Annotated in this window: 50 protein-coding genes and 1 pseudogene (2 of these 51 only partly in view); 21 read left to right on the plus strand and 30 right to left on the minus strand. The window is 61.6% G+C overall.

Features of this window, described 5'->3' with window-relative positions; genetic code table 11:
• On the plus strand, positions 1-753 hold the 3' portion of the coding sequence (gene serB, locus QMG79_RS06530; RefSeq protein WP_283537765.1) for a phosphoserine phosphatase SerB. 171 nt of this gene lie to the left of the window's left edge; 753 of the gene's 924 nt are visible here — the last part of the coding sequence; the start codon falls outside the window, past its left edge; its stop codon occupies positions 751-753.
• Between the two features lie 228 nt (positions 754-981).
• Here serB and QMG79_RS06535 read toward each other — a convergent pair whose 3' ends face one another.
• Both QMG79_RS06535 and QMG79_RS06540 read right to left on the minus strand, forming a co-directional pair.
• On the minus strand, positions 982-1,734 hold the full coding sequence (locus tag QMG79_RS06535) for an SDR family oxidoreductase (RefSeq protein ID WP_283538026.1): 753 nt from the start codon (positions 1,732-1,734) through the stop codon (positions 982-984).
• Between the two features lie 121 nt (positions 1,735-1,855).
• Positions 1,856-2,581 (minus strand): beta-ketoacyl-ACP reductase, encoded by a 726-nt coding sequence (locus tag QMG79_RS06540; protein ID WP_283537766.1) that lies wholly within the window; start codon positions 2,579-2,581, stop codon positions 1,856-1,858.
• 137 nt (positions 2,582-2,718) lie between these two features.
• Here QMG79_RS06540 and QMG79_RS06545 point away from each other — a divergent pair, with 137 nt between their 5' ends.
• The 3 genes from QMG79_RS06545 to QMG79_RS06555 are packed head-to-tail and all read left to right on the plus strand — an operon-like array spanning position 2,719 to position 4,379.
• Complete coding sequence (locus QMG79_RS06545; RefSeq protein WP_283537767.1) at positions 2,719-3,207, plus strand: DUF3099 domain-containing protein; 489 nt, start codon at positions 2,719-2,721, stop codon at positions 3,205-3,207.
• Positions 3,207-3,473 carry a hypothetical protein gene (locus QMG79_RS06550; RefSeq protein ID WP_283537768.1) on the plus strand — a complete coding sequence of 89 codons (267 nt, stop codon included), beginning with the start codon at positions 3,207-3,209 and terminating at the stop codon, positions 3,471-3,473. Before QMG79_RS06545 ends, QMG79_RS06550 begins: the two co-directional genes overlap by 1 nt.
• Positions 3,474-4,379 (plus strand): SURF1 family cytochrome oxidase biogenesis protein, encoded by a 906-nt coding sequence (locus tag QMG79_RS06555; protein ID WP_283537769.1) that lies wholly within the window; start codon positions 3,474-3,476, stop codon positions 4,377-4,379.
• A gap of 134 nt (positions 4,380-4,513) precedes the next feature.
• On the opposite strand, the gene QMG79_RS06560 is transcribed toward QMG79_RS06555, so the two are convergent.
• Positions 4,514-6,112 (minus strand): ABC-F family ATP-binding cassette domain-containing protein, encoded by a 1,599-nt coding sequence (locus tag QMG79_RS06560; protein ID WP_283537770.1) that lies wholly within the window; start codon positions 6,110-6,112, stop codon positions 4,514-4,516.
• Between the two features lie 267 nt (positions 6,113-6,379).
• Between QMG79_RS06560 and QMG79_RS06565 the strand changes: the two genes are divergently transcribed.
• The 3 genes and pseudogenes from QMG79_RS06565 to QMG79_RS06575 all read left to right on the plus strand — a co-directional run.
• The gene (locus tag QMG79_RS06565) at positions 6,380-7,024 is read left to right on the plus strand and encodes a biotin transporter BioY (RefSeq protein WP_283537771.1); all 645 of its coding nucleotides are present in this window, start codon (positions 6,380-6,382) and stop codon (positions 7,022-7,024) included.
• A gap of 7 nt (positions 7,025-7,031) precedes the next feature.
• The gene (locus QMG79_RS06570; RefSeq protein WP_502934706.1) at positions 7,032-7,745 is read left to right on the plus strand and encodes an energy-coupling factor ABC transporter ATP-binding protein; all 714 of its coding nucleotides are present in this window, start codon (positions 7,032-7,034) and stop codon (positions 7,743-7,745) included.
• A pseudogene (locus tag QMG79_RS06575) lies at positions 7,742-8,365 on the plus strand (energy-coupling factor transporter transmembrane component T family protein); the annotation flags it as partial. The gene QMG79_RS06570 and the pseudogene QMG79_RS06575, both read left to right, overlap by 4 nt.
• Here the strand turns inward: QMG79_RS06575 and QMG79_RS06580 are convergent.
• Together QMG79_RS06580 and QMG79_RS06585 are read right to left on the minus strand one after the other, a co-directional pair.
• Positions 8,345-9,532, minus strand: coding sequence for a thiolase family protein (locus QMG79_RS06580; protein ID WP_283537772.1), 1,188 nt, complete (start codon positions 9,530-9,532; stop codon positions 8,345-8,347). The pseudogene QMG79_RS06575 and the gene QMG79_RS06580 sit on opposite strands and share 21 nt — an antisense overlap.
• Positions 9,519-10,913 carry a class I adenylate-forming enzyme family protein gene (locus QMG79_RS06585; RefSeq protein WP_283537773.1) on the minus strand — a complete coding sequence of 465 codons (1,395 nt, stop codon included), beginning with the start codon at positions 10,911-10,913 and terminating at the stop codon, positions 9,519-9,521. Before QMG79_RS06585 ends, QMG79_RS06580 begins: the two co-directional genes overlap by 14 nt.
• Before the next feature lie 60 nt (positions 10,914-10,973).
• Here QMG79_RS06585 and ypfJ point away from each other — a divergent pair, with 60 nt between their 5' ends.
• Positions 10,974-11,861, plus strand: a complete 888-nt coding sequence (gene ypfJ, locus QMG79_RS06590) for a KPN_02809 family neutral zinc metallopeptidase (RefSeq protein WP_283537774.1) — start codon at positions 10,974-10,976, stop codon at positions 11,859-11,861.
• A 200-nt stretch (positions 11,862-12,061) separates the two neighbouring features.
• Here ypfJ and QMG79_RS06595 read toward each other — a convergent pair whose 3' ends face one another.
• From QMG79_RS06595 to QMG79_RS06620, 6 genes are all read right to left on the minus strand, one after another.
• Entirely contained in the window at positions 12,062-12,394 is a 333-nt protein-coding gene (locus QMG79_RS06595) for a metal-sulfur cluster assembly factor (protein ID WP_283537775.1), read from the minus strand.
• Between the two features lie 10 nt (positions 12,395-12,404).
• Positions 12,405-13,193, minus strand: coding sequence for a Fe-S cluster assembly ATPase SufC (sufC, locus tag QMG79_RS06600; protein WP_283537776.1), 789 nt, complete (start codon positions 13,191-13,193; stop codon positions 12,405-12,407).
• Positions 13,194-13,263: 70 nt separating this feature from the next.
• Positions 13,264-13,617, minus strand: coding sequence for a non-heme iron oxygenase ferredoxin subunit (locus QMG79_RS06605; RefSeq protein WP_283537777.1), 354 nt, complete (start codon positions 13,615-13,617; stop codon positions 13,264-13,266).
• Between the two features lie 15 nt (positions 13,618-13,632).
• A complete protein-coding gene (gene sufD, locus QMG79_RS06610; RefSeq protein ID WP_283537778.1) occupies positions 13,633-14,916 on the minus strand; it encodes a Fe-S cluster assembly protein SufD in 1,284 nt (427 codons plus the stop codon).
• 2 nt (positions 14,917-14,918) lie between these two features.
• Positions 14,919-16,382 carry a Fe-S cluster assembly protein SufB gene (gene sufB, locus QMG79_RS06615; RefSeq protein WP_283537779.1) on the minus strand — a complete coding sequence of 488 codons (1,464 nt, stop codon included), beginning with the start codon at positions 16,380-16,382 and terminating at the stop codon, positions 14,919-14,921.
• Complete coding sequence (locus QMG79_RS06620) at positions 16,382-17,188, minus strand: helix-turn-helix transcriptional regulator (protein ID WP_283537780.1); 807 nt, start codon at positions 17,186-17,188, stop codon at positions 16,382-16,384. The genes sufB and QMG79_RS06620 overlap by 1 nt, the downstream gene beginning before the upstream one ends.
• A 246-nt stretch (positions 17,189-17,434) precedes the next feature.
• Between QMG79_RS06620 and QMG79_RS06625 the strand changes: the two genes are divergently transcribed.
• Genes QMG79_RS06625 through QMG79_RS06635 form a run of 3 tightly spaced genes read left to right on the plus strand, consistent with a single transcriptional unit; the run spans position 17,435 to position 20,072 of the window.
• Positions 17,435-18,322 carry an ABC transporter ATP-binding protein gene (locus QMG79_RS06625; protein ID WP_283538028.1) on the plus strand — a complete coding sequence of 296 codons (888 nt, stop codon included), beginning with the start codon at positions 17,435-17,437 and terminating at the stop codon, positions 18,320-18,322.
• The gene (locus QMG79_RS06630) at positions 18,319-19,083 is read left to right on the plus strand and encodes an ABC transporter permease (RefSeq protein WP_283537781.1); all 765 of its coding nucleotides are present in this window, start codon (positions 18,319-18,321) and stop codon (positions 19,081-19,083) included. The genes QMG79_RS06625 and QMG79_RS06630 overlap by 4 nt, the downstream gene beginning before the upstream one ends.
• A gap of 26 nt (positions 19,084-19,109) precedes the next feature.
• Complete coding sequence (locus tag QMG79_RS06635) at positions 19,110-20,072, plus strand: COX15/CtaA family protein (RefSeq protein ID WP_502934718.1); 963 nt, start codon at positions 19,110-19,112, stop codon at positions 20,070-20,072.
• Positions 20,073-20,364: 292 nt separating this feature from the next.
• On the opposite strand, the gene QMG79_RS06640 is transcribed toward QMG79_RS06635, so the two are convergent.
• Complete coding sequence (locus QMG79_RS06640) at positions 20,365-21,327, minus strand: heme o synthase (RefSeq protein ID WP_283537783.1); 963 nt, start codon at positions 21,325-21,327, stop codon at positions 20,365-20,367.
• A gap of 476 nt (positions 21,328-21,803) precedes the next feature.
• On the opposite strand from QMG79_RS06640, the gene tkt reads away from it, so the two are divergent.
• Genes tkt through pgl form a run of 6 tightly spaced genes read left to right on the plus strand, consistent with a single transcriptional unit; the run spans position 21,804 to position 30,017 of the window.
• The gene (gene tkt / locus QMG79_RS06645; protein WP_283538029.1) at positions 21,804-23,921 is read left to right on the plus strand and encodes a transketolase; all 2,118 of its coding nucleotides are present in this window, start codon (positions 21,804-21,806) and stop codon (positions 23,919-23,921) included.
• 20 nt (positions 23,922-23,941) lie between these two features.
• A complete protein-coding gene (tal, locus tag QMG79_RS06650) occupies positions 23,942-25,060 on the plus strand; it encodes a transaldolase (RefSeq protein WP_283537784.1) in 1,119 nt (372 codons plus the stop codon).
• Positions 25,061-25,064: 4 nt separating this feature from the next.
• Positions 25,065-26,696 carry a phosphoglucose isomerase-related protein gene (locus QMG79_RS06655; protein WP_283537785.1) on the plus strand — a complete coding sequence of 544 codons (1,632 nt, stop codon included), beginning with the start codon at positions 25,065-25,067 and terminating at the stop codon, positions 26,694-26,696.
• Between the two features lie 15 nt (positions 26,697-26,711).
• Positions 26,712-28,271, plus strand: a complete 1,560-nt coding sequence (gene zwf, locus QMG79_RS06660; RefSeq protein ID WP_283537786.1) for a glucose-6-phosphate dehydrogenase — start codon at positions 26,712-26,714, stop codon at positions 28,269-28,271.
• A complete protein-coding gene (locus QMG79_RS06665; protein WP_283537787.1) occupies positions 28,268-29,209 on the plus strand; it encodes a glucose-6-phosphate dehydrogenase assembly protein OpcA in 942 nt (313 codons plus the stop codon). The genes zwf and QMG79_RS06665 overlap by 4 nt, the downstream gene beginning before the upstream one ends.
• Positions 29,210-29,246: 37 nt before the next feature.
• A complete protein-coding gene (gene pgl / locus QMG79_RS06670; protein ID WP_502934719.1) occupies positions 29,247-30,017 on the plus strand; it encodes a 6-phosphogluconolactonase in 771 nt (256 codons plus the stop codon).
• A gap of 97 nt (positions 30,018-30,114) precedes the next feature.
• On the opposite strand, the gene secG is transcribed toward pgl, so the two are convergent.
• From secG to QMG79_RS06750, 16 genes are all read right to left on the minus strand, one after another.
• The gene (gene secG, locus QMG79_RS06675) at positions 30,115-30,369 is read right to left on the minus strand and encodes a preprotein translocase subunit SecG (protein ID WP_283537789.1); all 255 of its coding nucleotides are present in this window, start codon (positions 30,367-30,369) and stop codon (positions 30,115-30,117) included.
• Positions 30,370-30,416: 47 nt separating this feature from the next.
• Positions 30,417-31,232 carry a triose-phosphate isomerase gene (gene tpiA / locus QMG79_RS06680; protein WP_283538030.1) on the minus strand — a complete coding sequence of 272 codons (816 nt, stop codon included), beginning with the start codon at positions 31,230-31,232 and terminating at the stop codon, positions 30,417-30,419.
• A gap of 78 nt (positions 31,233-31,310) precedes the next feature.
• Positions 31,311-32,537: a phosphoglycerate kinase gene (locus QMG79_RS06685; protein ID WP_283537790.1), complete on the minus strand. Its 1,227-nt coding sequence runs from the start codon at positions 32,535-32,537 to the stop codon at positions 31,311-31,313.
• 9 nt (positions 32,538-32,546) lie between these two features.
• Positions 32,547-33,557, minus strand: a complete 1,011-nt coding sequence (gap, locus tag QMG79_RS06690) for a type I glyceraldehyde-3-phosphate dehydrogenase (RefSeq protein WP_283537791.1) — start codon at positions 33,555-33,557, stop codon at positions 32,547-32,549.
• Positions 33,558-33,821: 264 nt separating this feature from the next.
• Entirely contained in the window at positions 33,822-34,448 is a 627-nt protein-coding gene (locus QMG79_RS06695) for a superoxide dismutase (RefSeq protein WP_283537792.1), read from the minus strand.
• A 173-nt stretch (positions 34,449-34,621) separates the two neighbouring features.
• Positions 34,622-35,602, minus strand: coding sequence for a DNA-binding protein WhiA (gene whiA / locus QMG79_RS06700; protein ID WP_283537793.1), 981 nt, complete (start codon positions 35,600-35,602; stop codon positions 34,622-34,624).
• 6 nt (positions 35,603-35,608) lie between these two features.
• Positions 35,609-36,643 (minus strand): gluconeogenesis factor YvcK family protein, encoded by a 1,035-nt coding sequence (locus QMG79_RS06705; RefSeq protein ID WP_283537794.1) that lies wholly within the window; start codon positions 36,641-36,643, stop codon positions 35,609-35,611.
• The gene (gene rapZ / locus QMG79_RS06710) at positions 36,643-37,566 is read right to left on the minus strand and encodes an RNase adapter RapZ (RefSeq protein WP_283537795.1); all 924 of its coding nucleotides are present in this window, start codon (positions 37,564-37,566) and stop codon (positions 36,643-36,645) included. Before rapZ ends, QMG79_RS06705 begins: the two co-directional genes overlap by 1 nt.
• 68 nt (positions 37,567-37,634) lie before the next feature.
• Complete coding sequence (gene uvrC, locus QMG79_RS06715) at positions 37,635-39,668, minus strand: excinuclease ABC subunit UvrC (protein WP_283537796.1); 2,034 nt, start codon at positions 39,666-39,668, stop codon at positions 37,635-37,637.
• A gap of 92 nt (positions 39,669-39,760) precedes the next feature.
• Positions 39,761-40,429 (minus strand): lysophospholipid acyltransferase family protein, encoded by a 669-nt coding sequence (locus QMG79_RS06720; protein WP_283537797.1) that lies wholly within the window; start codon positions 40,427-40,429, stop codon positions 39,761-39,763.
• A 4-nt stretch (positions 40,430-40,433) separates the two neighbouring features.
• Positions 40,434-41,135 (minus strand): HAD hydrolase-like protein, encoded by a 702-nt coding sequence (locus QMG79_RS06725; RefSeq protein ID WP_283537798.1) that lies wholly within the window; start codon positions 41,133-41,135, stop codon positions 40,434-40,436.
• 93 nt (positions 41,136-41,228) lie between these two features.
• Positions 41,229-44,141: an excinuclease ABC subunit UvrA gene (gene uvrA, locus QMG79_RS06730; RefSeq protein WP_502934707.1), complete on the minus strand. Its 2,913-nt coding sequence runs from the start codon at positions 44,139-44,141 to the stop codon at positions 41,229-41,231.
• A gap of 98 nt (positions 44,142-44,239) precedes the next feature.
• On the minus strand, positions 44,240-44,617 hold the full coding sequence (locus tag QMG79_RS06735) for a GntR family transcriptional regulator (protein WP_283537799.1): 378 nt from the start codon (positions 44,615-44,617) through the stop codon (positions 44,240-44,242).
• On the minus strand, positions 44,614-46,458 hold the full coding sequence (locus QMG79_RS06740) for an ABC transporter ATP-binding protein (protein ID WP_283537800.1): 1,845 nt from the start codon (positions 46,456-46,458) through the stop codon (positions 44,614-44,616). Before QMG79_RS06740 ends, QMG79_RS06735 begins: the two co-directional genes overlap by 4 nt.
• Before the next feature lie 62 nt (positions 46,459-46,520).
• Complete coding sequence (locus QMG79_RS06745) at positions 46,521-48,290, minus strand: ABC transporter ATP-binding protein (protein WP_349357253.1); 1,770 nt, start codon at positions 48,288-48,290, stop codon at positions 46,521-46,523.
• 149 nt (positions 48,291-48,439) lie between these two features.
• On the minus strand, positions 48,440-49,231 hold the full coding sequence (locus QMG79_RS06750; RefSeq protein WP_283537801.1) for a trans-aconitate 2-methyltransferase: 792 nt from the start codon (positions 49,229-49,231) through the stop codon (positions 48,440-48,442).
• A 150-nt stretch (positions 49,232-49,381) separates the two neighbouring features.
• Between QMG79_RS06750 and QMG79_RS06755 the strand changes: the two genes are divergently transcribed.
• From QMG79_RS06755 to QMG79_RS06765, 3 genes are all read left to right on the plus strand, one after another.
• A complete protein-coding gene (locus QMG79_RS06755) occupies positions 49,382-51,928 on the plus strand; it encodes a DEAD/DEAH box helicase (RefSeq protein ID WP_283537802.1) in 2,547 nt (848 codons plus the stop codon).
• Positions 51,929-51,976: 48 nt separating this feature from the next.
• Entirely contained in the window at positions 51,977-52,477 is a 501-nt protein-coding gene (locus tag QMG79_RS06760; RefSeq protein ID WP_283537803.1) for a GNAT family N-acetyltransferase, read from the plus strand.
• Between the two features lie 70 nt (positions 52,478-52,547).
• A complete protein-coding gene (locus tag QMG79_RS06765; RefSeq protein WP_283538033.1) occupies positions 52,548-53,825 on the plus strand; it encodes an alpha/beta fold hydrolase in 1,278 nt (425 codons plus the stop codon).
• 30 nt (positions 53,826-53,855) lie between these two features.
• Here the strand turns inward: QMG79_RS06765 and uvrB are convergent, their stop codons facing one another.
• Positions 53,856-55,955 (minus strand): excinuclease ABC subunit UvrB, encoded by a 2,100-nt coding sequence (gene uvrB / locus QMG79_RS06770; protein ID WP_283537804.1) that lies wholly within the window; start codon positions 55,953-55,955, stop codon positions 53,856-53,858.
• Positions 55,956-56,014: 59 nt separating this feature from the next.
• On the minus strand, positions 56,015-57,205 hold the full coding sequence (gene coaE, locus QMG79_RS06775; RefSeq protein WP_283537805.1) for a dephospho-CoA kinase: 1,191 nt from the start codon (positions 57,203-57,205) through the stop codon (positions 56,015-56,017).
• A 43-nt stretch (positions 57,206-57,248) separates the two neighbouring features.
• Between coaE and QMG79_RS06780 the strand changes: the two genes are divergently transcribed.
• On the plus strand, positions 57,249-57,671 hold the 5' portion of the coding sequence (locus QMG79_RS06780; RefSeq protein ID WP_283538034.1) for an IMPACT family protein. The gene runs 285 nt beyond the window's last position; the window shows 423 of its 708 coding nt (coding positions 1-423); it begins with the start codon at positions 57,249-57,251; the stop codon falls past the right edge of the window.

Genomic DNA, 57,671 nt, shown 5'->3' on the forward strand with positions numbered 1-57,671 from the left:
GGGGAAGATTCGCCTGACGGGGGAAACCTCGCAGCAGCTATTCACAAGCTTCGAGCCGCCCTCCGGGATGCCGAGTGGCCCGACATCGATATCACCGTGGTGCCCACTGTGCTCCGCCAGGCTGGGCGGAAGCTCCTGGTGATGGATGTGGATTCGACACTGATCCAGCAGGAAGTCATCGAACTGCTTGCCGACTACGCAGGCAAGAAAGATGAAGTTGCTGCAGTCACTGAGGCCGCAATGCGCGGTGAGCTCGACTTCGCCCAGAGCCTGCACGCCCGTGTAGCCACCCTCGCAGGGCTCCCCCTTGATGTCATCGGCAAAGTCCAGGGCGAGATCATGCTCAGCGACGGGGCCGCGACACTGGTAGCGGCTTTCCACGCGGCCGGGCACGCCGTGGGGGTCGTTTCTGGTGGCTTCAATCAGATCCTGGAGCCGCTGGCACGTGACCTCGAGCTCGACTACTGGCAGGCCAACGATTTGGAGATCGTTGATGGATTCCTGACCGGGAAGGTCCTTGGCGCTGTCATAGACCGCGCAGCCAAGGAAACGTATCTACGGCAGTGGGCAGCAACAGAGGGTATTGCCATGGCGGACACCATCGCCGTGGGGGACGGCGCCAACGACCTGGACATGCTGGAAGCAGCAGGGCTGGGTATCGCGTTCAACGCCAAACCGGCTGTGCGCCGCGCAGCAGACGCTGCCCTCAACCTTCCGTTCCTCGACGCTGTGCGGCACGTAGCGGGCGTTTGACCTGCAAGCGGTCCAGGCCACCTACCGCGGGGCGTTGATGATGCGGGAGACGGTCAGGCCGCGTTCAGGGTGCGAGGAGTTGAGGACTTGATGGCATTCTTGCAGTCAGTGGTGGTGACGAAGCGCTCGAGCCGGTCGGCGAAGGCCTGTGGTGCGTGGTGTGGTTACTCCTGAAGAAGTCCCGCCCCAACTGGGACGGGACTTCTTCGGACGATGCCGAAGGGCGTGTTACTCGGCGCTCTTGCCGAAGTAGTCCGAACCACCTGCGTATTCGGTGTGTCCGGGCTCGACGTCAGCCGTCGCCATAGCCGCTACGACGGCCGCAAACTCCTCGACCGAGTAGAGCTTTCCGGCCTCCGCGCGACGGGCCTCGATGGCCCCGGGGTTGGACCTGTCGAGCAGCGTAGCTGTCACGGTGCCTTCGATCATGTCACCGGAGACCACCACCAGCGTGATGCCCTTCTCCGCAAGGCCCGGGACGAGTTCGCGTAGCGCATCCTCACCCGCCCGCTTGCTACGGGCCACCTGTTCGTATTCGGGCATGGTGGGAACAGAATTGATGAAGTGTGCCTGATGGCTCGTTACAAAGACTACGCGGGAACCGTCGTTCATCAGCGGTACAGCAGCGTTGAGCATGCTCACCTGCGCATCCCTGTTGAGCTTGAGGGCATAACCCTCGCCAAGGGTGGTTTCCATTCCACCGGATGCGTTCAGGACCAGGACGTCGAGTGAACCAAAGTTCTCCATTGCCGCGCTGGCAAGGGCGTGAACGCCCTCCTCTGTGGTCAGATCCGCGCCAACAGCCGCCGCCCGGCCTCCGGCGGCCTCAATACCTGCCACCACCTTGTTCGCCCGGGGTGCCTTCTGGCGGTAGTTCACAATGATTCCGGCGCCCTCGCCAGCTAGGATCTTGGCGACCTCGGCGCCAATGCCCCGCGATGATCCGGTGACGATTGCGGTCTTGTTGTCCAGCAGGCCCATATGAGCTCCCTTGTTCGAAAAGTGCAGTTGTCGGCTGTTGTTCATCATGCCAGCGGATCGCCATTGAGAACCTTGTAGGGCATCAACAAAGAAAACCCGCCGCGTTTCGTGCAGGCGGACCCTAGTGGCCCATTCCAAGTCCACCATCCACCGGGATGACAGCCCCAGAGATATAGGCCGCCTCATCACTGGAGATCCACCGCACCACGTTGGCAACCTCGGAGGCGTCGGCAAATCGGCCGGCAGGGACCTTGGACAGGTAATCCTTCTGCGTCGCTTCAGGTAGTTCGGCAGTCATGTCCGTGTTGATGAACCCCGGAGCCACAACGTTGGCCGTGATGCCCCGGGAACCCAGCTCACGAGTGAGGGACCGGGCAATACCCACCAGGCCAGCCTTCGATGCCGAGTAGTTGATCTGCCCGGGCGCTCCGTAGAGCCCCGAGACTGAGGAAATGAGGACCACACGTCCCCTCCGCATTTTCATCATTCCCTTGGCCGCGCGCTTGATGACACGGAACGCACCTGTGAGGTTGGTATCGAGGACCGAGGTGAAGTCGTCCTCGCTCATGCGGATCAGGAGCGTGTCGCGGGTAATACCAGCATTGGCTACCAGTACCTCGACCGGACCGTGCGCGGCTTCCACCTGCGCAAACGCAGCATCAACAGAATCGTTGTCTGTGACGTCGGCGACAACCCCCAGGATGCCGTCCGGCAGTGCGGACTCACTGCGGTACGTGACGGCTACTTTGTCTCCGTTGGCCAGGAAAGACTCGGCGATGGCCAGGCCAATTCCCCTGTTTCCTCCCGTGACCAGCACACTGCGGGGGGCGGATACTGCTTCAGGCATTAAATTCTCCAGGTTTTTACGGCGCTCTGGCGCAGGGTGAAAGTGATTTCCTGCCTTCGATCCTATCCTCCGTTTTGGGCGGTACCGCTGATGGTGAGATAATTGGCAAGCAGCCTTTGGAGCGTGATAAGTCTTCCATGACCACCAACCACCACACCGGCCCCGCCGTGCCTGAGGAGCATCTCCGCTCCGGCACACGGCCTGAGGTCCAAAGTATTTCCGATGCAGGTTCGTCCCAGTCAGTAGAAATTCACCAGCGCATGGTCAAATATGCCCTGGCCATGGGCATCCGCATTGTTTGCCTGATCCTGATCTTTGTTGTTGACGGCTGGTTCAAGATCATTGTTGTTGCCGGCGCCGTGTTCATCCCCTGGTTTGCCGTTATTCTGGCAAACGGGAGCGACCAATCCGAGTTCCACAGCGACACGCTGCTGGATGCTGCCCCCTTGAATCAGATTGAGGCAGCCCCAGAACCTGGCACAGCCGAGCCTGAGGGCCCGCTCATCCTGCAGGGCGAGCTTGTCGATGAGGACTCCTTCGAGGACGAACCCCACGACGGTCGCAGCGAACAAGCAGACGATGATCCGACAAATGATCCCACCACAGTCCGGAAGTTCCCGCAGTAATGAATATTTTCGACCTCGCCGCCGGGACAAACCTGGACCAGGACGCACCCCGGACCACATGTTCGAGGAAGGCCTGCCGAACAGAAGCACAGTGGCAGCTCCTCTGGAACAATCCCAAGATCCACACACCGGAACGGCGTAAAATCTGGCTGGCCTGCCCCGAGCATCGGACCTGGCTTGAGGACTACCTCCAGACGCGTGGCCTCTTCAAGGAGGCCAGGCCCATGCCAGGGGACGCGCACTCCGACCCTGAGGGAGGGAACTGAATGTACAGGTTCCTGTTCTCCAGCAAATGGCTGGGCTACCTTCTCCTGGCGGCAGTCTTCGCAGCGGCATGTCTCTTCTTGGGCCGTTGGCAGATGGACCGGCGTGCTGAAACGCTCGCCGAGATTAATCGAGTGGTGACCAACTACAGTGCAACCCCTGTTGCCTTTGATGAAATCCGCGATCAGTTCAGCACACTGGACGTCGATCGGGAGTGGACCCAGGTTGCCGTCCAGGGGACGTATGACGTCGACGGCCAGCGAATAATACGCAACCGCCCGCTCAACGGCCAGCCTGGTTATGAGGTAGTAGTTCCGTTCACCCTCTCCACGGGAGAGACCATCATCATCGATCGTGGGTGGCTGCCCATTGGCAACAACAACCCAGGCCGCCCTGACACCATCCCGGCACCACCGGGCGGCGAGGTAAGCGCAGTCGTCCGACTCAAGCATGGCGAACCTACCCTGGACCGTGGGGCGCCTGACGGTCAGTTGGCCTCCATCGACCTGCCTACCTATCAGCAGGAGCTGGGCTACCCCGTCATGACTGGCGCGTACGGGCAGCTGGCCGCCGAGTCACCACGACCAGCCGATACGCCGGTAGGCTTCCCCATGCCGGCAACAGAGGAAGGCACCCACCTGTCCTATTCGCTGCAGTGGTTCGCGTTCGGAGTCCTCATGTTTGTGGCGTTTGGCTATGCAGCCAGGCAGCAGGCCAGGAACGCCGCCATCGACGCAGCGGATGCGGCCGAAGATGCTGCACTGGAGGAGTCCGGCGGAACAGTCCTCGCTAGGGCTCCGCAGTATGCCGCGGTCGGCGCCCAGCGGCGCCCGTCCCCAGCGCGGAAGCGCCGAGGCCCCACTGCCGAGGAAGAGGAAGACGCCATCCTCGACGCCCAGGGATACTGAGGAAGTACGCTTCTCCACGCCAGGCTGGTCCTTGCCACCTAACGGAACCGGCGCTTGACTAACCAACGCTCCTGGCACGCTGCGTGGCAACCTCCACCGGCCTAGTGACCGCCCGGGCCCTGCGCCGAGCAGCCTTACGCCAGGGTGATGAGGTCCAGGTAGTCAGGGTTCCACAGGTCCTCAACGCCGTCCGGAAGCAGGACCACACGCTCAGGATCCAGCGCCTCCACGGCACCCTCATCGTGGCTGACGAGCACGACGGCGCCGCTGTAGTTCTTCAACGCACCAAGAATTTCCGCGCGGCTTGCAGGGTCGAGGTTGTTAGTGGGCTCGTCTAGGAGCAGGACGTTGGCGCTGGACGCCACGATCGTTGCCAGGGCAAGACGAGTCTTCTCACCACCGGAAAGGACGCCGGCTGGCTTCTCGACGTCATCACCGGAGAACAGGAACGACCCGAGGATTCCACGGACCTCCGCGTCCTTCATATCGGGGGCTGCCGAACGCATGTTCTCAAGCACTGTACGGTCCACATCCAGGGTGTCGTGTTCCTGGGCGTAATATCCAACCTTCAGGCCGTGACCGGCAATGACCTCGCCGGTATCGGGCTTGTCCACGCCTGCGAGCATCTTTAGCAGCGTGGTCTTACCGGCGCCATTCAGGCCGAGGATGACTACCTTGGATCCGCGGTCGATTGCCAGGTCAACATCGGTGAAAATTTCCAGCGAGCCGTATGACTTGCTCAGGCCCTCCGCCATCAGGGGAGTCTTGCCACAGGGCGACGGCTCCGGGAACCGCAGGGCTGCCACGCGCTCAGTGGCCCGGACGGCCTCAAGGCCGCTAAGGAGCCGCTCGGCACGCTTGGCCATGTTCTGCGCGGCAACAGCCTTCGTGGCCTTAGCACGCATCTTGTTCGCCTGGTCAAAGAGGACCTGGGCCTTCTTTTCCGCGTTGGCACGCTCGCGTTTGCGGGCACGCTCATCCGTCTCACGCTGGAGTTGGTAGCGCTTCCAGTCCATGTTGTAGAAGTCGATCTGCGCCCGGTTAGCGTCAAGCAGGAAAACCTTGTTGACGGTGGCTTCGAGCAATTCCGTGTCGTGGCTGATGACGATCAGCCCGCCCTGGTGGTTCTTCAGGAATTCGCGCAGCCAGGCAATGGAATCGGCATCAAGGTGGTTGGTGGGCTCATCGAGGAGCATGGTCTCGGCACCCGAATACAGGATCCGGGCGAGCTCCACGCGACGCCGTTGTCCACCGGAAAGGGTCTTGAGCGGCTGGTTGAGGATACGGTCAGGCAAGGCAAGGTTGGAGGAGATGGCTGCAGCCTCGGCCTCCGCCGCGTATCCCCCACCGGCCAGGAACTCTGATTCCAGTCGGTCGTAGCGATTCATGGCCTTCTGCTGGATCTTTGGATCCTCGCTGGCCATTTCCTCATGGGTAACCCGCAGCTTGCCCACCACGACATCCAGCCCACGTGCAGCAAGAATACGGTCACGCGCCAGCTGTTCCATGTCAGGGGTTCGGGGGTCCTGCGGGAGGTAGCCGATTTCGCCGCTCCGGCTGACCTTACCGGCGGCTGGCAGTCCTTCGCCCGCCAGAACACGGGTCAGGGTGGTCTTTCCGGCACCGTTACGGCCCACCAGACCAATTTTGTCGCCCTTGTCGATCCGGAAACTCACCTTGTCCATGAGGAGACGGGCGCCAGCGCGCAGTTCAAGATCCTGGACAGTAATCACAACGGTAAGGCCTTTCAAACATGGGGAGCCGCGGCACAGCGGAAGATTTTCCGGGACCAGCAGGGCAGATTGGCCCAAAGCGGCCTCACCCAGTCTACCGGCCCCAGCTGTGCCGCCTAATCGTGCCTTTTGTGGTGCATCCTCAAGCCGGGCACTGTACGTTGGCTGATCCCTACAAAATAGACCCGGTCGGTGCCCGGTAACGTCTGCAGGACACCAGCGTCTTTGTGTATCTCCCCATACAGCCCAACCGTCAGGACCAGCGCCTTGAGCCCCACCACACCTCCTCCGGCCACCGAGCACCCCACGGCAAATCGCGCACCGCACCGCACCGGACTACAGCCAGCTGACCTCGCGCTGGTTGCTGTTTTTGCCGCCCTGGTGGCCGCGGCCGCGCTGGTTCCGGGCATAGCGGCGAATGTCTTCGGGGTACCCATCACATTCCAGACCATGGCTGTCATGCTCACCGGCCTCATGCTGGGGCCCTCGCGTGCCTTCGCGGCTGTAGGCCTGTACCTGGTGCTCGGCCTGGCTGGGCTTCCGATCTTCAGCCAGGGCCGCAGTGGACTCGGTGTCCTGGCTGGACCCTCAGCTGGCTACATTGTGGCGTTCCCCTTTGCTGCCGCACTGGTGGGATGGCTCGCCGTCGTCATCATCCGGCGGACGCGGCGGGCGCGCTTCCTCTGGTTTTTTGCTGCCGCCATGGGCACCAGCATCCTCGTGGTCCACACCCTGGGAATTGCCGGGATTGCTCTCACCACGGGATCCACGCTTGGCCAGGCATTTTGGGGGGACCTGATTTTTTACCCTGGCGATGTGGTTAAGAATCTTCTGGCCGCCGGGATTGCCGTTTCCCTGCACCGGGCATTTCCTGATCTTCTGGTCCGCCGTGTGACAGCTCCCGTGAGCTGAGGCGCCTGTGGGTATCACTGTTTTTGATGATGTCTCGGTCTGGGTTGCTGCCGAGGAGGGCGACACACGGCGTTACCTGCTGCGTTCGGTCACCCTCGAACTGACGGAACACCGGATCGGCATCATCGGCGCCAACGGCTCGGGCAAGTCAACACTGCTGCGCCTTATCAACGGGCTCACCCGGCCGACGTCGGGTCGTGTCAGCGTTGATGGCGCCGATACCGTTCGCAGCGTCCGCCAGGTCAGGCGTGCAGTGGGTTTTGTGTTCACGGATCCACTCTCCCAGCTGGTCATGCCCACTGGTCGGGAAGACGTGGAACTCTCCCTGCGTAGGAGGTACCGCAAAGGACCCGAACGACGAAATGCAGCGGAAACAGCACTGACTGGCCTGGGCATGCTCTCCCTCGCGGATCAAAGCATCTACGAACTCTCCGGTGGACAGCGTCAGTTGATGGCCCTGGCCGCAGTGCTTGCCGTGGCACCGACAGTCCTGGTCATGGACGAACCCTCAACCCTGCTGGACCTCCGGAACCGGGAGTTGCTCCGGAAGGTGCTTTCTTCACTGGATCAGCAGGTGATCATGTCCACCCACGACCTGGAGCTTGCCAACGACATGGACCGGGTGCTGGTGGTGGACAACGGTGAAATCGCCTTCGATGGCGCAGCTGGTCCGGCAGTCGATTTTTACCGAAGGCTCTGTTCTGCGACGGGCTTCGCGTGAGGGGCCACGGCTTCCTTCTTTCCGCCTACGTTCCAGGCACGTCAGTGCTCCACAGAGCTCCGTTGGTGCCCAAGTTCTTGCTGGTGGTGGGCACGGGCGTTACCTCATTCCTGGTCAGTGACTGGCGCATTTCTGCCGTGGTGCTCGGCATCATGCTGCTCCTCTTCGCCCTCAGTGCCGTGGGTTTCCGCCGGCTGTGGGGCGCCTTGCGACCCGTCGCAGCCGTCCTGCTGGTTGTTTTTGCCTTCCAGTGGTGGCAGCTTGGCGCGGGTCCGGCAGCGAGCATCGTCTTGAACATCGCCGTCTGTGTTAGCGCCGCAGCCCTGCTCACTGCCACGACGCCCATGCAGCGGATACTGGATGGGATCGTCACAGCTGCTGGGCCGTTGCGGCGCTTCGGTGCTGATCCTGAACGTTTCGCCCTGACCATCGCCATCATGATCCGGAGTATCCCGTTCATTGTCGGTACCTTTGCTGACGTCAGGGACTCAGCCAGGGCAAGAGGCCTGGAACGCAACGCACGTGCGCTGATTCTTCCGGTTTTCATCGCCACCGTCGCCTACGCCCGGCAAACTGGTGATGCGTTGGCTGCCCGGGGGCTAGGCGAGTCTGACGTAGCGGACCAGGATCGCGGTGCCCATCCCACCGGCACCACTGATCAGCGCGAGGCCAAGGGCCCCCGGTTGCCGCGAAGCGCGCGCCTGGGCAAAAAGCCTGACAACCAGGACAGCGCCTGAGGCCCCGTACGCATGCCCGAGGGCCAGCGCCCCTCCGTCGCGGTTGGCCCGGGCCGGATCAATCCCGAGGACGTCAAGGCTAGCCAGCGCCTGGGCTGCGAAGGCCTCATTAAATTCCACAAAGGTGAGCGCGCCAGGGTCTACCCCACACTGTGTGAGGACGGCTTCACCAGCAGCTGCCGCGCCCAGCCCCAACAACCGGGGCTCCACACCACGGGATGCCCAACCCAGCACTTCCAGGCCATCAGCAGCACCCACACCGCGCGCATGTGCCAGCGACGTCACTACCACCGCCGCCGCAGCATCAGCATCTGAGCAGGAGTTCCCGGCAGTGACGCTTCCACCGGGAACAAATACCGGCGGAAACCGCTGCATGATCCCGGGCGTGAGCCCGGAACGCGGACCGTCGTCGAAGGTCACCGGGCCCGTAGCTGTGTCAACGGTGATGAGTTCACCGCGAAATCGTCCCGCAGAAAGGGCCGCTGCGGCGCGCTGGTGGCTCTCCAGGGCGAACGCGTCCTGCCGCTCCCTTCCAATGCTGCTGTGGACTGCCACGTTCTCGGCCGCAGTCCCCATCTCCGGGTCGCCGAACTCGGGTGGGGTGAACGCAGCCCTGGAAAAGAAGACCGGCTCACCGTCACCACCGGGCCTGGCACGCAGGGGGGCGGTGCTGATGCTTTCCGCTCCCCCGGCGAGGAAGAGCGTACCGGTCCCCCCAGCCACCATGCCGGCGGCCAGGGTGATCGCGTCAAGACCCGACGTGCATTGCCTGTCAACGCTTATCCCAGGAACGGAGACGGGCAGTCCGGCGGTGAGGAGCGCCAACCTGGCCACGTTCCCACCACCGCCTGTCGCATTTCCGATGACGACGTCGTCCACGTCCGGCCCTGCCACGCCGCAGTCCCGCAGGAGCTGGGCCAGCACCGGAGCCAGCAGCCTCTCCACTGGCACCTGCGCAAGCCGGCCACGCGTCCTGCAGATCGGCGTCCTGCGCGCCGCAATGATGATGGGCTGACGGTTGGCCTGGACTGCCTGCTCAGGGAAGGACACGGGCGGTCCCCCCGACAATCCAGTCCCGCAAAAGCTCACGGCTGGGCTTTCCCCGGTCTGTGGTGGGCAGGTGGTCAACGACATAGAACCGGACCGGCCATTTTGAGCGTTGCAGCACCTGGTCCAGGCCGTTACGCAACTGGGTAGCGGAGAGTCCCCCGTGCGAGAGGACGACGCCAGCCACCACGCGCTCGCCACGCACGTCATCCGGAACACCGACGGCAAGGGCCGCCGCAACACCCGGAATGGCAGCCAGGGCCAGCTCCACCTCGTGCGGGTATACGTTGCGGCCTGAGGTGAGGATCATGTCAGAACGGCGCCCCAGAATATGCAGGCCATCCGTGGCCCGGAACCCCTGGTCCCCCACCGTGAACCAGCCATCGAGGACGCGCAGGGCTTCCCCATCATCACCCCAGAGATAACCGTTGGAGATCATGGCGCTACGCACGCAGATGTTCCCCACCTCTCCGTCCGGAAGCACACCGGCCCTGTCATCAAGGACCCGGACTTCAACCCCGGGAAAGGGTTCACCAATGGATGAGCTGCCAGCAGGGATGGGGTCGCCGGGATGCAGGCTTGTCCCGGAGACAAAACTGAGCTCGGAAGCTCCATAGTATTCGTGGATGGTTGCCAGCGGTGCCCAGCGCCGTGCTGCTTCAAGCGTCCGGGCGTCGAGTTTGGAGCCTGCACAGATGATGCTGCGAAGCCCTGATGCATCAACACTGCCCGCCAGGCCGCGCTCGCTGAGCAGTCGCAGCATGGTGGGGACCAATACCAGGCGCGTAACGCCGTCGTAGGTGATGGCCTCGTGGACTGCTCCAACGTCGAAGGACTCAAGCGACTGGAATTCCGCCCCGGCGTACAGGCACTCGGACAGGGCGTAGAGGTTGAGGCTGGATGCCAACGGGCCTGGGGCCAGCGTCACGTCATCCTGCCGCAAACCGAAGAAGGCTATGGATGCCTCGAAAGATTCCCGCCAGGACGCCCGGGACCTTGTGAACGCTTTGGGCACGGATGTGGTCCCTGAGGTGAGGCCCACCAAGAACATCGAGTCGGGGGGTCCATCCACGAGTGCAACGCCGCCCGCGGGCAGCCCCGTGGAGTACTCTGCCAGGCGCTGACGGAGTTCCCCCAGCAACAGGTGACCCCAGGTCGGGTCAAGAACAGCACAGCACCGTTCATCTGCCAGTGCAGCGCTGAAACGGATCACAAAGTCAACGGAATTTGGCTCTGCCAGGACCGTCAGGTGCGGTAGGTCCGGTACGGCACGCGATGCAGCATCTCGGAGCTCAGCCCAGGAGAGACGCTGGCCACCTACCACTATGGCCGTGGCCTGTGGCCGCTGATCCGCCCATTGCTGGACGTTGTTAAGGAAAGGCACCTACCCGACTTTACCGTCAGGGTGGCGTCGCTGCCTGGCGCTTGGGATTACCCTGAATCCATGAGTTTCAACGACAACACGCGCCTGGACACATCCCAGGTCCAGGACAGGCGCGGCAAGGGCCGCGGAGGAATGATCGGCGGTGGGATCGGCGGCGGCTTGGTCCTGCTGGTTGCGATCCTGTTTGGAGTTGACCCGGCGCTCCTTGATGGCCTGGCGGGGCCGGCGACACAGGAACAACAGCAGGGACCCGGCGAACAGGAGGCCTGCCAGACTGGCGCCGATGCTGATGCCCGCACAGACTGCCGGATCACGGGAACCGTGAACAGCCTCAATGCTTTCTGGCCGGCCTACCTGCGCGATTACGACGTCACCTACCGCCAGCCTGAAACTACGCTCTTTGCCGGCTCAACGAGTACGGGCTGCGGTAACGCAACCACCGCTGTGGGGCCCTTCTACTGCCCCACCGACACCACCGCCTACTTTGATCCGGATTTCTTCCAGGAACTGGTCGACAGGTTCGGATCTTCCGGCGGCCCGCTAGCACAGGAGTACGTGGTGGCCCATGAATTTGGCCACCATGTCCAGAACATCCTTGGCAACCTGGACAACGCGCAGCAAGATCCCCAGGGACCAGAATCCGGCGGTGTCCGCGTCGAGTTGCAGGCTGACTGTTATGCGGGCCTCTGGGTCAGGCACGCCACGGAGGTCCTGGATCCGCAGACAGGGCTTCCCTTCCTAGATCCACTGACCCAGGAGGACCTTAACGACGCGCTCTCGGCCGCCTCGGCCGTAGGTGATGACCGGATTCAGGAAGCCGCCACCGGCCGGGTTTCTCCCGAGGCGTGGACCCATGGATCAAGCGAACAACGCCAACGGTGGTTCACCCAGGGGTACCAGAGCGGTGACATCAACAAGTGCGATACCTTCTCCGCCGCAAACCTCTGACCCTGGGGTGGCATCCTGACCACCGGGCCCTTGTTGTTGACTGTGGGTGCCACTGACCGCGCGTGAGACAAGGAACTAAACAGCGACGAATTAAACAGCGACGACGGCGGACTCCCCTCGTGGGAGTCCGCCGTCGTCGTTTGGGCACCGGGATACTGCCGTCCGGTGTGCACCTGAAAACGTGCTGGCTGGTGGACTGGCTAGATGTTGAACCCGAGGGCGCGCATCTGGTCCTTGCCATCGTCGGTGATCCGTTCCGGACCCCACGGCGGCATCCAGACCCAGTTCAGCCGCCAATCATCCACAACACCGTCCATCGACTTGCCCACCTGCTCCTCAAGGACATCGGTGAGGGGGCAGGCAGCCGTGGTCAGCGTCATATCAATCAGTAGGGCGCCGTCGTCGTCCGAATATTTCAGGCCGTACAGAAGACCAAGGTCAACGATATTAACTCCGAGTTCGGGATCAATAACATCCTTGAGCGCCTCTTCGACGTCCTCCAGGCTGGTCCGTGCAACATTGATGTCAGTCATGACCTCATCCTTACTCGGCAGCAGCAGCGGGGGCAACTGCAACGCCCGCGCCTGGTGCGTAGCGGTCGTAGCCTTCGTCCTCGAGACGATCCGCCAGTTCCGCACCGCCCTGGTCGACAATCTTGCCCTCGACAAATACGTGCACGAAGTCCGGCTTGATGTAGCGAAGAATCCGGGTGTAGTGGGTAATGAGCAGGGTGCCCATGTTGCCCTCGTCGTGGGCACGGTTGACGCCTTCGGAAACAACCTTCAGGGCATCAACGTCCAAGCCAGAGTCAGTCTCGTCAAGGATGGCGAACTTCGGCTTGAAGAGCTCCAGCTGGAGGATCTCCACGCGCTTCTTCTCGCCACCGGAGAAACCCTCGTTGACGTTGCGCTGAGTGAAGTCAGCGTCGATGCGCAGCTGCGCCATGGCAGCCTTGACGTCCTTGGTCCAGGTACGCAGCTTGGGCGCTTCGCCGTCGATGGCAGTCTTTGCCGTACGCAGGAAGTTGGTCATGCTGACGCCCGGAACCTCAACGGGATACTGCATGGCCAGGAACAGGCCGGCCCTGGCGCGCTCATCGACGCTCATGTCCAGGACGTTCTCGCCGTCCAGGGTGATGCTGCCGGAGGTCACGTTGTACCGCGGGTGACCAGCAATGGTGGACGCGAGAGTGGATTTACCCGAACCGTTGGGGCCCATGATTGCGTGGGTCTCGCCGGTACGGATGATCAGGCTGACACCCTTCAGGATTTCTTTGGTGCCCTGCTCTGTGTCAATGCTGACGTGCAGGTCCTTGATTTCAAGAGTTGACATGCTCTTCTTTCCTTTTATCTGAGTCTGTAGTGGCGGGGCGACCTGCCGTAGCAGTGCCCGGCGCCAGGAACTATGGGTTGACCGGAGCGCCGTTCAAAACTTGTGAGACATCCACGTACACGTCCTCGCCGTGAACCTCGACGGCGAAGACGGGTACCGGATCGTAGGCGGGAAGCTGAAGGGGTGCACCGGTGCGCAGATCAAACTGGGAGCCGTGGCCCCAGCACTCAATGGCACACCCTTCCACTTCGCCTTCGGCAAGCGAAATGTCGGCATGAGAGCAGGTGTCACCCACCGCGTGGATCTCGCCCATTGAATCGCGCACCACTGCCACCGGGTAGTCATCAATCAGGATCCGCAATGCCTGCTTCACCTGGATATCGGCGGCGCGGCACACGAGTTCACCCTGGGGCTTTTCACTCATCAGTTCCCGCCCGTCCTAGTTTTCGCTCGCTGCGAGCTCGCGCTCCACAGCCTCGGTGAGGCGCTCTTCGAGCGCCGGAACCTTGATCTGCGAGATGATCTCATTCAGGAATCCACGCACCACCAGGCGGCGGGCAACCTTTTCGGGAATGCCACGCGCCATCAGGTAGAACAGGTGTTCGTCGTCGAACCGGCCGGTTGCACTTGCGTGGCCAGCTCCGGCGATCAGTCCAGTTTCGATTTCCAGGTTGGGTACCGAATCAGCACGCGCACCGTCAGTGAGGACCAGGTTGCGGTTGGCCTCATAGGTGTCGGTGCCCTCAGCTTCCTTGCGGATCAGGACGTCGCCAACCCACACGGCGTGGGCGTTGCGGCCTTGCAGGGCGCCTTTGTAGAGGACGTTGGACTTGCAGTTGGGAACCGCGTGATCCACGAAGAGGCGCTGTTCCAGGTGCTGGCCAGCATCCGCGTAGTAGAGGCCGAAGAGTTCCGCCTCTGCACCGGGGCCTGAGAAACGGGCCGACGGCGTCAAACGCACGAGGTCACCGCCGAGTGAGACCACAATGTGCTTGAACTTTGCGTCGCGACTCAGTTTTGCCTGCTGGGAGGAGGCATGGACTGAATCGTCAGTCCACTCCTGGAGGGAGATGACTGTCAGCTGCGCGCCGTCCTCCACCAGGATTTCGACGTTTTCCGCAACAACAGCAGTACCGCGATGATCCAACACAACAACAGCCTTGGAGAATCGCTTGGCGATGATCACGAAGTGCTGTGCCGAAGCCTCCAGGCCTGAGCCTTCGATCGAGACCATGATCTCGCCGGTTGCCTGGTGCTCTTCAGGAACGGTGATGACCGTTGCCTCGGAGAAGTTCTCCCACGCGTTGGCCGAAACACGGTCCTCGGGGATGGCTGCCGAGCCGATGCGGGCGTCGTCGCGCCCCACGGTCTCGACAATGATTCCCTCCGGAGCAGTGATGTCCACTGCTGGAGCGGTGCCCTTCAGGACATCGCTGTGCAATCCGCGAAGACGCTTCAGGGGCGTAAAGCGCCAGTCCTCTTCCATGCCGGTCAGCGGCGCAAAATCGGCCAGCTTGTAGGATGTCAGGCGGCCTGCCCGTGAGCTGTCCGGAATGCCCACGCCACCACCGTGCGAGTGGGCCTTGACGGCCTCACCTGCAAGGGGTGCCTTGGACTCCGAGGTGTTGATGGGCGAGAGGTTCTCGCCCTCTTCGGTAAAGCCGTTAATAAACGGCTGGGACGGTGCGCCAATGCGCGCCTTTTCTTCAGTGATTTCAGTCATCGTTATCCGACGGACCCTTCCATCTGCAGTTCGATCAGTCGGTTCAGCTCAAGCGCGTATTCCATCGGAAGTTCGCGGGCAATCGGCTCGATGAAGCCGCGGACGATCATCGCCATAGCCTCGTCTTCGCGCATTCCACGCGACATCAGGTAGAACAGCTGCTCCTCACTGACCCGGGAAACAGTTGCCTCGTGCCCCATCACCACGTCGTCTTCACGGATGTCAATGTAAGGGTAGGTGTCCGAACGGCTAATGGTGTCCACCAGAAGTGCATCACAACGGACCGTGTTGGCTGAGTGCTTGGCGCCTTCGCGAACCTGGACGAGGCCGCGGTAAGCTGCCCGCCCACCGCCGCGGGCCACAGACTTGGACACGATCGAGCTCTTGGTATTGGGGGCAATGTGCACCATTTTTGATCCGGTGTCCTGGTGCTGCCCTGCACCTGCAAAAGCAATGGACAGCGTCTCGCCCTTGGCGTGCTCCCCCACGAGGTAGACCGCCGGGTACTTCATGGTGACCTTGGAACCGATGTTTCCATCGACCCACTCCATGGTGGCGCCCTCTTCGCAGATGGCACGCTTGGTGACCAGGTTGTACACGTTGGTGGACCAGTTCTGGATGGTCGTGTAACGGACGCGTGCGCCCTTCTTCACGATGATCTCAACCACTGCGGAGTGCAATGAATCAGAGGTGTAGATCGGTGCCGTGCAGCCTTCGATGTAGTGGACGTAGGAGTCCTCGTCGGCAATGATCAGCGTCCGCTCAAACTGGCCCATGTTTTCCGTGTTGATTCGGAAATACGCCTGCAGGGGAATGTCCACGTGGACACCCTTGGGTACGTAGACAAATGATCCGCCGGACCAAACGGCCGTGTTCAGGGAGGCAAACTTGTTGTCCCCCACAGGGATCACGGTGCCGAAGTACTCCTTGAAGATCTCAGGGTGTTCACGCAGGGCAGTGTCCGTGTCCAGGAAGATGACTCCCTGTTCCTCCAGGTCCTCGCGGATCTGGTGGTAGACAACCTCGGATTCGTACTGGGCAGCAACGCCCGAGACCAAGCGGCTGCGCTCAGCTTCCGGGATACCAAGCTTCTCGTAGGTATTCCGGATGTCCTCGGGAAGGTCTTCCCAGGTGTTCGCCTGCTTTTCGGTGGAACGGACAAAGTACTTGATGTTGTCGAAATCGATCCCGGAGAGGTCCGCACCCCACGTGGGCATGGGCTTGCGGTCGAAATACTTCAGACCCTTCAGGCGCAGGTCCAGCATCCACTGGGCCTCGCTCTTCTTGGACGAGATGTCCCGGACCACTTCATCGTTGATGCCGCGGCGGGCGTTGGCTCCGACGTCATTCTTGTCGGACCAGCCGTACTCGTACGTACCGATGCCATTGAGTTCGGGGTTCTTTTCGAGAATCTCCGAAATCACTGTGTCTTCGGCAACCACTTTCTCTGATAGTTGGTCCGTCATCACGGCCTTTCTTGCTGATGGTTGGTTACTTCATGCCCGGTAGTGCCTGCAGTCGCGGGAACGGGGTCCCCGGATGCAATGGGCCTACCGGTTGGTATGTGGGTGGTACAGACGTGGCCGCCGCGGGCAAGCGTTGAAAGCCTGCGCACATCGACGCCCACCAGCCGGGAGAAGAGTTCAGTCTCAGCATCACAAAATTCAGGGAACCTGGCTGCGAGATGCTGGATGGGACAGTGACCTTGGCAGAGCTGGATGCTGGAGAACGACGCCGGCAGGGGCGCACGGGCGTCCACCGATGCTGCAGACGAGACGTAGCCGTCCCGGCTCAATGCTGCCGAGAGTGCCTTGGCGCGATCCGTGACGTCGAGGCCAGCTTCATTTATCTCCGGTTCGTAGCGTGCTTCCATCTGGGCGAAGCGCTCGACGGCGAACTTCCGCACGGCCTCTTCCCCTGCGACATCCTGGAGTTGCTCGAGTGCTGTCGCGGCAATGTTCAGGTAGTCGTCCCCGAGGCTTGACTGGCCCTGGGAGCTAAGAACGTATTTTCGCGCTGGACGTCCAGCACCTCCACCACCGGTGATGCGCTTGACTTCAATCACACCTGTACGGGCCAGGTGATCGAGGTGGCGACGCACTGCGGCAGGGGTGAAGCCGAGGATTTCTCCCAGCTCGGCTGCGCTGACGGGGCCATGCTCCAGTACGGCCGCCTGAACCCGGTCACGGGTGCGGTCGTCTGGGTCGCCGACAGCAGGGCTGGATGAAACGCCGCCTGCCGGGGCTGCTGGACTGGTACTCACGGAATACACAACATAATCATGCCGTAATTTTATTCCCTGTTCCAGTAAGGCAAGGCTGACCTCCTGCCCTACCTGGAGGCTAATTCCGGGGGCTCCTCTCCACTAAAACCCCAAGGCCCCGCACAGTCAATCGCAAAGCAGGCCTCGATGTACTACATCCCGTAGAATGTGGACGTGCTAGATTCCCAACTTCCCGCCCTTGCCATCCACGGGCTCGTCAAGGACGTGGGACCCCTGCCCTCCCTCGATGGCAGGATGCTGCGTGTGGTCAGCGACATTTCGCTCAAGGCCCATGCCGGCCAGGTCACAGCCCTTCTCGGCGCGAATGGCGCCGGTAAGACCACCACCATCGAATGCGCCCAAGGCCTGCAGAAGCGTTCCGGCGGAACTATTTCCCTCCTTGGCCACGATCCGGCGAGGGCTGGTGCTGACCTGCGGGCCCGCGTTGGGGTGATGCTCCAGGATGGTGGCCTTCCACCATCGGCCCGACCCCTTCCCCTGTTGCGGCATATTGCGGGAATGTATCGGAACCCCTGGCCTGTCGATGATCTGGTGTCCCGACTGGGTATCAACGACTTTTCGCAGGGCACTGTGCGTCGCCTCTCAGGGGGGCAGAAGCAGCGCCTTGCACTCGCGGCTGCCTTGCTCGGACGGCCGGAGGTGCTCTTCCTCGACGAGCCCAGCGCAGGTCTGGATCCGCAATCCCGCCAACTGGTCTTTGATTTCATCGTCGAACTCCGCGATCAGGGTATGGCGATAGTCCTCACAACCCACCTCATGGATGATGCCCAGCGGCTTGCAGACTACGTCTACATCATCGACGCCGGACGCAACGTCGCAGAAGGCACAGTAGCCGAACTCCTGCAGCGCGACCTCCGTCGGGACTCAACACAGCAGCACATCCGAACGCTCTTTGTGGAAGGGCCCGAGAAACTGGACATGGGCGCAGTTCTGTCCGGTGACCTCCACGTGGTGGAAAGCCGCCCCGGGAGCTACTCCATCACAGGCTCCCTGACGCCGGCCGACCTCGCCGCACTGACCGCCTGGTGGGCGGAGAAGGACATCATGCCTACCTCACTCCGCCTGGAAGCACGTAGCCTCGAAGACGTTTTCCTTGACATCAGCGCCAAGGAGGCATCATGAGTGCCCTGACCATAAAACCTGGTGCTGCATCCTCCTTGCCCCGCAGGATTCTCCTGCAGGGCAAGTATGAGGCCACCACCATGATCACGAACGGTGAACAGCTGATACTGGCCATTGTGCTGCCGCTCCTGGCACTCATTGGCCTGACAGTAACTCCCATCCTGGACGACATGGGCGCCTCGCGGATCAATATTGCTGTCCCGGGAGTGCTGGCCCTTTGCGCCATGTCCACGGCTTTCACCGGACAGGGAATCGCCACGGGCTTTGACCGCCGTTACGGCGTCCTGCGGTTCCTTTCCACAACTCCGCTGGGCCGGACCGGGCTGATCGCCGGGAAGATCCTCGCGGTCCTCGCCGTCCTGGTCCTCCAGGTTGTGGTGGTCGCCGCAGTTGCGTTCCCCCTGGGATGGCGGCCCGACGGCGGCGCCTGGCCTTCCGCCGTCGTCCTCCTGATCCTTGGGGCGGCAGCCTTCACAGCGCTGGGGCTGCTCGTGGCAGGCACCGTCCGGCCCGAGGCGACCCTGGCGATTACCAACCTCATGTGGATTTTGCTGGGAGCACTCGGTGGAATCGTGATTCCTTCCGAACGTCTGCCCTTGGCCCTCGAATCCTTCGTGCAGTTTCTCCCTTCGGGCGCGCTGGGCGGCGCCCTGAGGGACGCCTTCCTTACCGGCACCTTCAATGGTGCGTACGCCCTGACCCTGCTGCTCTGGACCATTCTGGCCGGGGCGGCAGCCATCCGTTGGTTCAAGTGGAATTGAGAAGTACAGTGAGCACCTCCACCCGCGTGCGGGAAACCGCAGGAAAAGCCGTCCATCAGGTACGTGGGCTAGCTTCTCGACTTCCCAACGAAGTGAACTCAGTGGTGCGCCGACTCGCCGTGGCGTCGCTGGTTGGCCAGAGCGCACTTGTGGTCACGGGCGGAGCCGTCCGCCTCACTGCCTCGGGCCTGGGCTGCCCCACGTGGCCAAAATGCACCGCGGAGTCCCTGACAAACACGTCGGATATGGGAATCCACGGATTCATTGAATTCGGCAACCGTCTGCTGACCTTCGCCCTCGCGGGTGTGGCCATTGCAATGCTGGTGTTCCTCTGGAACCTTCGCAAGGAACGGCGAGACCTGTTCCTCCTGGCGCTCGGACTGCTCGCGAGCATCCCGGCACAGGCGGTCATTGGCGGCATCACGGTCCTCTCCAACCTCAATCCCTGGGTGGTGGGCCTGCACTTCCTGGTCTCCATGGCGTTGGTTGTCTTTGCCACTCTGCTGGTCAACAGGGCCTTTGGCCGGACCGGGCGCACAGCACGTCCCCTCGCGCCCCTCCCCGGGACCATGCGACCCGTGATGATGAGCCTTGCTGTTCTTTCGACCCTCGCCGTGATGCTGGGTGTCGTTGTCACAGGCGCCGGCCCGCACGCCGGAGACGCCGATGCCCCCCGCAATAACCTGGACTGGGACCTGGTGTCCCACATCCACGCCGTGCCGGCGTACCTCATCACGGGAGGCGCACTGTTTGCCCTTGCCGTCGTGTTGCTCCGCCAGCTCCATGGGATCTTCCGCACGTCAGTTTTCCTCCTGCTGGCTGTGACTCTCCTGCAGGGCGTCATTGGCTTCACGCAGTACTACAACGGCATTCCTGAACTCCTGGTGGCATCGCACATGCTGGGCGCAGCTCTCCTGATGAGTGCAGCAACCAACGCTGCCGACATTGCCCGTTCCAGCCCCCAGGGCCTGTCCCGCTCACCCCGCTAGCTTCCGCACACCCTACTGTGCACCCCTGGTGCCAGAAGCCCTGGGTGTGAGGATGGAGAACTGGATGTTCGGAAGTGGCCTCTGGTGGCCGGCGACGGACACTGTGCCGGCACCAGATCGCTGGCCTCCACCGCTTGGCGCATCTCACCCTCCACCGACGGCCGACAGCACAGGTGCCATGCCCAGGCCTAGTGTGGACCACCCTGATGATTCAGCTGCGGGCTAGTCGCCCGGCGACCTGGACCACAGCCGGGAAGGCTGGTGGCAGGAAAAGGGTAGGGAGTGGGCTGGTTCAGCCACCCATCACGGCGGACCCCACGAAGGGATCGACCGCAAGGGCAATAAAAAGCAGCGTGAGGTAACTGATGGAACCGTGAAAGACCTTCATCGCTACCTTGTCCGAGATTTCCTCACGCTTGGCGCGGTTGTACAGGGTGTGGGACTCGTTCAGGAACCATGCTCCGGCTATCACCGCGACCGCCGTATAGACCCAGCCAGCGCCTCCGGCCGGAATCAACAGCAGTGAGCACGCAACCATCGCCCACGCGTACAGCACAACCTGGACCGAGACGACCTTGGCACCAGCAATGGCACCGAGCATCGGCACGTTGGCATTTCGGTAGTCCTCGCCGTAGCGCATCGACAGCGGCCAGTAGTGCGGTGGGGTCCAAAGAAAAATCACCATGAACAGAATGAAGGCTGGCCATTCGACGGCATTGGTGACGGCAGCCCAGGCGATGAGGACAGGGAAACAGCCAGCGGCGCCTCCCCACACGATGTTCTGCGATGTCCTGCGCTTCAGGATGATGGTGTAGATCACCACATAGAAGAAAATAGCGGCCAGACCAAGCCACGCAGAGAGCGGGTTGGCACCAAACCAGAGGATGACCAGCGACGCAAGGCCAAGAAGAGAAGCAAAAACGAGTGCTTCGGTGGGGGTAACTTCCCCGGTGACCAGCGGACGCTTCTCGGTGCGGTGCATCAGTTTGTCGATGTCGCGGTCCAGGTAGCAGTTAAAGGCACCAGCGCTTCCAGCCGCGAACGCACCACCAACCAGCGTGGCGAGAATGAGGCCAATGGAGGGGAAGCCGCGTTCGGCGAAGATCATGGTGGGAAGGGTGCTTACCAGCAGGAGTTCGATGACCCGGGGCTTGGTCAGAGCCAGATACGCCTTTGCCTTACGGGCGATCAGCCCTTTCCCCCGTGCGGGAGAGATGCTCAGCGGTGTATCTGTTGTGCTCACGGTGGACGTCACCCTGTTCTATCGGCTGTATGGTACGGCTGGACTGCTGGCCCCGGTGCGCTGCGGACGGATACGTCGAAGGGACGTACTTTCGGCCTTTAAGTACAGACGGGAACCCTGCCCAGCATACCGCGCTTGGCCCACGAACCGGGATCTACGGCCGCGGCAGACGTCACCCAGCCCCACCGGGGAAACGTAGTGTTACCCAGCTCACGGCAGGCAGTGATTCATCTGGCGATATTTTCGCCCCAATTCGTGAGATTGTCCCCAGATTGGCCCCGCGGGAGGGATAAGCTGTCAGGACATCACTGAGCGCGGGGAGATTGCTGGAAAACGCATTCCCATGTCTGCTCCAAGTGATCCGGAAGATCAACGTTTTAATGGTGAACAGCTGGCAACACACGTGGGCGGACACCATTCGTGTCAGAGTCTGGACTGTGTGGCTGCTGGCTGTCAGCACAGAGAGGGGCCCGGTTTTCGTGCCACATTTGGAAGATCAAGAACTGTCATGGACCAGCTTGGATCAGCGCGCAGTGGACACGATTCGTGTCCTTGCCGCGGATGCCGTCGAGAAGGTGGGCAATGGTCACCCTGGAACCGCCATGAGCCTTGCTCCGGCCGCATACCTGCTCTTCCAGAAACTCATGCGCCACGACCCGACAGACCCGGATTGGCTGGGACGTGACCGGTTTGTCCTCTCACCCGGTCACACGTCGCTGACGCTGTACATCCAGCTGTTCCTCTCCGGCTACGGGCTGGAGCTCAAGGATCTTGAAGCCCTGCGCACGTGGGATTCGCTGACTCCGGGTCACCCGGAGTACAAGCACACCCGCGGGGTTGAGATCACCACGGGACCGCTGGGCCAAGGGCTTGCATCCGCCGTGGGATTCGCTTACTCCCAGCGTCGCCAACGCGGCATGTTCGATGCCGACGCCGCTGCGGGGACCAGCCCGTTCGACCACACCATCTGGGCCATCGCCTCCGATGGCGATCTGCAGGAGGGCGTGACGTCTGAGGCGTCGTCCTTGGCCGGACACCAGGAGCTCGGAAACCTCGTTGTGATTTACGACGAGAATCACATTTCCATCGAGGACGATACCGACATTGCCTTCACGGAAAATGTCCCTGAGCGGTACCGGGCATACGGCTGGCACGTCCAGCGTGTCGACTGGACCAAGACTGGTGACTACGTTGAGGACATCCAGGAGCTCTATGCGGCACTGGTCGCCGCCAAGGCCGAAACATCCAAGCCTTCTCTCATTGCACTGCGGACCATCATTGGCTACCCGGCACCGAAGAAGCAGAATACTGGCAAGATCCACGGTTCCGCCCTTGGTGCCGATGAAGTTGCCGGACTGAAGTCTTTCCTTGGTTTCGATCCGGAAAAGACGTTCGACGTCGACCCTGAGGTTCTGGCCCACGCCCGGGAAGTTATTGACCGGGGCGCCGCGGAGCGTAAGGAATGGGAAACCTCCTTCAGCGCCTGGCAGGAAGCCAACCCTGAGTCCAACACGCTTCTCAAGCGGATAGAGTCGCTGGAACTGCCCGCCGGATTCGCCCAGGCACTCCCCGTGTTCGAAGCCGGTAAGGAAATGTCCACCCGTGCAGCGTCAGGAAAAGTCCTGACTGCTTTGGGCCCGGTCATGCCCGAGCTGTGGGGTGGTTCCGCGGACCTCGCAGAATCCAACAACACCACCATTGAGGGCGCTGCGTCGTTCATCCCCAACAGCAAGCAGACCGATGCCTGGTCTGGCAATCCCTACGGGCGTGTCCTGCACTTCGGTATCCGCGAGCATGCCGCCGCTGCGATTGTGAACGGCATCAGCCTGCACGGTAAGACACGCGCCTTTTCAGGTACCTTCCTGATCTTCAGCGACTACCAGCGTCCGGCCATCCGTCTCGGTGCCCTGATGGGAGTCTCGTCGCTCTACGTATGGACGCACGACTCGATCGGCCTCGGCGAGGACGGTCCCACGCACCAGCCCGTGGAGCAGTTGGCAACCTTGCGCGCGGTGGTGGGCCTCGACGTCGTCCGTCCCGGGGACGCCAACGAGGTCGCCGCCGCGTGGCACGCCATGTTGGAGAATCACGCCAACCCGGCAGGCATTGTCCTGACTCGGCAGAACATCCCGACATACGCGCGCGGCGAAGGTGTAGCTACCGGCGATACCTTCGGTGCCACCACCGGTGTCGCTAAGGGCGGCTATGTCCTGGCCGAAGCATCGAAGGACGGCGCGACAGTTCCGGCTGACGTCATCCTGATCGGTACCGGTTCGGAAGTGCAGCTTGCCGTCGAAGCTCGTGAGGCACTGCAGGCCGAGGGCATTGCGACCCGCGTGATCTCCATGCCCTGCGTGGAGTGGTTCCACAAGCAGGATGCTGCGTACCGCGAATCTGTCCTCCCCGCAGCAGTCAAGGCCCGTGTTTCCGTGGAAGCTGGCCTGTCACTCGGCTGGCGGGAATTCGTTGGCGATGCCGGACGTTCCATTTCCTTGGAGCACTACGGAGCCTCAGCTGACTACAAGCGTCTCTTCAAGGAGTTCGGCATCACGGCAGAAGCAGTTGCCGCCGCCGCCAAGGACTCCCTCTCCGGCCTCCAGGCCTGAACCCGAACAGGAGAATTATTATGACTTCAACTCCCACCCAGCAGCTTTCCGACGCAGGCGTGTCCATCTGGCTCGATGATCTTTCCCGCGGACGCCTCGATTCAGGCACCCTGCAGAAACTGATCGACGAGAAGAATGTCGTGGGCGTCACCACGAACCCCAGCATCTTCCAGGCTGCCATCACGTCCGGCACGGACTACGACGACCTCATCGCCGGCAAGGCCGCAGAGGGCGCCAATGTCGAGGACACAATCTTCGACATCACCACAACCGACGTCGCTGACGCATGCAATCTCTTTGCGCCGGTGGCCGCCGCCACCAAGGGCATCGACGGCCGTGTGTCCATCGAAGTTGACCCCCGCCTCGCGTGGGATACCAAGGGCACCATCACCGAAGCCCAGAAGCTTTTCAAGCGCGTGGGCAAGGACAACGTCCTGATCAAGATCCCGGCCACGCTTGAGGGCCTGGAGGCGATCACCGCCACATTGGCTACCGGCATCAGCGTCAACGTGACCCTGATCTTCTCCCTGGACCGCTACCGTGCAGTGATCAATGCCTTCCAGGCGGGTCTGGAGCAGGCAAAAGAAAACGGCCATGACCTCGCCACAATCCACTCTGTGGCGTCTTTCTTTGTTTCCCGTGTTGACTCAGAAATCGACAAGCGTCTGGACGCCCTGGGCACCGATGAGGCCAAGGCACTCAAGGGCAAGGCAGGCGTCGCAAATGCCCGCCTCGCCTACCAGGTGTATGAGGAACTCTTTTCCACCGAGCGCTGGGGAGTGCTGGCCGAGGCCGGCGCCCTCCCCCAGCGTCCGCTGTGGGCCTCCACCGGCGTCAAGGACCCGGCATACCCGGACACGCTCTATGTCACAGGGTTGGTAGCTCCCGGTGTGGTCAACACCATGCCAGAGAAGACCCTTGACGCAACCTTCGACCACGGCGCAGTCACGGGTGACACCATCACGCGTGGTTACGATGACGCCAACGCCACACTGAACGAACTCGACGCCCTGGGCATTTCCTACACCGAGGTCGTCGCCCAGCTCGAAACAGAAGGCCTCGACAAGTTTGTTGCCAGCTGGAAAGAACTGCTGTCCGACGTCGAAAGCGCCCTTTCCAACGCACGGAAGGCTTCCTGATTCCATGACCACTCTCAGCTACGACGCCAGCGGTGCAGCCCAGCAGGCGCTGGAACAGCACCTGCCAGCGCTGATCGAGGATCGTATTGCCACGCGGCTTTTCGCCAAGGATCACACCCTCTGGGGCAAAGATGCAGAAGCAGAAGCGGAAGTCCGCCTGGGCTGGGTGGAGGCGCCAGCTGTCTCCGCTCCCCTGGTGGCTGACATCCTTGCCCTGCGGGCCGACCTTGTTGCCGAAGGCATCACACGGATTGTCCTCTGCGGAATGGGCGGCTCGTCCCTGGCGCCCGAGGTAATTGCGGGGACCGCTGGCGTTGAGCTGACTGTGCTGGACAGCACCGACCCCGAGCAGGTTGCAGCAGCATTGGCGGATCGCCTCACGGAAACTGCCATTGTGGTGTCCTCCAAGTCGGGTTCAACGTTGGAGACTGACTCACAGCGCCGCGTCTTCGAACACGCGTTCACTGAAGCTGGGCTGAACGCCAAAAGCAGGATTATCATTGTGACTGATCCCGGCTCCCCGTTGGACACATCGGCCCGCGAAGCAGGTTACCGCGCTGTCTTCAACGCAGATCCCAACGTAGGCGGCCGCTACTCAGCGCTGACGGCCTTCGGCCTGGTTCCCTCCGGCCTCGCCGGTGTGGACATCCAGGCATTCCTGGATGAGGCCGAAGAAGCCATTGAACTACTTAATGACGATGCTGCCGAAAACGTCGGGCTCGCCTTGGCTACGGCCCTGGGTGGAACCAGTCCGCTGCGCAATAAAATCGTCATCGTCGAAGACGGATCAGGCATCACAGGCTTCCCCGACTGGGCTGAGCAGCTCATCGCGGAATCCACCGGCAAGCTGGGAACCGGAGTTCTTCCCGTTGTGGCTGGCCCGCAGGCACCGGAAGTCAGATCGGGCGCGGATGACGTGCTGGTGATCCGCCTCGTAGCAGCGGATTCAGATCCTGAACTTTCCGGAAATGAGGCGGCGATAGCGGGCGGACTGCCCACCCAGATGATGGTCTGGGAATTTGCCACAGCTGTGGCCGGGCGCCTGCTGGGGATCAATCCCTTTGATCAGCCTGACGTTGAGGCCGCCAAGGTGGCTGCACGGGGCCTGCTGGACGCACAACCTGAAATCACAGCCGCTGCATTCACCGATGGCTCCATAGAGGTCCGCGGTGGTGAGTGGCTCGGCGGCGCCGCAACGGCCGGGCAGGCCATTAGTGCCCTCCTTGGTGAGTTGAAGGAAGACTCCTACCTGAGTGTCCAGGCCTACTTTGACCGCCTGGCCTACGCATCCCTGGAGAGTGTGCGCGATGAGCTGGCAACAGCAAGCGGGCGTCCCGTGACGTTCGGCTGGGGGCCACGCTTCCTGCACTCCACAGGCCAGTTCCACAAGGGCGGTCCCGCAATCGGAGTATTCCTGCAGGTCACCGCAGCCGCTGCTGGGGACCTGGAGATCCCTGACCGGCCGTTCACCTTCGGGGAACTCATTGCAGCGCAGGCGGCCGGTGATGCCCAGGTCCTTAGTGATCACGGACGCCCCGTCTTGCGCCTCCATTTGAACGATCGCGCTGCGGGGGTATCCCAGCTCCAGGACATCATTGCTGGACTCGCAGCCACAGCATCCCCTTCCGAAAGCTGAGGCACAAACAACCCCATGCCTGATACAGAAAATGGCAAAGGTCCCGGATCACGCAGTCGCAACCCGCTGCGTGATCCGCGGGATCGCCGCCTCAACCGCATTGCTGGCCCCTCCTCACTGGTGCTCTTTGGAGTGACAGGCGACCTGGCCCGCAAGAAGCTCATGCCAGCTGTCTATGACCTTGCCAACCGAGGACTCCTGCCTCCCAGTTTCGCGCTCGTGGGTTTCGCCCGTCGCGATTGGGACAATGCGGAATTTGCGGCAAAGGTCAAGGAATCAGTCCAGTCCTACGCCCGCACTCCCTTCGACGAAACCGTGTGGAACCAGCTCTCCGAGGGCATCCGTTTTGTCAGCGGCGAGTTCGACGACGATGATGCCTTTGAGCGTCTCGGTAAGACGATCGCAGAGTTGGATGAGCAGCGTGGAACACGCGGGAACCATGCCTTCTACCTGTCCATTCCGCCGAAAGCCTTCGAGCAGGTCTGCCGCCAGCTTTCCGAACACGGCCTGGCAAAGGCCGAGGGCGACAGTTGGCGCCGCGTTGTCATCGAAAAACCGTTCGGTCACGACCTGGAATCCGCGCGGGCACTTAACGACATTGTCGAATCAGTTTTCCCTGCCGACTCCGTGTTCCGCATTGATCACTACTTGGGTAAGGAAACAGTCCAGAACATCCTGGCTCTGCGTTTCGCCAACCAGCTCTTTGAACCCTTGTGGAACGCAAACTACGTTGACCACGTCCAGATCACCATGGCCGAAGATATCGGCACGGGTGGCCGTGCGGGGTACTACGACGGTGTCGGGGCAGCCCGCGACGTTATCCAGAACCACCTGCTGCAGCTCCTTGCCCTGACGGCCATGGAGGAACCCATTTCCTTTAATGCCGATGACCTCCGGGCGGAGAAGGAGAAAGTCCTGGCAGCCGTCAAGCTGCCCGAAGACCTCTCCAAGCACTCGGCTCGCGGCCAGTTTACGGGCGGCTGGCAAGGCGGCGAGCAGGTGCAGGGTTACCTTGAAGAGGACGGCATTCCGGCTGATTCAGGGACAGAGACTTTTGCTGCAATCCGCGTGGATATCAACACGCGACGCTGGCATGGTGTCCCCTTCTACCTGCGCGCCGGTAAGCGGCTGGGTAGGCGCGTCACTGAGATTGCCGTGGTCTTCAAACGCGCGCCCAACCTCCTGTTCCGCGATCATGGCGAGGACGACTTCGGCCAGAACGCCGTGGTCATCCGGGTCCAGCCCGATGAAGGTGCCACCATCCGCCTTGGTTCCAAGGTTCCAGGTACGCAGATGGAAGTTCGGGACGTCACCATGGACTTCGGGTACGGCCACTCCTTCACGGAATCCAGCCCCGAAGCCTACGAGCGGCTGATCCTTGATGTGCTGCTCGGCGAACCCCCGCTGTTCCCCCGGCACCAGGAAGTTGAGCTCTCCTGGAAAATCCTGGATCCCTTTGAAGAACACTGGGCGAACCTCAAGGAACAACCCGAACCGTACGCGCCCGGAAGCTGGGGCCCTGCGTCGGCAGATGAACTGCTGGCAGCAGATGGAAGAAGCTGGAGAAGGCCATGATTGTAGATCTTCCGGATACCACGACGTCAAAGGTTTCCAAGAAGCTTACGTCCCTGCGTGAACAGGGCGGCGTCATTGCCCTAGGACGGGTCCTGACACTTGTTGTCATCACCCGCTCCGGCGATGAGGAAGAGGCGATCGAGGCAGCCAATGAAGCAAGCCGCGAGCACCCCTGCCGCATCATTGTCCTCGCCGATGCTGGCAGCGAGAAAGCGGACAGGCTTGATGCGCAAATCCGTGTTGGAGGTGACGCAGGTGCCTCCGAGGTGATTGTTCTGCGTGGCTACGGAGCACTTGCTGAGGAAAGCGAATCACTGGTGGCAGGGCTCCTGTTGCCTGATGCGCCGATCGTTGCCTGGTGGCCGCATGGGTCCCCACGCAACGCCTGTGAGACCTCCATTGGCAGTATCGCCCACCGGCGCATCACGGACTCGGCCAATGAATCAGATCCGCTTGCTGCACTGGAAACGATCCGTGAAACCTACAAGGCCGGCGATACCGACCTTGCGTGGACGCGGCTCACCAACTGGCGTATCCAGTTGGCGGCGGTGCTGGACCAGGTGGACGACTCGCCCGTCACTGAAGTAACAGTAGAGGGTGCGTCCGATTCTGCCAGCACCCTCCTCCTGGCGGCCTGGCTGACTCTCGCTCTGGATGTACCCTCCACCATCGTGGCAGATCCCGCTGGCACGGGGATCCGCCGGGTCCGCCTCTCCCGGGAATCCGGGGATGTCCAGCTGTTCCGGCCCGGATCCTCCGTGGCGGAACTCACCCAGCCTGGCCAACCCACGCAACGCATCACGCTCCCCCGGCGAAGCCTGCGGGACTGCCTTGCGGAAGAGCTGCGTCGGCTCGATCCGGACGAAGTCTTCGGCGAAGTGATTACTATGGGACTGCCCCGTACCAACCTGAGGAGCGTCAGTGCCAGTAAGAGTTGATCCACGCGTCAGTATCCATCCAGATTCATCTGTCCTGATGGCAGCCATTGCGGCGCGCCTGATCACCAAGCTTGTTGATGTCCAGGACAAGTATGGCGAGGCAACGGTAGTGCTCACCGGTGGCACAGTGGGCATCGGAACGCTGAAGGCTGTTGCAGATTCGGCGGCGGCACCTGCCGTTGACTGGTCGCGGGTCAACTTCTGGTGGGGTGACGAGAGGTTCGTCGCCGCAGACAGTGAGGACCGCAATACCGTTCAGGCGCGCAAGGCTCTTTTGTCCCACTTCCCGGTCTCCGCCGAACGGATCCACGAACCTGGATCGTCGGACGAGTTTGGCTCGCCCGAAGAAGCAGCCGACGACTATGCACGCCAGCTCAAGGAAGCAGCTGCTGCAGAGCACGCTGCTGACCACTCGGATGACCGGCCGGAGGAACCTGGCCTCCTGCCACGACTGGATATCCTGCTGCTTGGTGTCGGACCTGATGCCCACGTGGCATCGCTCTTCCCCGAGCAGGCCGGTATCAGGGAAAAGGAACGCACGGTGGTGGGAGTGCGAACTTCACCCAAGCCCCCGCCGGAGCGTATCTCCCTGACCCTGCCCGCCATCAATACTGCTGGCGAAGTATGGATGGTGGTTGCCGGTGAGGACAAAGCCGGTGCTGTGGGGTTGGCCCTGGCAGGTGCAACTCCGGTCCAGGTTCCAGCTGCAGGCCCTTCCGGAACCAGCCGTACCCTGTGGCTCATTGATGAAGCTGCGGCAGCAAAAGTCCCCGCGCAACTGGTGCGCAAGGAAGCCACGCGTTCCTGAGAAACCTTTATAGGCGTTAAATGACTGCGGCCGGTGGATTTCTCCACCGGCCGCAGTCATTTAATATCTGGAATGTTTGTCCGTCAACAGATACCTGTCAGGAATCTCCACCTTGGAAGCGCATCAGAAGACCCAGGGCGATGATGACAACACCCCATGAGATACCAAGGATGATGGTGAACCGGTTGAGGTTTCGCTCAGCAACACCAGACGAGCTCAACCCGGAGCTCATGCCGCCGCCGAACATGTCGGAAAGACCACCGCCCCGTCCCTTGTGCAGCAGGATCAAGAAAGTGAGCAGAAGGCTGGTGATTCCCAGCAGGATCTGCAGGATGACATGAAGAACGTCCACGACGGCCTTTCAAAAGTTGGGATTGCGGGAGATCGGGCCGTGACGGACTAGTCCGTCACCAGGTGACTCTCGAACCTGACAATATTAGCAAACTCCGCGGGATCCAAGCTGGCGCCACCCACCAACACGCCGTCAACGTCCCGTTCGCGAAGGATTGACGCTACATTGCCAGCCTTGACGGAACCGCCGTAGAGTAGGCGAACCTTGGCTGCCGTCTCCGTGTCGAAGATGGATTCCAGCTCGGCTCGGATGGCGGCGCACATTTCCTGGGCGTCCTCCGGGCCGGCAACTTCCCCAGTACCGATCGCCCATACGGGCTCATAGGCAACCACCAGAGTGGCAGCCTGCTCACTGGTCAGTCCAGCCACATCGGCGCGAAGCTGCTCGAGGGTATGTGCCACATGCGTCCCCGCCTGACGAACGTCAAGGCCTTCGCCGACACACAGCATCGGAACGACCCCATGCTTGTAGGCGGCTTTGACCTTTGCGTTGAGCACCTGGTCAGTTTCGTTGTGGATGGTGCGGCGTTCGCTGTGTCCGACCAGGACATAGGTGCAACCGAGCTTGTTGAGGAAAGCCCCGCTGATATCACCCGTGTAGGCGCCTGAATCAAACTCCGAAAGATCCTGTCCACCATAAACAACTTTGAGCTTGTCTCCCTGGACCAGGGTCTGCACGCCACGGAGGTCGGTGAAAGGCGGGAAGACGGCTACTTCAGCTCGGCCGTAGTCGTGTCCGGCATCCTCCAGGGTCCAGGCAAGCTTTTGCAGGAGGGTAATTCCCTGAACATGGTCCATGTTCATTTTCCAGTTCCCGGCAATCAGCGGGGTACGGTCGAAAGTGCCGTTTGTTGACGTCGTCACAGATGCTCCAAAAATTGTGTCGGGCATGAAGCTCCCGCAGGTGGGCCCCTTGGGCCGCCACCTGCGGGAGATACTTCTCTAGCGGTCCAGGACGCTCAGTCCGGGAAGATCCTTACCTTCAAGGTACTCAAGGCTGGCTCCACCACCGGTGGAGATATGACCAAACTGATCGTCACGGAACCCGAGGGAGCGTACCGCCGCAGCCGAGTCTCCGCCACCCACTACTGTGAAGGCATCCGATTCCGTCAGTGCTGCGGCAACGGCGCGCGTTCCTGCAGCAAAGGACTCAAACTCAAAAACGCCCATGGGTCCGTTCCAGAAAACAGTCTTCGCCCCCGCAATCCGGTCTGCAAACTGCTGGGCCGACGTGGGGCCAATGTCCAGCCCGATACCGGAACTCCCGAAGCTGCTTTTCTCGATGGCATCCGCAGCGACAGTTTCGAAGGCGGCGTCAGCCGAGAACTTCTGCGCAACAACAACGTCCACCGGAACAATAAACTCGGTGCCGGCGTCGGCCGCCCGCTTCAGGTAAGCCTGAACCACTGGGATCTGGTCTTCCTCGAGCAGGCTGCCAGCAACCTTGTGGCCCTCGGCCGCAAGGAAGGTGAACAGCATTCCGCCGCCGACAAGGATGGTGTCGGCCTTGCCAATGAGGTTCTCGATGACGGCCAGCTTGTCAGAAACCTTCGACCCGCCGAGGACGACCACGTAGGGTCGTTTGGTGTCGGTTGTGAGCTTCTGCAGCACGTTCACTTCAGTGTTGACAAGGTCCCCTTGATAGGAAGGGAGCCTAGTCGCGACGTCGTACACGCTGGCATGCTTGCGGTGGACGGCACCAAAAGCGTCATCCACAAAAGCGCCGTCATGTCCCGTGAGCGCAACGAGCTCGTCAGCGAAGGACCCTCGCTGAGCGTCGTCCTTGGATGTTTCCCGCGGATCGAACCTGACGTTTTCAAGCAACAAAGCCTGTCCGTCCGAAAGTTCCGCAGCGAGTCGCTGTGCCGACTCACCTACAGTGTCTCCAGCGAGTGCCACCGGAAATGGTGCAAGCTCGGCAAGGCGGTCAGCCGCGGGCTTAAGCGAGTACTTTTCCTCGGGTGCACCCTTAGGGCGTCCGAGGTGGGCCGTTACCAGAACACGCGCGCCAGCATCCGTCAGCTTCTTCAGGACGGGGATGGAAGCCTTGATGCGTCCATCGTCCGTCACTGCAGAGCCGTCGAGCGGCACATTCAGGTCACTTCTGACAAGAATGTACCGCCCGCGGACACCTTCAGCGATGAGTTCGTTGAGGGTGTGAAATGTCATGAACCCAGCCTAGCCCAGCTTGGCTGCAACAAGCTTGGTGAGGTCCACCAGGCGGTTGGAGTAGCCCCACTCGTTGTCATACCAGGAGACAACCTTGACCTGGTTGCCAATGACCTTGGTGAGGCCCGAGTCGAAGATCGATGATGCAGGGTCGCCCACGATGTCGGACGAGACGATGGGCTCGTCCGTGTAGGTCAGCAGACCCTTGAGCTCCTCTGTCTCGGATGCAGCCTTGAGGACGGCGTTGACTTCCTCCACTGTGGTTTCGCGACCCACGGTGACCGTGAGGTCGGTGGCGGAGCCTGTGGGGACGGGAACGCGGATGGCGTAGCCGTCAAGCTTGCCCTTGAGCTCAGGCAGGACGAGGCCGATTGCCTTAGCAGCACCCGTGGATGTGGGGACCATGTTGATGGCTGCAGCGCGCGCACGGCGAAGATCCTTGTGCGGGCCGTCCTGCAGGTTCTGGTCAGCTGTGTACGCGTGGATGGTGGTCATCAGGCCACGCTCGATCCCGAAGGAATCGTTGATGACCTTGGCCAGCGGGCCCAGGCAGTTGGTGGTGCATGATGCGTTGGAGATGATGTTGTGCGCAGCCGGATCGTAAAGATCGTGGTTGACGCCCATCACGATGGTGATGTCTTCGTCAGAGGCCGGGGCAGAGATGAGGACCTTCTTGGCGCCTGCATCGATGTGCTTCTGGGCATCTGCTGCCTTGGTGAAGAAACCAGTGGACTCGATGACGATGTCAACGCCGAGCTCACCCCAGGGAAGGTTTGCAGGATCGCGCTCGGCGAGGACCTTGATGACCTTGCCGCCGACAACGATGTCGCCGTCCTTGACCTCGACGGTCTGGGCGAGGCGTCCGTTGACGGAGTCGTACTTAAAGAGGTGCGCCAGGGCCTCGGGGCTCGTCAGGTCATTGACGGCTACGATCTCAAGATCGGCCCCCTGGGCGAGTGCTGCGCGGAAGTAGTTGCGTCCAATGCGGCCAAAGCCGTTGATTCCAATACGGGTCGTCACTTTTTCAGTCTCCTTGTTGCTCCTGCGAGCACACTTGGTTGAGTCGGGCATTCGCGCCAACTAACAGATCCCGCACGCCATTGGGCAGAGATATTTTGCAGATCGGAGGGCGACCAGCCACATTGCTGAAGGCTAACCGCCTCCGTGATCTATCTTACGTTCAAGACGGCACGCCCCCGCAAGTACGGGGGCGCTCCGTCCAGATACCGGGCGAAACCGCCCGGACATGTGAGGAATGTTACCAACACATCTCCAAATACGTCCCTAGGAGAGGACGATCAGGCCTGTTGCCCCTGTGCGTGCCGCTTCAAAGCGCTTGGCAACATCAGCCCAGTTGACGATGTTCCAGAAAGCCTTGACGTAGTCAGCCTTGACGTTGACGTAGTCCAGGTAGAAAGCGTGCTCCCACATGTCGAGCATCAACAGCGGGGTGGTGCCAACTGCGACGTTGCCCTGCTGATCGTAGAGCTGTTCGATCACAAGGTTGCCGCCGATGGGCTCGTAGGCCAGGAAGGCCCAGCCGGAGCCCTGCAGGGCCAGCGCGGCTGCACTGAACTGTGCGCGGAAAGCATCGAATGAACCGAATGCGTCATCGATTGCCGCAGCAAGCTCACCTTCAGGCTTGTCGCCACCGTCCGGGGAAAGGTTGTTCCAGAAGACCGAGTGGTTGATGTGCCCGCCCGTGTGGAAGGCCAGGTCTTTGGAAAGCCTGCTGATGTTTGCGTAGTCGCCCTTCTCACGGGCGTCGGCGAGCTGGGCCAGGGCGTTGTTCGCACCCGTGACGTAGGCGGCATGGTGCTTGCTGTGGTGCAGCTCCATGATGCGTGCGGAGATGTGCGGCTCCAGGGCAGCGTAGTCGTAGCTGAGTTCTGGCAAAACGTACTCGGTCACAAAATCCTCCAAAATCGTGGACAGGTTGTCCGGTGGGTAACTCTTGGATTGTGCATCCGGATGGCGGGCATCCGGAAAACTGCGGCAGCGGAACTATTGCACTGTCCTGTTCGGCATAACCCCACGGGACACGCAGGTATTTCCTCCGCTGCCAATGATTCTAGAACTGCAGGCTATTCATCCAACATGTCTGCTGTCACATTGGCTTCCGTCCCCGGAATGCCGAGGTCGGTGGCTCGCTTGTCAGCCATTGCCAACAGTCTGCGAATACGGCCCGCAATGGCATCCTTGGTCATGACGGGATCGGCAAGCCTGCCCAGTTCATCCAGGCTTGCCTGTTTATGGGCAACCCGGAGTTCGCCGGCGTACTTGAGATGTTCGGGTACGTCATCGCCCAGGATTTCCAGGGCACGGTCCACCCGAGCGCCTGCAGCGACGGCGGCCTGTGCGGAGCGTCGAAGGTTGGCGTCGTCAAAATTTGCGAGTCGATTCGCAGTGGCCCGCACTTCCTTGCGCATGCGCCGTTCCTCCCACACCATGAAGGCATCGTGGGCACCCATGCGCACCAGGAGAGCCGCAATGGTGTCTCCGTCGCGGATCACCACCCTGTCCACCCCCCTGACTTCGCGGGCTTTCGCCTGGATCCCAAGGCGGCGGGCAGCTCCGACCAACGCCAGCGCGGACTCCGGCCCGGGACAGGTGACCTCAAGGGCCGACGAACGACCGGGTTCCGTGAGGGAGCCGTGGACTAGGAACGCTCCACGCCAGACCGCTTCGGCATCCGCCGCCGAACCGTTGACGACGGCGGATGGCAGCCCACGGACGGGCCTGCCGCGGCCGTCGAGCAGTCCGGTCTGGCGGGCCAGCGCCTCGCCGTCCCGGACCACCCGCACAACATAACGGCTGCCGCGCCGCAGTCCCCCGCCGGAGATCACAACAATCTCGCTCTGATGGCCGTAGACCTCGGCGATGGCCGCACGCAACCGCCGTGCAGATGAGGCCAGGTCCAGTTCCGCCTCGATGACAATCCGGCCAGAGATGATGTGCAGGCCGCTCGCAAATCGAAGCATGGCTGAAACTTCGGCTTTTCGGACCGAGGATTTTTTTATGTCCAGCCGGGACAGTTCTTCCTTGACTGATGCTGTCAGTGCCATGGTTTCCTAACCGTTCCCAAAAATGTCGTGATAGGCGGTGGCCAGCCGCAGGGGGTCGTGGACTGCAGCGTGCCCGGCCGCTCCGACATTCGCGAGGACAACCCGGGCGCCGAGCATGCCCGCCGCCTCGCGGAACTCCGCCCGGTCCGTAATGGACCGGGGATCGGCAAGAACAACATCGACGCCGAAGTTTGGAGCATACTTCCGCAACGCATGGAGGTGGTCTGCTGCACTCATCCCCGTGGTTTCCTGGGTATCGGTGGCCAGATTCATGGTCAGGCACCTTTTCGCGGGCGTATCACACAGGGCCTGCTGCATCTCCGGAAGCAAGAGGTGCGGAAGGACCGAGGTGTACCAGGAACCCGGTCCCAGGATGACCCAGTCAGCAAGCTCAATGGCGGTCAGTGCCTCAATGCATGCTGGCGCTTCAGCAGGCATCAGGCGAACGCGTTCCAGCTTGCCGGCAACGGCGCAGCGGGCCTGGCCAGATATGGTTTGCGTGGCGCTGCTCCCGTCAGGAGCAGTCACCAGGACATCGCCCTCAATGGTCAGTGGCACGGTGGACATCGGGAGTACCTGGCCACGGGCGCCCAGCAAGGCACCAGCCCACCTCAGCCCATCCACCGCATCGCCGAGCAGTTCCCAGAGCGTGACGATCAACAGGTTGCCCATGGCGTGCTGGTCTAGCGAGGCCCGCTGTCCTGTCGTGGCATTGGGCTTTCCCGGCGCGAAGCGATGCTGCATGACGTCGCGCCAGGTACGCCCCCAGTCGGTGTCGTCGCACAGCGCAGACAGCGCCATGCGGAGATCCCCAGGGGGCAGGACACCGTACTCCTCGCGCAACCGGCCCGACGAACCGCCGTCGTCCGCGACCGTGACAACAGCCGTCAGTTCAGAGGAGAGCAGCCGTAGTGCAGACAACGAGGCAGAGAGCCCATGGCCGCCGCCAAGCGCCACCACTGTTGGTCCCTTGGCCTGCTGGCTGTTCGCACTGGAGGCCGACGGCGGGATAAGGGGAAGCGGTCCCGTCAGGAGGCCCACTACTCGCGGCCCAAATCACGATGCGTGGTCGTCACGGTTACTCGGGGGTACTGGGCTAATTTCTTCGAGAGCTCCATCGCCACAGCCACAGACCTGTGCTTGCCGCCCGTGCATCCCACAGCGATTGTGGCGTAGTGCTTGTTCTCTCGGCGGTAGCCGTCCAGGACGGGCTCCAGTGCCATGACGTAGCGGTCCACGAAGTTCCCCACACCCTCTGCCCCAAGGACAAAATCGCTGACGTCCTTGTCAAGGCCCGTGTGCGGGCGCAGCTGCGGTACCCAGTGCGGGTTGGGAATAAAACGGACATCGGCAACATAGTTGGCATCCACGGGGAGCCCGTATTTAAAGCCAAAGCTCATCACATTCAGGCGAAGTGCGATGGGGCCGGATTCACTGAACAGTTCCGTGACGGCAGTTGCCAGTCCGTGAACATTGAGGTCCGAGGTATCCAGCACCAGGTCCGCAGAGTCCCGGAGTTCGCCCAGGATTTCGCGCTCGGCAGCTATCCCGTCAAGGATACGGCCGCCGCCCTGCAGCGGGTGGGGTCTCCTGCCCTGCTCAAAGCGCCTGACCAGCACGCCGTCGTTGGCGTCCAAGAAGAGGACCCTGTACTTGACGCCACTGGCCGAAAGCGCACCCAGCGCCGTCCGGATGTCCGTGAAGAGACCTTTGCTGCGGACATCAACAACAACTGCCAGGCGTGGGATGGAGCCAGGTGCATGCGATACAAGCTCTGCGAGGGTGCCAAGCATCTGTGGTGGCAGGTTCTCCACCACGTACCAGCCGTGGTCCTCAAGGGCATCGGAGGCCGTACTGCGTCCTGCGCCCGACATGCCCGTAACTACCAGGAGTTCGGATTCGATCGGCTTCACTGGCGTGAGGCCGTCCTGCTCAGCCCCGGGATCCGCCGTGATGTCTGCCATTGATCCAGCTCCATTTCTACCGTTCGTGCGCCAGGGCGCCTTTGCGGCACCCTGTCCCTTTACCCTAGCTAAAATTCGATGATTTCGCCGGTGGTCATGTTGATCACAGGTGCCTGGGCAGTTTCCGGTCCCTCATTGAAGGCGGTTGCGATGGCGCTGGCAAGTGCGGGGCCAATCCCTTTGGCGGCCGTCAGTTCCTCGGCCGACGCCGCTTTGATGGCCTTGACCGAACCGAAGTGCGCCAGAAGTGCCTTCCTTTTTGCCTCCCCCAGGCCTGGCACCGCGTCCAGGGCGGACACTGTCATGGCCTTCCCGCGCTTCTGGCGGTGGAAGGAAATGGCAAATCGGTGTGCTTCGTCACGGATCCGCTGCAACATGTAGAGACCCTGCGAGGTCCGCGGCAGGATCACCGGAAAATCACTGTCCGGCAGCCAGACTTCTTCCAGGCGTTTGGCCAGCCCTACGACGTAGACGTCGTCAATCCCCAGTTCAGCCAGGGCTCGAGCGGCGGCATTCACCTGCGGCTTGCCACCGTCCACCACCACAAGGTTCGGCGGGTAGGCAAACTTGCTGCGCGGCGCCGTTGTCGTAGTATCGAGCAGCGCCTCCTCAGCTGCAGCATCGGGCCTATCGACAGCGGCAGCAGCAGCCGCCGCCTCGGCGTTTCCCGTCTCTGTATCGAGCACATCGGGTTGGGCTACCTTGTCCTGCAGATAGCGGCGGAATCGCCGGGTGAGGACGTCATGCATGGAGGCCGTGTCGTCCACGGCGGCGGCCCCGGTCACGGCGAACTTACGGTAGTCCGACTTTTTGGGAAGACCGTCTTCGACCACCACCATGGACGCAACAACGTTGGTGCCCTGCACATGCGAAATGTCAAAGCATTCAATCCGCAGCAGGGGTACTGGCAGGTCCAGAGCCTCCTGCAACTCAAGCAACCCTTGGGACCGCACTGTAATGTCACCCGCACGGCGGGTCTTGTGAAGTTTTAGTGCCTGCTCGGCGTTCTCCCGGACTGTGCCCATCAGGGCTGCCTTGTCGCCACGCTGCGGAACGCGAACATCAACATGGGCGCCCCGGAGTCCAGACAGCCAGGCCGTCAGTTCCGGTCCGTTGCTCGGCAGGACAGGGACCAGGACCTCTCGCGGCAGCCGCCCGTGGCTTCCGTTTGCTTCCCCATAGACCTGCTGCAGAAGATGCTCCACAAGGTCCGGAGTGGTAGTGTCCTCGACTTTTTCGACGACCCAACCACGCTGCCCGCGGACTCGTCCACCGCGGACGTGAAAGACCTGTACTGCTGCTTCGAGTTCATCTTCGTGAAGCGCAAAAACGTCCGCGTCGGTGTCGTCGGCGAGGACCACGGCGTTGCGTTCGAAGACCTTGCGGAGGGCAACGATATCGTCTCGCAGCCGTGCAGCCTGCTCATAGTCCAACTGCTCAACAGCAGCAGCCATCTCCTTTTCCAGCCGAGACGTAAACCGCTTTGCTTCCCCGCCCATGAACGAGCAAAAATCCTCTGCGAGGACCCGGTGCTCCTCGGGGCTGACCCGGCCAACACAGGGCGCCGCACACTTGTCAATGTAACCCAGGAGGCACGGGCGTCCGCTGGCCTCTGCCCGGCGAAAAACTCCGGAGCTGCAGCTGCGTACCGGGAAGACGCGGAGCAATGTGTCCATGGTCTCCCGGATGGCTCCAGCCGTGTAGGGCCCGAAGTATCGGGTGCCCTTTTTTCTGTCACCCCGGAGCACCTGCACCCTTGGAAACTTTTCTCCCATGGTCAGGGCGAGGTATGGATACGACTTATCGTCGCGGAACATCACGTTGAAGCGCGGCGAAAATTCCTTGATCCAGGTGTATTCGAGCTGCAGGGATTCCAGCTCGCTGCCCACCACAGTCCACTCCACGCTGCTGGCCGTGTGGACCATTGCATGCGTTTTCGGCAGCAGGCCAGCTGGATTTGCGAAATAGGAATTAAGCCTGGACCTCAGGTTTTTTGCTTTGCCCACGTAGATGACCCGACCGTGCGGATCGCGGAACCGATACACCCCCGGATTGGTGGGTATCTCTCCGGTCTGGGGGCGGTAACTTGCTGGATCTGCCACGCGTCAGGTCTCCGAATCGACGTCCGTGCCAAGGCAGCGGAAGCAGGAACAGGGCCAGCCCCTCGCCCTGTGGCGGAAGGATGCCCTACCTGTCATTCTGCGGTCTTGCTCTGGTTATAGCTGGTGGAACGGGATTGTCCGCTCAGTTCGGCAATGGCGTCCATGACGGAATCCGTCACCTTGCGGCGCGCTGGCAGTGAGTGGTCCGGGCCTGTCCGGTCAAAATACAGCGGCTCTCCGACCTTCATGGTGAAGTGCTGTGGCTTAAATCCCTTTTGTCCTGCCGGCTGGAGGTTTTCGGTTCCGATAAGTCCTACCGGGATCACTGGCGCGCCGGTAGTCAGCGCCAGCCAGCCAACGCCGGTGCGTCCCCGGTAAAGAATTCCATCCCGCGACCTGGTGCCCTCCGGGTAGATACCGATTCCCTTGCCGGATTCCAGAATGTCCAGGAGCGTCTTCAGCGCCTGCACGCTGGCCGCCTGCTCTCCCCGTTCCACCGGAATGGAGCCGACCGACTCAAAGAAGGACTTCATGACCCGGCCCTTGACCCCAGCCGTCGTGAAGTACTCTGCTTTGGCAAAAAACGCGACCGGGCGGGGCATCAGCGCCTGCACAATCACACTGTCAAAAAACGAGAGGTGGTTGGGGGCCACAATGAAGGGGCCATCCTTCGGGACATTCTCAAGGCCCACGACGAAAGGCCTGCACGATCCGGAGATCAGGGTGCGGGTGGTCCATCTGACGGCGTCAAACATTGCCACAGTCCTATACCTCCAATTCCTCTTCAGCCCGGCCAGTAGCCAGGGGGATGATGGCAGCGTGGAGCTCCTGCGTGTCCGCCACCACTGTGCAAGCGCCAGCACGGACCAGTTCGCCGTCCGGCGCAAAACCCCACGCAACACCTATGCAGTCAATACCGTTGGCAAGTGCCCCGGCCACGTCCTGGGCCCGATCCCCCACCATGAGGGCGCCCGTGGCTCCAAGATCCCCCATGGCGGCTGCGATGATGTCGGCTTTCCCCGACGGGACAGGCCCAGGTGCTCCTGATTCGTCATCAGAAGACCCCTGGATAGAGGTGAAAAATCCATCCAGGCCATGGTGCTCTAGGACCACCCTGGCAAGGGACTGGGGCTTCTGCGTAGCAACCGCCATGGCGGTACCAGCATTCCGCAATGATTCCAGGAGGTCCCGGATTCCTGGGTACACGGATCCGCGGGAGATACCCGTCGTGCGATAGTAGGCCCGGTACAGCCCTATTACCTCATCGACCTGCCCTGCCGGCACCCCGGCAATCCTGATCAGGGCATCGCTCAAGCGCGGCCCCACCATCGAGTCGAGGTCCGATTGGTGGGGAACCGGCAGGTCCAGGGCTGACAGGGCTGCCGCGATACCGTCAGTAATGCCGCCAGCCGGATCGACCAGCGTTCCATCAAGGTCAAAGATCACTGGCACTGTGGAAAAAGTCACCGGCTTAGCTTCTCACGCCGCGGAGCGTCTCCGTAACAAGACTTCCCCTGACGCGATGGTGTCGCAGCAATCGGATCCGGGGAAGTCCACCTGTCAGGCCAGCAGGTCTGCAAGGAAAGCGGCAGTGTGGCTGGTACTTGACGTTGCAACCTGTTCCGGTGTCCCCGTGGCTATCACTCGACCGCCACCCGAACCGCCGTCGGGCCCCAGATCAATTACCCAGTCCGCACTCTTGATCACGTCAAGGTTGTGCTCGATAGTGATCACGGTGTTTCCCTTATCCACCAGTCCCTGCAGGACAAGCAGCAGCTTGCGAATGTCTTCGAAATGAAGTCCCGTGGTCGGTTCGTCGAGCACATAGATGCTGCGACCGTTGGAGCGTTTCTGGAGTTCTGCAGCCAACTTCACGCGCTGGGCCTCGCCACCGGAGAGGGTGGTGGCTGGCTGTCCCAGACGGACATAGCCCAGCCCGACATCCACCAGCGTGTTCAGGTGCCTGGCTATGGGTGAGAACGCGGCAAAGAACTCCGCGCCTTCTTCGATCGGCATGTTGAGCACATCGGAGATGGACTTTCCCTTGTAGTGCACTTCCAGGGTCTCCCTGTTGTAGCGCGCACCGTGGCAAACCTCGCATGGGACATACACGTCCGGCAGGAAGTTCATCTCGATCTTGAGGGTACCGTCGCCCGAACACGCTTCGCAGCGGCCGCCCTTGACGTTGAACGAGAACCGGCCCGGCAGATACCCGCGCACTTTGGCTTCCGTGGTTTCGGCAAAGAGCTTGCGGATATTGTCAAAGACGCCCGTATATGTCGCGGGATTGGACCGCGGCGTGCGGCCGATCGGGCTCTGGTCCACATGGACTACCTTGTCCAGGTGCTCCAGCCCCTGGATGCTCTTGTGCCGTCCCGCAACCTGCTTGGCCCCGTTGAGCTTGTTCGCCAAAACCTTGTACAGGATCTCGTTCACAAGCGTGGACTTGCCCGAACCGCTGACTCCGGTCACAGCGGTCAGCAGGCCCAAAGGGAAGGCGGCGTCGACATTAACGAGGTTGTTCTCACGCGCTCCCACGACCTTCAGCTCGCGCTTTTTGTCATACTTCCGGCGCTTTGTCGGTACGGCGATGGACTTGCGTCCGGAGAGGTAATCGCCCGTGAGGGACTCGGTGTTGGTAAGCAGGTCGGCATAGGAACCGGAATGGACCACGTGGCCGCCGTGTTCACCGGCACCGGGCCCGATATCAACGACCCAGTCGGCTTCCTGGATGGTGTCTTCGTCGTGTTCAACAACAATGAGCGTGTTGCCAAGATCGCGCAGTTTGGTGAGCGTTTCTATCAGGCGACGGTTGTCCCGCTGATGCAGCCCAATGGACGGTTCGTCCAGGACGTAGAGGACACCGACCAGCCCGGAGCCAATCTGCGTTGCCAGGCGAATGCGCTGGGCCTCACCGCCGGACAGGGTAGCCGACGGCCGTTCGAGGTTCAGGTATTCGAGCCCGACGTCGAGGAGGAACGTCAGGCGGGCCTGAATTTCCTTGAGGACCTGATTGGCGATTTGTGCCTCACGGCCAGTGAGAACCAGGTTGTCGAGGAACTCTGCACACTCGCGCATGGGGAGGGCAGCAACGGCGGCAATCGACTTTCCGTTGATCAGGACAGAGAGTGAGGCAGGATTCAGCCGCGCACCTTTACAGGCGGGGCAGTGAATCTGCCGCATGTACTCCTCATAGCGGTCCCTGGCCGAATCCGAATCAGTTTCCTCATGTTTGCGGTGCACGTACTGGATGACTCCCTCGAAGCCAGTACTGTATTTGCGTTCGCGCCCGAAACGGTTCTTGTACTGCACCACAACCTTGTGGTCCTTGCCGTGCAGGACAGCCTTTCGCACATCGGCGTCGAGCTTCTCCCACGGCGTTTTCATCGAGAACTTGAGTTCCTTGGAAAGGCCTTCCAGCAGCCTGTTCCAGTACTCGGTGGTGGCTGTGCCCAGCGACCACGGGGCAATCGCACCCTGCGCGAGAGACAGCTCTGGATTGGGAATGATGAGCTCTTCATCAACCTCCAGGCGTATACCGATACCACTGCACACGGCACAGGCACCAAAGGGATTATTGAACGAGAACGACCGCGGTTCAATCTCGTCGATCGCCAGCGGATGCTCGTTGGGGCACGCCAGGTTCTCGGAAAAGGCACGCAGCCGCTTCGGATCCTCTTCATCAAGGTCGACAAATTCCGCCAGGAGGCGACCTTCAGCCAGTCCAAGAGCAGTCTCCACCGAGTCCGTGACGCGTTGGATGATGCCTTCCTTGACCACCAGGCGGTCCACCACCACCTCGATGGTGTGCTTGAACTGCTTGCCGAGGGTGGGAGGCTCGCTGAGCTGGATCAGCTTGCCATCGACGCGGGCACGGGAGTAGCCCTTGGCGCTGAGGTCCTTGAAGAGGTCAACAAACTCACCCTTTCGCCCCCGGACTACGGGTGCGAGGATCTGGAAACGGGTTCCCTCCTCAAGTTCAAGAAGTTGGTCCACAATCTGTTGGGGCGTCTGCCGCACGACCGGCTCACCGCAGACGGGGCAGAAGGGGCGTCCCACCCGCGCCCAGAGCAGGCGCATGTAGTCATAAATTTCCGTGATGGTGCCCACCGTCGAACGCGGGTTCTTGCTCGTGGACTTCTGGTCGATCGACACAGCAGGAGACAGGCCCTCGATAAAGTCGACGTCCGGCTTGTCTACCTGGCCAAGAAACTGGCGCGCGTAGGCTGACAGCGACTCAACGTAGCGGCGTTGACCCTCCGCGAAGATGGTGTCGAACGCAAGGGATGACTTTCCAGACCCCGAGAGGCCTGTGAAGACAATCATGGCGTCGCGGGGAAGGTCAAGATCGACATTGCGAAGATTATGCTCGCGGGCACCCTTCACCACCAGCCGTGAAAGGTCCGGGGTTGGAGACATGTTCCCTGCGAGGCGGGAGTTTGCGGTTGTTTGTTCAACTACGGCTTTAGGCACCTTAACATGCTAATCGAAAACTTCTTCGAATATCCATGTGGCTGACGATGTGCCCCCGCGCAGCGGACAACTGCACCCACGAGTGGTGCTTCGGCCGGTTACTGCTCGGCATCGTAGGCAGCGGCTAGGAGCTGAACGGCCTCTGCGAAGCTGACGCCTGTAGCCTTGGCGGTCACTGCCAGCTGGGCTGCTGCAACGGACGCGGCGCTGATCCGGCTTTCGCGCGCAGAGACAACCGTACCGTTGCGGCCCTGTGTGCGAACCACACCTGCAGACTCCAGCTCCTTGTACGCGCGAGCCACCGTATGCGGGGCGACGCCCAGGTTTTCAGCCAGGGCGCGCACCGCTGGCAGCCGGGTCCCTGGCGCGAGGCTCCCATCGTCAGCGCGGGCCAGGATCTGAACGCGGAGCTGGTCAAAGAGCGGCACGCTGCTGTTGGGCTGTGGCCGCCAGGATCCCGGGAATGCGCCGCTCACGGCTGACTCGTGATCCGGCTCGACAGGGCACTGCGATCCGCCGCCCCGGTGGGCCCAGCGTCGTGGCCCTGCGCCGACTGTGCAGCATGGAGGCGGGAGTATGCACCGCCGCGTTGGATAAGCTCCGAGTGCATGCCCTGTTCCACAATCCTGCCGTTGTCCATGACCACGATTAGATCAGCGTCCGCAATCGTGGACAAGCGGTGCGCCACGACGATCGCCGTCCGTGCCTTGCGGAGGTCCTGCATGGCTCGGCGAATCTGGAGTTCAGTGCGTGAGTCCACCGAACTGCTCGCCTCGTCATGGACCAGGATTTCCCGGTCCGCAACATGGGCCCGGGCAATAGCCAGCAGCTGGCGCTGCCCTTGACTGAGGGAGTCCACCGCGGCATCAACCATGGTGTCGTAGCCATCAGGCAGTGACCGGATGAAATGGTCCACGTGGCTCGCCTCTGCGGCCGCCACGACATCCTGGTGCGTCGCTCCCTCGCGTCCGTAAGCGATGTTGTCCCGGATGGTGCCGCTGAAGAGCCAGGCGTCCTGGAGCACCAACGCCATGGTTCCCCGAACCGCGTCACGGCCCAGCGTGGATATGTCCACTCCCCCGAGAGTTATGGAGCCGGACTCTGGATCAAGAAACCTGAGCAACAGGTTCACCACACTTGTCTTGCCTGCTCCGGTGCCACCGACGATCGCCACTGTTTTTCCGGCTGGGACAGTGAGGCTGAAATCCTTGACAACTTTCCTGGCTCCATAGGAAAAGTCCACCTTGTCAAAACGGATTTCGCCAGGTGCCCCTGAACTAGCACACGGTGCACCGCCGGCAGCCGCAATCGTCAACGCCATGGGCAGGTTTAGCTCCTCCTCGGAATCGAGGAGTTCAAAGATGCGGGCAGCCGACGCCCCGCACGCGTGGATTGTCGCTGCCATACCGCCGATTTGGCCCACGGGCTGCGAAAAAAGCCTCGTAAACTGCAGGAACGCCTGGATTCCACCGATACTCATGGCACCACCAGCAACCTGAAGCGCGCCCACCACTGCGACGGCAACATAGTTGAGGTTGCCGACGAACGCCAAAAGCGGGGCGATCAGCCCAGACAGGAACTGGCTCCTACCGGAAGCTTCAGTGAGCCTCTGGTTGGTCTCCTCGAACCGTGCCTGGGCACGCGCCTCCCACCCCAGACTGCGAATGACCTCCTGGCCCCTGACAGTTTCGGCAACGTCAACGTACAGTTCACCGACCAGGGCTCCCTGGCGTTGAAAATGACCGTGGGAGGCGCGTCCAATGAGCACGGCGAGGTATGCCGAGAGCGGGACGCTGACCAGCACGATGGCAGCGAGTGGCAGGGAGATGGCGAGCATCAGGCCCAGGGCTCCCAAGAGCATCAGTACCGAGGTGATGAGCTGGGTCAGAATGGTTCCCAATGCCTGCGACACGGTATCTACGTCATGGGTGGCCCTGCTTAGTGGGTCAGCGACGGGACCGGCCAGCGTACCCGTCGCCTGTCCAGCAGTTTCCCGCGCCGCTCCGGCATGAGTCGGGGTCCGCTCAATTTTTTGCTGGACGGCGCTTCGCAGTTCATGGCACACACTGCCCACTGCCCGGGCCGCCACAAAGCCCTGCACCCAATTGAACAAAGAAGCGCCAAGATACATCAGGGCCGCGATCCCCAGAATGTCCACCAGCTTGCCCTGGTTGAGCGTTCCGCTGATAAAGCCGTCTACAACAACGTCCGTTGCGTCACCGAGAAACTTTGGGGTGGTGACATTAAAGCCCGCAAAAAGGCAGCTGCTCAGGACAACGAGCGCCATCTGCGCACGAACCGGCCGGAAGAGGCGCACAATTCGCCGTCCTACGGATCGGGAACGTCCTTGCTCGACCCGTGAACCACGCCGCAGCACCTTCACGGAGCATCCGTGAAGGCCAGCTGGGAGCTGGCGATTTCACGGTAGACAGCAGAGTCCCGCGCCAGCGACGCGTGAGTGCCTTGGCCTACCAGGTGGCCGCCGTCGAGCACCAGGACCCAGTCCGCGTGGCGGACACCAGCAAGCCGTTCCGACACCATCAGGACTGTGGCACCCCTAAGCCGGTCCCTGAGTGCACCCTGGACGGCGCGCTCCGTCACCGCGTCCAGTGCGGAAAAACTGTCGTCAAAAAGGTACAGCGGACAGCGCCGGAGGATGGCCCTGGCAATGCAGAGCCGCTGCCGTTGCCCGCCAGAAAAATTCGCCCCACCAGGGTCAACAGGTGCCAGGAGTCCCATAGGAAGGTCCCGGACAAAGGAATCCGCCTGCGCCGCTTCCAGCGCAGACCACAGCTCACAGTCAGTGGCATCAGGAGCCGCCATCCGGAGGTTTGACGCAATAGTGCCGGCAAAAAGGAACGCTTGCTGCGGCACCAGCGACATGGCAGTACGGAGCGTGGCGGTATCCAGTCCAGTGATGTCGCAGCCACCTAGGGACATCTTGCCCTCTGTAAGTTCCAGCAACCGGGGAAGAAGCCGCAGCAGGGTGGACTTGCCACTCCCCGTGGACCCGACCACCGCCGTCGTGGAACCAGCCGGCACGCTGAAGGTCAGTCCCCCAAGAACCGGGTGCTGAGCCCCCGCAAAGGCGAAGCCAACGTCGTGGAAATCCAGGCTCAATCCTGGTGCTCCGGATCCAGCCGAAGCGTCCCAGCAAGCTGTGCCACCCTTCCCATGATGGGTATTTCGCAGCCGCTGTTCCGCCGCACGGGACCGCACCTCACTGATGCGCTCAGCACACGCCGCGGCTCGCGGAGCGGCCGAAAGGACATACATCAGCATCATGATCGCAAGGAGGATCTGCAGGAGGTAGGCGATAAAGGCAATCAGCGATCCAATGTTCAAATCGCCGCTGGCAATTCGTTGGCCACCACACCAGACCACAACTACCGTGGACAGGTTTACCACCAACATCAAGAGCGGAAGCATCGCTGCAATGAGGAGGGCCGAGGAGAGATTGTTTTTGGTCAGCTGCGCGTTGATGAGGCCATAGCGCATGCGCTCGCTGTGCTGCCGTCCGAAGGACCTGATCACCGCGGCACCTGAGACCTGTTCGCCGAGGACCCGGCTGTTGGCGTCCAAAAGGTCCTGGCCGGCACGATAGAGCGGGACAAGCCGCCGAACAATCAACACCATAATGAGTCCCAGAACCGGAACAACCACCACCATGACAATCGACAGGGCGACATCCTGCACGAGCGCCATCACAAGTCCGCCGACGCCGATCAGAGGTGCGGCGCCCATCATGGTCAGCAGGAGGAGGGTGAAACCTTGGAGTTGCTGGACGTCAGTGGTGGATCTTGTCACCAAGCTTGCGGGACCCAGGGCTGCAGTTTGCTGGGGCGAAAGGCCCTGCAGGGCCGAAAACAGCCCGCTGCGCAGGCGCGATGCCACCTTCGCGGCAACCTGGGATCCAATCCACCCTGCGGCCAGCGCCGCGACGACTTGACCTGCCGCAATCCAGAGCATGACCGCCCCGCGCTGGCTAATCAAGGCAAGATCACCTTCCACAATCCCCCGGTCGACGACGTCCGCATTGATCGCGGGCAGCAGGAGCGTGCCAGCCGTCTGGACAACCTGGAAAAGGATCAGCGTCCCGACGGCCCATGGATGGCGACGGAGTGAATCGAACATCAGACGGGCAAGCACGGTACCCCCTAGGCTGGCGCTGCACCGCGATCATGTTGCTGTTCCTGCCCATCCTGGCATTGGTCAAGGGAGCGGCGGTGCAGGGTCAGTCTAACCACACGTTGTCATATAGTGTCATTCCTCTTTACACTCGAGTCATCCGTACTGAATTACGTGTCCGCCTTCGGTCCCTTCTGGCCAACCGCAAATATCCGCCGGAACGGAAAAACGGTCCCGTGCCTGCCTTGCGGATAGGCAGCCAGAAGCAATTGTGCATAGTCTGCCTCGAACTCTGCCGCTTCAGTACCCTTCAAGGCTGCCATCACCGGCACCAGCGCCGTGCCCCGCACCCATTCCAGCACCGCCTGGTCTCCGTGCAGCACCTGCTGATATGTGGTCTCCCAAGCATCGGCTGTGTATCCGGCGTCGAGCATCATCTCCAGATACTCACCGGGTTCCGCGACGGCGTCATCGTGGCGCAGGACGCCGGCAAGACGTTCCGCCCACCGTGGGGAATCGGCCAACTCGCGCATCAGGGCGTGGGACGGAGCGGAGAAATTTCCTGGAACCTGGAAAGCGATCCAGGCGCCGGGCTTCAGCCCGGCAAGCCAGCGCGGCAGCAACTGTCGATGGTGTGGCACCCACTGGAGAGCTGCGTTGCTCACGACAATGTCGGTTGCCTCACCGGGCATCCATTGCGCAATATCGGCCTCGGCAAAGCGAAGGCCCGGCAACCCCTCGGTAGCCACGGCCGCGCGCTCCAGCATGCTGGTGGAGGAATCGAGGCCAAGAACGTCGGCGTCCGGCCAGCGCTCTGCCAGTGTGGCCGTGAGGTTACCCGGCCCACATCCCAGATCGACCACCTGACGTGGCGATGCCGCCGTTACCCGGGCGGTGAGATCAAAAAATGGCCTATCGCGGAAGTTGCCAAACTGGCTGTACTTGGTGGGGTCCCACTTCATTGACGTCTCCAGGCTCGATGATGGACGGGCTTCGCTGAGCCTAACGCGCGGAACACATCCTCCGCTGGACACGTGGCAGCGGTGCCCGGTGCGGCATCGAACGACCGTCGACTCCCCGACCCTAAGCTGACGGGCACTAAGCTGACATCAATGAAACTTTCAGACCAACTCCTTTCCTTCGCCACGCCCGGCGTAAACCCGGGCACCGTCGACGCCGATTCCCTGTACACGCTCTTTTTGGAGTGGACTGAATCCCGGGGCATGGAGCTGTACCCGGCCCAGGATGAGGCCATCATGGAGCTCGCTGGCGGCGCCAACGTCATCCTTGCCACCCCCACCGGGTCCGGGAAATCGCTGGTGGCCATAGCGGCGCACTTCCAGGCAATGGCGGCAGGCCAGCGCAGCTATTACACGGCGCCCATCAAGGCGCTGGTGTCCGAGAAGTTCTTCGCCCTCTGCGAGATTTTTGGTGCCGAAAACGTCGGCATGATTACCGGTGATTCCGGCGTCAACCAGGATGCCCCGATTATCTGCTGTACGGCTGAAATCCTTGCCAACATTGCACTCCGCGAGGGCAGCGCCGCCGTTCTGGGCACCGTGATCATGGACGAGTTTCACTTCTACTCTGATCCGCAGCGCGGCTGGGCATGGCAGGTGCCCCTGCTGGAGCTCCCCCAGGCCCAGTTCCTCTTGATGTCCGCAACGCTTGGGGATGTCAGCCGGTTTGAAACAGGTATCACGGACCTTACCGGCCGGCCCACTGTCACAGTCAGTTCCGCCGAACGGCCCATCCCGCTGCACTATTACTACCATCAGACTCCCGTGCACGAGACCCTTGAGGAACTTCTCTCTACTCGCCAGGTCCCTGTCTATGTGGTGCACTTCAGCCAGATCGAGGCCATCGATCGGGCCCAGACACTGATGAGCATCAATGTCTGCTCGCGGGAGGAAAAGGACAAAATAGCCGAGCTCATTGCCGGCTTCCGCTTTGCCGCAGGCTTCGGAAAGACATTGAACCGCCTGGTACGGCACGGGATCGGGGTCCATCATGCAGGCATGCTGCCAAAGTACCGACGCCTCGTGGAGCAATTGGCGCAGGCTGGGCTCCTCAAGGTCATTTGTGGGACCGACACCCTGGGAGTTGGGATAAACGTGCCCATTCGCACCGTCCTCCTCACGGCACTGAGCAAATACGACGGCGTCCGCACCCGTCCCTTGAATTCACGCGAGTTCCATCAAATTGCCGGCCGCGCCGGCCGCGCCGGGTATGACACTGCCGGAACCGTGGTGGTACAGGCGCCAGAACACGTCATTGAAAACGTCAAGGCCATGGCGAAGGCAACAGCCAAGTTTGGCGACGATCAGAAGAAGCTCCGCCAGGTCGTGAAGAAAAAGCCTCCGGAAGGCTTTGTCTCCTGGGGCGAGCCAACCTTCAAACGGCTGGTGGAATCTGTTCCTGATCCGCTGACGTCTAGTTTTACTGTGACGCACTCGATGCTCATGAATTTGATGGAACGCCCCGGTGATCCGTTTGCTGCAGCGCGCCGCCTGTTGACGGAAAACCATGAAACGCGGTCTTCCCAGCTCAAGCTGATGAAAAAGGCACTCGGAATTTACCGGGAGCTCCTCGCTGCAGAGGTCGTTGAGCGGATTCCCGAGTCGGAGCAGGGCCGGGACGGGCGCACTGTCCGACTCACTGTCCACCTGCAGGCCAATTTTGCACTGAACCAGCCGTTGTCACCCTTTGCCCTCGCTGCCCTGGATCTGCTTGATCCCGAGGCGCCCGCCTACGCCCTTGACGTCGTCTCAGTGATCGAGTCCACCCTTGAGAAGCCTCGCCAGATCCTCTCGGCACAGCAGAAAAAAGCCCGAGGGGAGGCAATTGCGGCCATGAAGGCTGACGGCATTGAGTACGACCAGAGAATGGCCATGTTGGAAGAGGTCACCTACCCGCAACCCCTGGCCGAGCTCCTCGGCGAGGCCTTTGACGTCTACCGCAGGGCAGCACCGTGGATTGGCGACTTCGAGCTGGCGCCGAAGTCGATTGTGCGGGACATGTACGAACGGGCCATGAACTTCGGGGAATTTGTCCAGTTCTACAGCTTGGCACGCTCAGAGGGGATTGTCCTCAGGTACCTGGCCGACTGCTTCAAGGCTCTTCGCCAGACAGTCCCGCAGGACGCGCTCCGCGAAGACCTGGAAGACCTGATCGCCTGGTTGGGCGAACTGGTTCGCCAGGTTGACTCGAGCCTGCTGGATGAATGGGAGGAGCTGACCAGTGGGCTGGCACCCACGCCCCATGACGCACCTCCACCCCCACCGCCCTCGTTGACCACCAACACCCGGGCATTCAGGGTGATGGTGCGCAACGAAATGTTCCGCCGGGTGGAACTGTTTGCTGACGAGGATTCGCAGGCCCTGGGAGAGCTCGACGCAGGCGCTGGCTGGGACGCGAGCCGCTGGGAGGATGCGCTCGATGATTACTTTGATGAGCACGATGACATTGGCACCGGCCCTAACGCCAGGGGGCCCGGACTGCTCATGATCACCGAAGGCTCCGCTACATGGAAAGTACGGCAGATTTTCGAGGACCCTGCCGGTAACAATGACTGGGGTATTTCGGCGGAGGTGGATCTCGCGGCCTCGGACGAAGCGGGTGTTGCAGTGGTCCGCGTTGTCGATGTCAATCGGCTCTGATCCTGCCCTCGTTCCGGGGGCGCGCAGGGCCCCTAGTAAGCTCGTTCCATGAGTAGAATTCGACCCGCCGCGCCCCATGACGTCCCCGACATCCTTCGCATGATCCACGATCTGGCGACCTACGAAAAGGAGCCTGACGCTGTCCGGAATACTCCGAACATGCTGATGGATGTGCTGTTTGGCGAGGCGCCTAGTGCCTTCGCCACGATGGCAGAGAATGCAGAGGGTGAGGTCCAGGGCTTTGCCCTCTGGTTCCTGAACTACTCGACGTGGGAAGGCGTCCACGGAATCTACCTCGAGGACCTCTATGTCAGCCCCGAGTCACGTGGCGAGGGCCACGGCAAGGCACTGCTGCAGTTCCTGGCGCAAACGGCGGTGGAACGAGGGTACGCCCGGGTTGAGTGGAGCGTCCTTGACTGGAACGAGCCTTCCATCAACTTCTACAAGAACCTGGGGGCGCATCCCATGGACGGTTGGTCAACCTTCCGGTTGACCGGGCAGGCCCTGCAAACCTACGGCACTGCAGGTCAGGTAGAAGCCCGTGGCTGAGCTCGTTCAGGGTGCCGGCCCGTCCGGCGGCGCCAAACACCACGTACGGGCGCGGCACAGCTTCCGGTCCATGCGTACTGCCGAACACTTCTTCTCAGTACCCCTCGACCACGCCGAAGCCGGTACTGCCGAGCACCGAAGAATCACTGTTTTTGCGCGCGAATACGTTTCCGCTGTCCACAGTGCCAGCGAGGCGGAAAAACTTCCCTGGCTCCTCTATCTCCAGGGCGGACCAGGTGGTCGGGGAAATCGCCTCACCTCCCTCAACGGCTGGATGAAAGCGGCAGCAAAGGATTTCCGTATCCTGATGCTCGATCAGCGCGGAACTGGCCTGTCGAGTCCTGCTGACAGGAACACCCTTCCCCTTGAAGGTGACGCTGCCGCGCAGGCCAAGTACCTGACGCACTTCCGTGCGGATTCAATTGTTGCCGACGCTGAACTCATCAGGGCAGCTTTGGGCTCCGGGCCATGGAGTATCTACGGCCAGAGTTACGGTGGATTTTGTGCCCTGACGTACCTGTCCTTTGCACCGGAAGGGCTAAGGGAAGCCCTGGTCACCGGTGGCCTAGCGCCGTTGACCGGCCCTGCAGACCAGGTCTACAGCGCAACATTCGCACGGGTCGCAGCCCGGAACGCCGAGTACTTCGGCTGGTACCCGGAAGACAGGCAAACAGTAAACCGCATCGCCGAGCACCTACGCAGTACACCCGAATTCCTGCCTAGCGGTGACCTGCTGACTATTGAACGGTTCCAGATGGCTGGCGCTTTCCTCGGCGGGAACACGCGTGTTGATGCCCTGCACTACCTCCTGGAGGACGCCTTCACCACGACAGCGGACGGATCGCGTCTCTCAGACGCCTTCCTCGAGCAACTCGGTGTCCTCGCCTCACGCGCGTCCAATCCGCTGTATGCACTCATGCATGAATCCATTTACGGACAGGGCGAAGCCACCGACTGGGCGGCCTGGCGCGTCCTAGCGGACCATCCTGAGTTTCTTCCCGACGCCGAGGATCTGCTGCTGACCGGGGAAATGGTGTACCCGTGGTATTTCGAGCAGGACTCGGCGCTCCGCCCGCTGCGGGAGGTTGCTGATCTCCTTGCTGGCAGGACCGATTGGGGTGACCTGTATGACCTGGCGCAGTTGGGTCGTAACACTGTCCCTACAGCGGCCGCCGTCTACACCGAGGACATCTACGTTGACCGTGAGCTCTCGCTGGCTACAGCCCGTGCCGTTCGTGGCCTCCAGGTGTGGGAAAGCAGCGACTTTCACCATGACGGTATTACCGACGACGGCGAGGCCATTTTCGGGCGGCTCCTTGGCATGGTGCGTGGCAACGGCGGTCACTAACCGCCGTTGCCACGCTGGCGGGCCGGGCGATCAGGCGTGGCCCGCCGACTGCATCTGACGCAGTTCTTTCTTGAGGTCGCCAACCTCATCGCGAATCCGCGCCGCTACCTCAAACTGCAGTTCTGCTGCGGCGGCATGCATTTGCTCTGAGAGTTGTTCGATGAGGCTGACAAGGTCTTCCGCTGGGGCGGCTGCGAGGCCATCCTTGCGCACCTGGGTAGATGCCTTGGTACCCGACTTTCCGCGTTTTGCACCCTTGGCGAGCCTGTTGTTGCTGAGGAGCTCCTCCGTGTCCGCGTCTTCCTTGGCCAGTTGGTCGGTTATATCCGCGATCTTCTTGCGCAGGGGCTGCGGGTCGACACCGTGCTCGGTGTTGTACGCCACCTGGATGGCCCGGCGGCGGTTGGTTTCGTCGATGGCTTTGTCCATGGAGTCGGTGATCCGGTCCGCGTACATGTGAACTTGGCCGGAAACGTTACGGGCTGCACGGCCAATGGTCTGGATCAGTGACGTAGCGGAGCGCAGGAAGCCCTCCTTGTCCGCATCGAGGATACTGACCAGGGAGACCTCGGGAAGGTCCAGGCCCTCACGCAGGAGGTTGATGCCCACCAAGACGTCAAAAGATCCCATCCGGAGCTCGCGCAGAAGTTCCACCCGCCGGAGCGTATCCACGTCCGAGTGCAGGTACTCCACTTTGATGCCATGGCCCAGGAGGTAGTCGGTCAGGTCTTCCGCCATCCGCTTGGTCAGCGTGGTCACCAGGACCCGCTCATTCTTCTCAACACGGATGTTGATTTCGTGCAGGAGGTCATCGATCTGGCCCTTTGTGGGCTTGACCACGATTTCTGGATCGATAAGGCCGGTTGGCCTGATGATCTGCTGGACAAAGCCGTCGGCCTTGCCGAGTTCGTATTTTCCGGGTGTGGCCGAGAGGTAGACCGTCTGGCCAACCCGGTCCAGGAATTCGTCCCACTTGAGCGGCCTGTTGTCCATGGCTGAGGGAAGCCGGAAACCGAAGTCAACCAGGTTCCGTTTGCGGGACATGTCGCCCTCGTACATGGCCCCAATCTGGGGAATCGTTACGTGCGATTCATCCACAACCAGCAGGAAGTCGTCCGGGAAGTAGTCGATGAGGCAGTGTGGGGCGGTTCCACGGGCACGGCCGTCAATGTGGGAGGAGTAGTTCTCGATGCCGTTGCAGAATCCCATCTGCTGCATCATCTCAAGATCATAGGTGGTGCGCATGCGCAGACGCTGCGCTTCCACCAGTTTGTTCTGGCTTTCCAGAACCTGGAGCCGTTCTGCGAGCTCATCCTCAATACGCTTGATAGCTCGTGCCATACGTTCTGGGCCCGCCACATAGTGTGAAGCCGGGAAGACGTACATCTCGGTTTCGTCCCGGATCACGTCGCCGGTGAGCGGGTGCAGGGTCATGATGTTTTCGATTTCATCCCCAAAGAACTCGATGCGGATTGCGAGTTCCTCGTACATTGGGATGATCTCAACCGTGTCGCCGCGGACCCGGAACGTACCCCGGTGAAAGTCCATGTCATTACGGGCATACTGCATGGAAACGAACTTCCGCAGCAGGTCGTCCCTGTTCATCTGCGCACCCTTGGTCAACGTCACCATGCCGGCGATATATTCTTCTGGCGTACCCAGGCCGTAGATGCAGGAGACAGTCGCCACCACAATCACATCGCGGCGGGTAAGGAGGGCGTTGGTAGCAGAGTGCCGCAGCCGCTCCACTTCCTCGTTCACCGAGGAGTCCTTCTCGATAAACGTATCCGTCTGGGCCACGTAGGCCTCAGGCTGGTAGTAGTCGTAGTAGGAGACAAAATACTCAACTGCGTTATTGGGCAGCAGCTCCCGGAATTCGTTGGCCAGCTGTGCGGCAAGGGTCTTGTTCTGGACCATCACCAGGGTGGGACGCTGAACCTGTTCGATAAGCCAGGCGGTGGTGGCGCTCTTGCCCGTTCCAGTAGCACCGAGCAGGACCACGTCCTTCTCACCGTTGTTGACGCGCTCGGTCAGTTCGGCAATCGCTGCCGGTTGGTCACCCGCTGGCTTGAACTCGCTGATGACCTCGAAGGGCGACACAACACGGTTGATTTCCTGCGCAAGACTCATGGTTCAAATGTACTCCCGAAGGCGGACAGCCACTGTCCTGATCCGTTGAGGGCGAACAGTCAGGAGCCGTACGACGGCGGCACCCACCCGGATGCTTCGATCCACGACTCCAGGCGGTTAATCACTCCGGCTGACCGGGGGTCGAATCGTTCAACCCGGCCTGCCGGAACACCGGACTCTTCATCCCCACGTGGCTTAAGTGATGCATGGTAGTGCTGCCGCGCAACCTCGTCCGTGCGTAGCCAGTCCCGGAACGCCAGGGCCCACCGCCACTGATCGGATCCCGCGATGCAGAGCTGGAGTGTAGCGGGCCTTCCCGGATCGGCGCTGCGGTAGCTGGGGCCAGCGCCGTGGACAGCAAAGGCTTCAGCTCCCACACGGTCCGCTGGTGCGCGGTGGTGCAGGAAACCGGCGGTGGCAAGCAACGGAGCATACGTCGCTGCGTCGGCCGTATTCCGCAGTGTGACCTGAAGGTCAATGACGTCCTCCGCAGGCAACCCGGGGACGGCTGTAGCGCCAATATGGTCCACCGCCAGGGCAGCTGGCAGGCTGCGGGCCACGCGTTGCCCCAGCCGTTTCCCCTGGGAGGCCCACCCGGAATCCGCAGGAGTGACGATTGTCGGCTGGACTGCACACCGCCCGTTCTGAAGATTCTCTGCGAAGGGCACCAACCGGCCATGCCACAGCCTGTCCACCTCCGACATCAGCTGCTCCACTGTTCCGGTATTGCCAAGCATGACATCTGCTGCGGCAGATCGTTCCGCGACTGAAGCCTGCGCCGCAATGCGGGACTCGGCATCGACGCGGGCCATTCCACGATGGTCCATCATTCGTCGGATGCGAAGGTCCTCAGGTGCATCAACCACCACCACCAGGGAGAATGCTGGGCCCTGCCCCGTCTCCACAAGCAATGGAATGTCCTGGACAACAATCGCTCCAGCAGGCGCAGCGGCCCTGAGCTGCGCTGACCGCCGCCGGACCAGTGGATGGATGATGGCATTAAGCTCGCCCCGCAGGCCAGCGTCAGCAAAAATGAGGGCGCCCAGGGCCGGCCTGTTGAGGGCACCTCCAGGATCAAGGACACCGTCACCGAACACCCGGACAATGGCAGCGAGTCCATCACTGCCAGGCTCCACCACCTCCCGGGCAAGGAGATCAGCGTCGATGACGATTGCCCCCAGTATCCCCAGTCGGGCCGCCACCTGCGATTTTCCAGAGGCGATTCCGCCAGTTAATCCTACGTTCAGCACCCTCCAACACTAGACTGATCCCGTGGCAGGCACTGTGCAGGGGATGAGGGACCAGGGCGAGAGCCGGTCCACCACGTACACCACAGTGTCCGCCGGCAGTGAATTCCGCCACGAGCTGGAGATCCGGCGTTCACGCTTCATCACAGTCCTGGCCCGCACCTCGTCCGAGAATGACACCCGCGACCTTCTTGCCGGACTGCGAAAAGAATTCCATGATGCGCGGCACCACTGCTCGGCACTGGTTCTTGGACCGGACCGGGATACCCAGCGTTCCAACGATGACGGCGAACCCTCCGGAACTGCCGGACTCCCCATGCTGGAGGCCATGGTTCGTAGGGAGACAGCACCCGGGGTCAGCGACCTTAGCGACGTAAGTGCCGTCGTCGTCAGGTACTTTGGCGGCGTCCTCCTCGGTGCCGGGGGCCTGATCCGCGCATATTCGGAGTCCGTATCGACTGCACTGGAC

Source organism: Pseudarthrobacter sp. PS3-L1, assembly GCF_030063285.1.
Taxonomy (GTDB): Bacteria; Actinomycetota; Actinomycetes; order Actinomycetales; family Micrococcaceae; genus Arthrobacter.

Bases quoted from the DNA above. Each gene is read 5' to 3' on its own strand.
- sufB (WP_283537779.1), bottom strand. From the start codon at position 16,382: ATGACGGACCAACTATCAGAGAAAGTGGTTGCCGAAGACACAGTGATT.
- QMG79_RS06630 (WP_283537781.1), top strand. From the start codon at position 18,319: ATGAGTGCCCTGACCATAAAACCTGGTGCTGCATCCTCCTTGCCCCGC.
- QMG79_RS06550 (WP_283537768.1), top strand. From the start codon at position 3,207: ATGAATATTTTCGACCTCGCCGCCGGGACAAACCTGGACCAGGACGCA.
- QMG79_RS06760 (WP_283537803.1), top strand. From the start codon at position 51,977: ATGAGTAGAATTCGACCCGCCGCGCCCCATGACGTCCCCGACATCCTT.
- QMG79_RS06540 (WP_283537766.1), bottom strand. From the start codon at position 2,581: ATGCCTGAAGCAGTATCCGCCCCCCGCAGTGTGCTGGTCACGGGAGGA.
- QMG79_RS06595 (WP_283537775.1), bottom strand. From the start codon at position 12,394: ATGACTGACATCAATGTTGCACGGACCAGCCTGGAGGACGTCGAAGAG.
- zwf (WP_283537786.1), top strand. From the start codon at position 26,712: ATGCCTGATACAGAAAATGGCAAAGGTCCCGGATCACGCAGTCGCAAC.
- QMG79_RS06545 (WP_283537767.1), top strand. From the start codon at position 2,719: ATGACCACCAACCACCACACCGGCCCCGCCGTGCCTGAGGAGCATCTC.
- rapZ (WP_283537795.1), bottom strand. From the start codon at position 37,566: ATGGCAGACATCACGGCGGATCCCGGGGCTGAGCAGGACGGCCTCACG.
- tal (WP_283537784.1), top strand. From the start codon at position 23,942: ATGACTTCAACTCCCACCCAGCAGCTTTCCGACGCAGGCGTGTCCATC.
- pgl (WP_502934719.1), top strand. From the start codon at position 29,247: ATGGCAGCCATTGCGGCGCGCCTGATCACCAAGCTTGTTGATGTCCAG.
- QMG79_RS06655 (WP_283537785.1), top strand. From the start codon at position 25,065: ATGACCACTCTCAGCTACGACGCCAGCGGTGCAGCCCAGCAGGCGCTG.
- QMG79_RS06750 (WP_283537801.1), bottom strand. From the start codon at position 49,231: ATGAAGTGGGACCCCACCAAGTACAGCCAGTTTGGCAACTTCCGCGAT.
- sufD (WP_283537778.1), bottom strand. From the start codon at position 14,916: ATGACTGAAATCACTGAAGAAAAGGCGCGCATTGGCGCACCGTCCCAG.
- QMG79_RS06625 (WP_283538028.1), top strand. From the start codon at position 17,435: ATGCTGCGTGTGGTCAGCGACATTTCGCTCAAGGCCCATGCCGGCCAG.
- sufC (WP_283537776.1), bottom strand. From the start codon at position 13,193: ATGTCAACTCTTGAAATCAAGGACCTGCACGTCAGCATTGACACAGAG.
- QMG79_RS06605 (WP_283537777.1), bottom strand. From the start codon at position 13,617: ATGAGTGAAAAGCCCCAGGGTGAACTCGTGTGCCGCGCCGCCGATATC.
- uvrB (WP_283537804.1), bottom strand. From the start codon at position 55,955: ATGAGTCTTGCGCAGGAAATCAACCGTGTTGTGTCGCCCTTCGAGGTC.
- QMG79_RS06765 (WP_283538033.1), top strand. From the start codon at position 52,548: ATGCGTACTGCCGAACACTTCTTCTCAGTACCCCTCGACCACGCCGAA.
- whiA (WP_283537793.1), bottom strand. From the start codon at position 35,602: ATGGCACTGACAGCATCAGTCAAGGAAGAACTGTCCCGGCTGGACATA.
- QMG79_RS06755 (WP_283537802.1), top strand. From the start codon at position 49,382: ATGAAACTTTCAGACCAACTCCTTTCCTTCGCCACGCCCGGCGTAAAC.
- QMG79_RS06555 (WP_283537769.1), top strand. From the start codon at position 3,474: ATGTACAGGTTCCTGTTCTCCAGCAAATGGCTGGGCTACCTTCTCCTG.
- QMG79_RS06665 (WP_283537787.1), top strand. From the start codon at position 28,268: ATGATTGTAGATCTTCCGGATACCACGACGTCAAAGGTTTCCAAGAAG.
- QMG79_RS06535 (WP_283538026.1), bottom strand. From the start codon at position 1,734: ATGGGCCTGCTGGACAACAAGACCGCAATCGTCACCGGATCATCGCGG.
- QMG79_RS06685 (WP_283537790.1), bottom strand. From the start codon at position 32,537: ATGACATTTCACACCCTCAACGAACTCATCGCTGAAGGTGTCCGCGGG.
- ypfJ (WP_283537774.1), top strand. From the start codon at position 10,974: ATGAGTTTCAACGACAACACGCGCCTGGACACATCCCAGGTCCAGGAC.